Annotated in this window: 50 protein-coding genes and 2 pseudogenes (1 of these 52 running past the window's edge); 19 read left to right on the forward strand and 33 right to left on the reverse strand. The window is 71.2% G+C overall.

Annotated features, from left to right (window positions below):
- The 8 genes from ACF1BE_RS13570 to ACF1BE_RS13605 all read right to left on the reverse strand — a co-directional run.
- Positions 1 to 1,511: the 5' portion of an aspartate aminotransferase family protein gene (locus ACF1BE_RS13570; RefSeq protein WP_392199175.1), read on the reverse strand. The gene continues 79 nt to the left of window position 1, outside the view; 1,511 of the gene's 1,590 nt are visible here — the first part of the coding sequence; the start codon lies at positions 1,509 to 1,511; the stop codon falls past the left edge of the window.
- 335 nt (positions 1,512 to 1,846) lie between these two features.
- Entirely contained in the window at positions 1,847 to 4,018 is a 2,172-nt protein-coding gene (locus ACF1BE_RS13575; protein ID WP_392199176.1) for a BTAD domain-containing putative transcriptional regulator, read from the reverse strand.
- 258 nt (positions 4,019 to 4,276) lie between these two features.
- Positions 4,277 to 5,071, reverse strand: coding sequence for a BTAD domain-containing putative transcriptional regulator (locus ACF1BE_RS13580; protein ID WP_392199177.1), 795 nt, complete (start codon positions 5,069 to 5,071; stop codon positions 4,277 to 4,279).
- Between the two features lie 146 nt (positions 5,072 to 5,217).
- The gene (locus tag ACF1BE_RS13585; protein ID WP_392199178.1) at positions 5,218 to 6,375 is read right to left on the reverse strand and encodes a transposase; all 1,158 of its coding nucleotides are present in this window, start codon (positions 6,373 to 6,375) and stop codon (positions 5,218 to 5,220) included.
- A 643-nt stretch (positions 6,376 to 7,018) separates the two neighbouring features.
- Positions 7,019 to 8,002, reverse strand: a complete 984-nt coding sequence (locus ACF1BE_RS13590; RefSeq protein WP_392199179.1) for a hypothetical protein — start codon at positions 8,000 to 8,002, stop codon at positions 7,019 to 7,021.
- Positions 7,993 to 8,688, reverse strand: coding sequence for a thioesterase domain-containing protein (locus tag ACF1BE_RS13595; protein WP_392199180.1), 696 nt, complete (start codon positions 8,686 to 8,688; stop codon positions 7,993 to 7,995). Before ACF1BE_RS13595 ends, ACF1BE_RS13590 begins: the two co-directional genes overlap by 10 nt.
- A 663-nt stretch (positions 8,689 to 9,351) precedes the next feature.
- A complete protein-coding gene (locus ACF1BE_RS13600) occupies positions 9,352 to 10,515 on the reverse strand; it encodes a S1 family peptidase (protein WP_392199181.1) in 1,164 nt (387 codons plus the stop codon).
- 1,038 nt (positions 10,516 to 11,553) lie between these two features.
- Positions 11,554 to 11,973 carry a hypothetical protein gene (locus tag ACF1BE_RS13605; protein WP_392199182.1) on the reverse strand — a complete coding sequence of 140 codons (420 nt, stop codon included), beginning with the start codon at positions 11,971 to 11,973 and terminating at the stop codon, positions 11,554 to 11,556.
- A 361-nt stretch (positions 11,974 to 12,334) separates the two neighbouring features.
- On the opposite strand from ACF1BE_RS13605, the gene ACF1BE_RS13610 reads away from it, so the two are divergent.
- On the forward strand, positions 12,335 to 12,598 hold the full coding sequence (locus ACF1BE_RS13610; RefSeq protein ID WP_392199183.1) for a hypothetical protein: 264 nt from the start codon (positions 12,335 to 12,337) through the stop codon (positions 12,596 to 12,598).
- 1,525 nt (positions 12,599 to 14,123) lie between these two features.
- Here ACF1BE_RS13610 and ACF1BE_RS13615 read toward each other — a convergent pair.
- Together ACF1BE_RS13615 and ACF1BE_RS13620 are read right to left on the reverse strand one after the other, a co-directional pair.
- Positions 14,124 to 14,597: a hypothetical protein gene (locus tag ACF1BE_RS13615; protein ID WP_392199184.1), complete on the reverse strand. Its 474-nt coding sequence runs from the start codon at positions 14,595 to 14,597 to the stop codon at positions 14,124 to 14,126.
- Between the two features lie 384 nt (positions 14,598 to 14,981).
- The gene (locus tag ACF1BE_RS13620) at positions 14,982 to 15,518 is read right to left on the reverse strand and encodes a hypothetical protein (RefSeq protein ID WP_392199185.1); all 537 of its coding nucleotides are present in this window, start codon (positions 15,516 to 15,518) and stop codon (positions 14,982 to 14,984) included.
- 482 nt (positions 15,519 to 16,000) lie between these two features.
- Here ACF1BE_RS13620 and ACF1BE_RS13625 point away from each other — a divergent pair, with 482 nt between their 5' ends.
- On the forward strand, positions 16,001 to 17,374 hold the full coding sequence (locus tag ACF1BE_RS13625) for a helix-turn-helix domain-containing protein (protein WP_392199186.1): 1,374 nt from the start codon (positions 16,001 to 16,003) through the stop codon (positions 17,372 to 17,374).
- A 212-nt stretch (positions 17,375 to 17,586) separates the two neighbouring features.
- Here ACF1BE_RS13625 and ACF1BE_RS13630 read toward each other — a convergent pair whose 3' ends face one another.
- From ACF1BE_RS13630 to ACF1BE_RS13645, 4 genes and pseudogenes are all read right to left on the reverse strand, one after another.
- Positions 17,587 to 18,021 carry a VOC family protein gene (locus ACF1BE_RS13630; RefSeq protein WP_392199187.1) on the reverse strand — a complete coding sequence of 145 codons (435 nt, stop codon included), beginning with the start codon at positions 18,019 to 18,021 and terminating at the stop codon, positions 17,587 to 17,589.
- A gap of 563 nt (positions 18,022 to 18,584) precedes the next feature.
- Positions 18,585 to 18,688: pseudogene (locus ACF1BE_RS13635) on the reverse strand (transposase); the annotation flags it as partial.
- 87 nt (positions 18,689 to 18,775) lie between these two features.
- Positions 18,776 to 20,866, reverse strand: a complete 2,091-nt coding sequence (locus ACF1BE_RS13640) for a hypothetical protein (RefSeq protein ID WP_392199188.1) — start codon at positions 20,864 to 20,866, stop codon at positions 18,776 to 18,778.
- A 582-nt stretch (positions 20,867 to 21,448) separates the two neighbouring features.
- On the reverse strand, positions 21,449 to 23,059 hold the full coding sequence (locus ACF1BE_RS13645) for an MFS transporter (RefSeq protein WP_392199189.1): 1,611 nt from the start codon (positions 23,057 to 23,059) through the stop codon (positions 21,449 to 21,451).
- Between the two features lie 56 nt (positions 23,060 to 23,115).
- Here ACF1BE_RS13645 and ACF1BE_RS13650 point away from each other — a divergent pair, with 56 nt between their 5' ends.
- On the forward strand, positions 23,116 to 23,619 hold the full coding sequence (locus ACF1BE_RS13650; protein WP_392199190.1) for a winged helix-turn-helix transcriptional regulator: 504 nt from the start codon (positions 23,116 to 23,118) through the stop codon (positions 23,617 to 23,619).
- A 281-nt stretch (positions 23,620 to 23,900) separates the two neighbouring features.
- On the opposite strand, the gene ACF1BE_RS13655 is transcribed toward ACF1BE_RS13650, so the two are convergent.
- Positions 23,901 to 25,391: a dienelactone hydrolase family protein gene (locus ACF1BE_RS13655; protein ID WP_392199191.1), complete on the reverse strand. Its 1,491-nt coding sequence runs from the start codon at positions 25,389 to 25,391 to the stop codon at positions 23,901 to 23,903.
- Between the two features lie 463 nt (positions 25,392 to 25,854).
- On the opposite strand from ACF1BE_RS13655, the gene ACF1BE_RS13660 reads away from it, so the two are divergent.
- Together ACF1BE_RS13660 and ACF1BE_RS13665 are read left to right on the forward strand one after the other, a co-directional pair.
- Complete coding sequence (locus ACF1BE_RS13660; protein WP_392199389.1) at positions 25,855 to 26,976, forward strand: sensor histidine kinase; 1,122 nt, start codon at positions 25,855 to 25,857, stop codon at positions 26,974 to 26,976.
- A complete protein-coding gene (locus ACF1BE_RS13665) occupies positions 26,973 to 27,635 on the forward strand; it encodes a response regulator (RefSeq protein ID WP_392199192.1) in 663 nt (220 codons plus the stop codon). The genes ACF1BE_RS13660 and ACF1BE_RS13665 overlap by 4 nt, the downstream gene beginning before the upstream one ends.
- Positions 27,636 to 27,665: 30 nt before the next feature.
- Here the strand turns inward: ACF1BE_RS13665 and ACF1BE_RS13670 are convergent, their stop codons facing one another.
- Together ACF1BE_RS13670 and ACF1BE_RS13675 are read right to left on the reverse strand one after the other, a co-directional pair.
- A complete protein-coding gene (locus ACF1BE_RS13670; protein ID WP_392199193.1) occupies positions 27,666 to 28,085 on the reverse strand; it encodes a MerR family transcriptional regulator in 420 nt (139 codons plus the stop codon).
- Positions 28,086 to 28,111: 26 nt separating this feature from the next.
- Positions 28,112 to 28,879, reverse strand: a complete 768-nt coding sequence (locus ACF1BE_RS13675; RefSeq protein ID WP_392199194.1) for an SDR family NAD(P)-dependent oxidoreductase — start codon at positions 28,877 to 28,879, stop codon at positions 28,112 to 28,114.
- Positions 28,880 to 29,169: 290 nt separating this feature from the next.
- Between ACF1BE_RS13675 and ACF1BE_RS13680 the strand changes: the two genes are divergently transcribed.
- A complete protein-coding gene (locus ACF1BE_RS13680; protein WP_392199390.1) occupies positions 29,170 to 29,691 on the forward strand; it encodes a GNAT family N-acetyltransferase in 522 nt (173 codons plus the stop codon).
- A 422-nt stretch (positions 29,692 to 30,113) separates the two neighbouring features.
- On the opposite strand, the gene ACF1BE_RS13685 is transcribed toward ACF1BE_RS13680, so the two are convergent.
- From ACF1BE_RS13685 to ACF1BE_RS13745, 13 genes and pseudogenes are all read right to left on the reverse strand, one after another.
- Complete coding sequence (locus ACF1BE_RS13685; protein WP_392199195.1) at positions 30,114 to 31,886, reverse strand: immunity 49 family protein; 1,773 nt, start codon at positions 31,884 to 31,886, stop codon at positions 30,114 to 30,116.
- A 182-nt stretch (positions 31,887 to 32,068) separates the two neighbouring features.
- The gene (locus ACF1BE_RS13690; protein WP_392199196.1) at positions 32,069 to 32,194 is read right to left on the reverse strand and encodes a hypothetical protein; all 126 of its coding nucleotides are present in this window, start codon (positions 32,192 to 32,194) and stop codon (positions 32,069 to 32,071) included.
- 227 nt (positions 32,195 to 32,421) lie between these two features.
- Positions 32,422 to 32,643, reverse strand: a complete 222-nt coding sequence (locus tag ACF1BE_RS13695) for a helix-turn-helix domain-containing protein (RefSeq protein WP_392199197.1) — start codon at positions 32,641 to 32,643, stop codon at positions 32,422 to 32,424.
- Positions 32,643 to 33,134 (reverse strand): DUF2975 domain-containing protein, encoded by a 492-nt coding sequence (locus ACF1BE_RS13700; RefSeq protein ID WP_392199198.1) that lies wholly within the window; start codon positions 33,132 to 33,134, stop codon positions 32,643 to 32,645. The genes ACF1BE_RS13695 and ACF1BE_RS13700 overlap by 1 nt, the downstream gene beginning before the upstream one ends.
- A gap of 265 nt (positions 33,135 to 33,399) precedes the next feature.
- The gene (locus ACF1BE_RS13705) at positions 33,400 to 34,815 is read right to left on the reverse strand and encodes a DEAD/DEAH box helicase (RefSeq protein ID WP_392199199.1); all 1,416 of its coding nucleotides are present in this window, start codon (positions 34,813 to 34,815) and stop codon (positions 33,400 to 33,402) included.
- A 498-nt stretch (positions 34,816 to 35,313) separates the two neighbouring features.
- The gene (locus ACF1BE_RS13710) at positions 35,314 to 35,610 is read right to left on the reverse strand and encodes a hypothetical protein (protein ID WP_392199200.1); all 297 of its coding nucleotides are present in this window, start codon (positions 35,608 to 35,610) and stop codon (positions 35,314 to 35,316) included.
- A 305-nt stretch (positions 35,611 to 35,915) separates the two neighbouring features.
- Positions 35,916 to 36,029: pseudogene (locus ACF1BE_RS13715) on the reverse strand (SAM-dependent methyltransferase); the annotation flags it as partial.
- Positions 36,030 to 36,250: 221 nt separating this feature from the next.
- Positions 36,251 to 36,643, reverse strand: a complete 393-nt coding sequence (locus tag ACF1BE_RS13720) for a peptidase inhibitor family I36 protein (protein WP_392199201.1) — start codon at positions 36,641 to 36,643, stop codon at positions 36,251 to 36,253.
- 512 nt (positions 36,644 to 37,155) lie between these two features.
- Complete coding sequence (locus ACF1BE_RS13725; protein WP_392199202.1) at positions 37,156 to 38,601, reverse strand: NAD(P)/FAD-dependent oxidoreductase; 1,446 nt, start codon at positions 38,599 to 38,601, stop codon at positions 37,156 to 37,158.
- A 32-nt stretch (positions 38,602 to 38,633) separates the two neighbouring features.
- On the reverse strand, positions 38,634 to 39,791 hold the full coding sequence (locus ACF1BE_RS13730; protein WP_392199203.1) for an MAB_1171c family putative transporter: 1,158 nt from the start codon (positions 39,789 to 39,791) through the stop codon (positions 38,634 to 38,636).
- Positions 39,792 to 39,852: 61 nt separating this feature from the next.
- The gene (locus ACF1BE_RS13735) at positions 39,853 to 41,010 is read right to left on the reverse strand and encodes a hypothetical protein (RefSeq protein WP_392199204.1); all 1,158 of its coding nucleotides are present in this window, start codon (positions 41,008 to 41,010) and stop codon (positions 39,853 to 39,855) included.
- Positions 41,007 to 41,576 (reverse strand): toxin, encoded by a 570-nt coding sequence (locus ACF1BE_RS13740; RefSeq protein WP_392199205.1) that lies wholly within the window; start codon positions 41,574 to 41,576, stop codon positions 41,007 to 41,009. Before ACF1BE_RS13740 ends, ACF1BE_RS13735 begins: the two co-directional genes overlap by 4 nt.
- Before the next feature lie 172 nt (positions 41,577 to 41,748).
- A complete protein-coding gene (locus ACF1BE_RS13745; protein ID WP_392199206.1) occupies positions 41,749 to 42,366 on the reverse strand; it encodes an XRE family transcriptional regulator in 618 nt (205 codons plus the stop codon).
- A gap of 373 nt (positions 42,367 to 42,739) precedes the next feature.
- Between ACF1BE_RS13745 and ACF1BE_RS13750 the strand changes: the two genes are divergently transcribed.
- From ACF1BE_RS13750 to ACF1BE_RS13770, 5 genes are all read left to right on the forward strand, one after another.
- Positions 42,740 to 43,225 (forward strand): SDR family NAD(P)-dependent oxidoreductase, encoded by a 486-nt coding sequence (locus ACF1BE_RS13750; RefSeq protein ID WP_392199207.1) that lies wholly within the window; start codon positions 42,740 to 42,742, stop codon positions 43,223 to 43,225.
- A 47-nt stretch (positions 43,226 to 43,272) separates the two neighbouring features.
- Complete coding sequence (locus ACF1BE_RS13755; RefSeq protein WP_392199208.1) at positions 43,273 to 43,665, forward strand: SchA/CurD-like domain-containing protein; 393 nt, start codon at positions 43,273 to 43,275, stop codon at positions 43,663 to 43,665.
- 204 nt (positions 43,666 to 43,869) lie between these two features.
- Entirely contained in the window at positions 43,870 to 44,430 is a 561-nt protein-coding gene (locus tag ACF1BE_RS13760; protein WP_392199209.1) for a GNAT family N-acetyltransferase, read from the forward strand.
- A 531-nt stretch (positions 44,431 to 44,961) separates the two neighbouring features.
- Entirely contained in the window at positions 44,962 to 45,249 is a 288-nt protein-coding gene (locus tag ACF1BE_RS13765; RefSeq protein WP_392199210.1) for a hypothetical protein, read from the forward strand.
- A gap of 150 nt (positions 45,250 to 45,399) precedes the next feature.
- Positions 45,400 to 45,948, forward strand: coding sequence for a phosphatase PAP2 family protein (locus tag ACF1BE_RS13770; RefSeq protein ID WP_392199211.1), 549 nt, complete (start codon positions 45,400 to 45,402; stop codon positions 45,946 to 45,948).
- Positions 45,949 to 46,145: 197 nt separating this feature from the next.
- On the opposite strand, the gene ACF1BE_RS13775 is transcribed toward ACF1BE_RS13770, so the two are convergent.
- On the reverse strand, positions 46,146 to 46,442 hold the full coding sequence (locus ACF1BE_RS13775) for an ArsR/SmtB family transcription factor (protein ID WP_392199212.1): 297 nt from the start codon (positions 46,440 to 46,442) through the stop codon (positions 46,146 to 46,148).
- 83 nt (positions 46,443 to 46,525) lie between these two features.
- On the opposite strand from ACF1BE_RS13775, the gene ACF1BE_RS13780 reads away from it, so the two are divergent.
- From ACF1BE_RS13780 to ACF1BE_RS13810, 7 genes are all read left to right on the forward strand, one after another.
- The gene (locus ACF1BE_RS13780) at positions 46,526 to 46,843 is read left to right on the forward strand and encodes a hypothetical protein (RefSeq protein WP_392199213.1); all 318 of its coding nucleotides are present in this window, start codon (positions 46,526 to 46,528) and stop codon (positions 46,841 to 46,843) included.
- A gap of 207 nt (positions 46,844 to 47,050) precedes the next feature.
- A complete protein-coding gene (locus ACF1BE_RS13785) occupies positions 47,051 to 47,434 on the forward strand; it encodes a hypothetical protein (RefSeq protein ID WP_392199214.1) in 384 nt (127 codons plus the stop codon).
- Positions 47,431 to 49,830, forward strand: coding sequence for a glycoside hydrolase family 65 protein (locus tag ACF1BE_RS13790; protein ID WP_392199215.1), 2,400 nt, complete (start codon positions 47,431 to 47,433; stop codon positions 49,828 to 49,830). The genes ACF1BE_RS13785 and ACF1BE_RS13790 overlap by 4 nt, the downstream gene beginning before the upstream one ends.
- A gap of 445 nt (positions 49,831 to 50,275) precedes the next feature.
- The gene (locus ACF1BE_RS13795; protein WP_392199216.1) at positions 50,276 to 51,265 is read left to right on the forward strand and encodes a GNAT family N-acetyltransferase; all 990 of its coding nucleotides are present in this window, start codon (positions 50,276 to 50,278) and stop codon (positions 51,263 to 51,265) included.
- Positions 51,262 to 52,602, forward strand: coding sequence for an extracellular solute-binding protein (locus ACF1BE_RS13800; protein WP_392199217.1), 1,341 nt, complete (start codon positions 51,262 to 51,264; stop codon positions 52,600 to 52,602). Before ACF1BE_RS13795 ends, ACF1BE_RS13800 begins: the two co-directional genes overlap by 4 nt.
- Entirely contained in the window at positions 52,596 to 53,564 is a 969-nt protein-coding gene (locus ACF1BE_RS13805; RefSeq protein WP_392199218.1) for a carbohydrate ABC transporter permease, read from the forward strand. The genes ACF1BE_RS13800 and ACF1BE_RS13805 overlap by 7 nt, the downstream gene beginning before the upstream one ends.
- Positions 53,561 to 54,430: a carbohydrate ABC transporter permease gene (locus tag ACF1BE_RS13810; protein WP_392199219.1), complete on the forward strand. Its 870-nt coding sequence runs from the start codon at positions 53,561 to 53,563 to the stop codon at positions 54,428 to 54,430. The genes ACF1BE_RS13805 and ACF1BE_RS13810 overlap by 4 nt, the downstream gene beginning before the upstream one ends.
- Positions 54,431 to 54,527: 97 nt before the next feature.
- On the opposite strand, the gene ACF1BE_RS13815 is transcribed toward ACF1BE_RS13810, so the two are convergent.
- Entirely contained in the window at positions 54,528 to 55,223 is a 696-nt protein-coding gene (locus ACF1BE_RS13815; RefSeq protein WP_392199220.1) for an alpha/beta hydrolase, read from the reverse strand.
- A 202-nt stretch (positions 55,224 to 55,425) separates the two neighbouring features.
- Between ACF1BE_RS13815 and ACF1BE_RS13820 the strand changes: the two genes are divergently transcribed.
- The gene (locus tag ACF1BE_RS13820) at positions 55,426 to 55,629 is read left to right on the forward strand and encodes a cold-shock protein (protein ID WP_121790526.1); all 204 of its coding nucleotides are present in this window, start codon (positions 55,426 to 55,428) and stop codon (positions 55,627 to 55,629) included.
- Positions 55,630 to 55,738: 109 nt separating this feature from the next.
- Here the strand turns inward: ACF1BE_RS13820 and ACF1BE_RS13825 are convergent, their stop codons facing one another.
- On the reverse strand, positions 55,739 to 56,047 hold the full coding sequence (locus ACF1BE_RS13825) for a hypothetical protein (protein ID WP_392199221.1): 309 nt from the start codon (positions 56,045 to 56,047) through the stop codon (positions 55,739 to 55,741).
- Positions 56,048 to 56,317 lie beyond the last annotated feature (270 nt).

Raw genomic sequence — 56,317 nt, forward strand, 5'->3', positions numbered from 1 at the left:
CCGATCTCGTCGTCGGTGAGGAGGACGGAGGGCTCGAACCGCAGGGTGTGCACGGCACTCGCCGTCGGGAAGGTGCGGATGCCGTGGGCGTGCAGCAGGTGCCCGGCGACGACGTACCCGAACATGCCGGAGCGAGCGGCCTCGGCGAGCTGCGGGCTGCGCGCCTCGCTCTGGTCGTGGAACTCGAAGCCCTGCATCAGGCCCCGGCCGCGCACCTCCTTCACGACGTCCGGGAACTCGGCGGCGACCCGTCGGAGCATCGCGGCGAGGGCCTCTCCACGCTCGGACGCCTGCCGGTAGAGACGGCCGTCGTCCGCCTCCAGCAGTTCCAGCACCTTCAGCGCGACATGGCACGAGAAGCTGTCCTTGGCGAAGGTGGAGCTGTGCACCAGCTCGAACTCCGGCCGGTAGCGGGCCTCCCGTACGAGCATGACGGAGGTCTTGGCGATGCCGCCGCCCAGGGACTTGGCGAGGGCGTAGTAATCGCCGCGCACGCCCAGCGCGGCGCTGGCCAGCAGGGCGCCGGTGCGGCCCATACCGCTCTGCACCTCGTCGATGACGAGCGGACAGCCGGCCTCGCGGCCGAACTCCTGGATCTCCTGGGCGAACTTGCGGGACAGCGGCCGGATGCCGCCCTCGCCCTGGACGGGTTCGAGCAGGAACGCGCAGTAGCCGGGGTGGTCACGCTCGGCCAGTTCGAGGCGGCCGTCACGGTGGTGGATCTCGTACAGGGCGCCGCGTTCCTGCTCCAGGACCTCCTTCAGCGCGTCGGGACGGTCCATCGGCACGAAGCGCGTCCGCACGCCGAGTGCCGCGAAGGGGGCCCGGTAGCCCTCGTTGTGGGTCAGCTGGACGCTTCCCATCAGTTTGCCGTGGAAGCCGCCCTCCAGGGCGAGCAGCACCGGCGCCCGCCCGGCGACCTCGGCGTTGCGCCTGCTCGCCTCGGCGATCAGCAGATCGACGCCGTCCTCGTCCCGCTCCGGACGCGGCACCCCGAGCCGCTCGTAGACGGGGGCGGGCACGGTCGCCCGGCCGGCCAGGACTGCCGCGCGCGCGTCCTCGGCGCTCGCCCCGATCTCCCGCAGGACGGTGGACAGCCGTGCGCCGCGGTCCAGTTCGGCGTGTTTCACCGCGGCCTCGATCGCCTCCGCCCCGCTGTTGGCGAACGTGGCGTAGTAGGGCTCCTCGACGCCGGTCTCGCGGTGGATGACGCGATTGAGCTCGGCGGCCAGGCGGTTGGCGTACGGGTGGGAGGAGAACTGGGCGTGCACGGGTGAGTGCGCGTCGAGGAGTTCCCGGGCCCGGGCGACGATCTCGGGGTGGTTGTGCCCGAGGATCAGGGATCCGTAGCCGCCGGCGAAGTCGAGGACGGGCGTCGGTGAACCGTCCGCGGCGCGGCGGTAGAGGGTGTTGCCCCGCGCGGACACGTACTCGACGTCGAGTCCGGCGGTGCCCAGCAGTCGGCGCAGATTGGGCTCGGCGAGTTCGGGTCCTGCTGTTTCCGCATTCATGTCGCTCCTTGTCGTCGTGCCATCCTGTGCTTGCGGAATCCAGCGCGCAGTCATGGGCAGGTCATCGGGAGGACCGGGCGGCCGATTACCGGGCAATGGGCTCCGATCGCCGGTGCGGCGCATATCCGGGAGATGCCGTTCCGACGGCCGGGGGCGGTCGTCACGGGGTGCGCCGAAGCCGTCGGTACGGACGTCGGACGAGGCCGCCGGGGCGGCGGGGCGGCGGGGCAGTGGCGCCGGGGGTCCGGCGCGCGGGGCCGGCTGCGTCAGGGCACGCCTCGGCTCGGGCCGCCGAGGACGGTCGGCCCGAGCCGGGGAAGCGAGAGGTGCGGCTGTCAGCTGCCGGCCGAGGAGTCGAGGACCTTCCCCAGGTGTCCGGTGCCGACACTCTCGAGCAGGTCCAGGGTCACCGTGGTCACGTGGTGCTTCCCGCCGCCCCACGACGGCCGGCGCAGCAGCAGCTCGGGGCCCGCGGCAGCGACGACGAACAGCTGGCACGGGACGGGCGACCCGGCACAAGCCTCGACGGCCTCCAGTACGTGGCCGCAGGCGCGGTGGAGGTCGTCGACGGCGAGCACGACGGGCCTGCGGCGCGCCACCTCCTGGAAGAAGGTGCGCCAGGCGTGGAGGGTGCCGGCCAGGCGATCGTCCCCGCTGTCGGGGCCGGCCGGTCGCGACGTGCTGCTGACGAGCGGCGCGAGCCGGGACACCAGCCGGTCGGCCGTCCGCTCCGACGCGAACAGAGAGCGCACCCTGTGCTCCAGGACGCTCGTGCCGTCCTCCCCCGGACGGATCCCGCAGTAGGCGGCCAGCATCTCCGCCTGCGCCTGGAGCGGGTCGTCGTCGGGGGCCGAAGGAGTGCGTCCGGTCAGGAACAGCACCGCGTCGGACTGGTGCGCGGTCCACCGGCGGAAATCCTCCAGCAACTGGCTCCTGCCGCTCTCCGCCTCGCCCAGGACGGTGACCAGGTGCGGCACCGACCGGAGCCAGGTACGCCGTACCAGGCCGCTCAGCACGTCGAGTTCGCATGTCTGCCGTGCGCCCGCGCCGTCCGTCCGGCCCGCGGCGAACTCCCGCCGCCCCGTCACCCGCCACAGGTGCGGCGCGTCCTCGAGCTTCCTGTAGGAGATGGTGCTCGCGGTGGCCCGGCGCACCTCGTCGCGTACCCACACCTCTCCGCCGGGCACTTCGGAGAGCAGCGCGTGGGACTCGTCCAGGGCGGCGCCGACGACGGTGGGCGCGTCACCGGGGTCCCCCTGGCGCAGCAGTACGTCGCCCACGGTCACGGCGGCGCGCGTCGTCAACCGGCCGGCGTCGGTGGCGACGTCGAGGATGTCGCGGACGGAGAGCGCGGCGAGCACCGCCCGGCTCACGTCCTCCTCTGCGGGGTCCTCCAGGCCGAACAGGGCCAGACACACCGATCCGATGGAGGCCGTGACCTTCCCTCCGAACCGCTCGATCTGTTCCCGCACCATCAGGGTCGTTCCGTCCAGGAGGTCGTCGAGGTTCTCGCGGACGCCGCCGCCCGGTGCGGGAGTGAGCCGGGTGGAGACGGACAGGATGCCCACCCTGCGGCGGGCGGCGTCGGGGAAGCGTGCCGGCGCGTCGTCCGGGGGCGGGGGCGTCGCGGCGGCGGCCGTGGCCTCGGTGCGTACGATCCCGTAGGCAGCGTCGCGCGGCGAGCCGTCGCCGGTGCGGTCCGGCAGCGGTCCGCCCACGCCCGGGGAGAGCGAGATGTCCTGGATGAGGATCGCCTGCTGGAGGGCCTGTAGTTCCCGGGCGGGCTCCAGCCCCAGGTTCTCGACGAGCTGGGCCCGTAACCGGGTGTAGGCGTTGAGCGCGTCGGCCTGCCTGCCACATCGGTACAGGGCCAGCATCAGCTGTCCGCAGGAACGTTCGCGCAGCGGCTCGGCCTGAACCATGGTCTCCAGTTCCGGCAGGACTTCGTAGTGGCGTGCGCAGGCCAGCTGGGCGTCGAAGTAGTCCTCCATGACGTCCAGTCGCGTCTTCTCCAGCGCCGCGAGCTCGGGCCAGTCGATCCCGGCCTCCACCAGGTCGGCGAGGGCGGGGCCGCGCCACAGGCCGAGCGCCTCGCGCAGCAGCACCGCCGCCTGTTCCGGCGCTCCCTGCGCGCGTTGTTCCCGCCCCTGGGCGACCCGGCGGTGGAACTGGTGCACGTCCACGTGCTCGGGCGTCACCCGCATCATGTAGCCCGCGGGTTGGGTGAGCAGCGCCGGGCCCGTCTGCGCGAAGGTGTCGGGCTGCAAGGAGGCGGCCCGGGGGGAAAGCAGTCCGCGAATGCCGTACACCGCGTTCTGCAGTATCTTGCGCGCCGTCGTGGGCGCTTCGTCGACACCCCACAGGGCGTTGAGCAACTGGCTCACGGGCACGACCCGGTTCGCCCGGAGCAACAGGAACCCGAGCGTGGCACGTTGCTTGGTGCCGCGCAGCACCACCGGTCTGTTCTGATCGACTACCTCGAGCGGACCCAGTACGCAGAACTGCATTGCTTCCCCCTTCAATGCGGCATGTGTTCCACACGACGGCTCGGTCCCGGGAAGGGTGGTCGAGGAACAGCCGGGCCCATGGACGGAATCCGGATGTCATGGCGGACCGCCCGGTCCGAGCCGGCGCAGAAGGACGCACAGGGCAAACGCGGATGCGGTCGGGCATCGCGACGCCGCCGTCTGCCGTCCTTGGTGTGCACCGTCCCGTGGCGCCGTTGCCATGAACGGTTTCCGTCGGTAACGGATGGCGCACGTTCTTCAGGCGGCCCGACGCTCCGGCTGAGCGAAGGCCGTGGCCGCGGGCGGCTCCAGGATCTCAGCGTGCAGGCGTTTCAGTTCGGCCGAGGGTTCCAGGCCCAGTTCGGCTCTGAGCAGGACGTAGAGGTCCTGGTAGGCCTGCAGGGCCTCGCCCCGTCGGCCCACCCGGTGCAGCGCCTGGATGAGCCGGCCGTGGAACCATTCGTGCAAGGGGTACTCGTCGACCAGCGCGCGCAGGTCGGGCAGCATGTGCCGGAGCCGGCCGCTTGCGCCCGCGATCTCGACGCGCAGTTCCAGGGCGCGCAGCCTCAGTTCCTCCAGACAGGCGGTACGGCCCGCGAGGACCGGGCCGACCGGCATGTTGCTCAGGAGGGGCCCTCGCCACAGGCCGAGAGCGCGGGTGACGTGGTGGGAGGCGGCGTCCAGGAGGCGGGCGTCCAGCTCCGCCTGGGCGCGGCGGACCAGGAGTTCGAAGGCGCGGACGTCGACGTCCTCGTCGTCCACCTCGAGCCGGTAGCCCGGCCCCTTGGCCGCCAGCAGTTCGTGGCCGGGTGGGCAGGCCCGTATGCCGGCCAGCATTCGGCGGGCGTGGTACACGTGGGTCCGAAGGGTGCGCAGGGCACCGGCCGGGGGGTTCTCCCCCCACAGTTCCCGGATCAGGGTGTCGGTGGCGACCGTCGTGCGCGGCTGGAGCGCCAGGACGGCCAGGAGCCGGGAGACCTTGGGAGCTCTGTGCGCATGAACCTTTCCGTCTTCGGTGACGATTTCGAAGGAACCGCTCAGCCTTAGTTCCACAACGTACTCTCCTGTTCCGGTGCGACCAGTGCTCGTTTCGGGGACTCGACGGGGTTCCACCAGGCGGGACAGCGGGACGGACGCCGTAGCGGCGCCGCGTTCCGGGGACGGGTCCGGGGGCCCGTCCGGACGGCCGCCGGGCCGTGTCATGCGGCGTGTGGGTGGGGCGGACTGTCGGCCGCTCTGTGCAGAACGACGAGCAGCTGAGCGACGGAGACGAGGGTGAGGTGGTGGTGACAGCCGCGGTAGGACCGCCCCGCGTAGTCGCACAGGCCGAGGCGTTCGGAGACTCCGGCTACTTCGTGTCTCACGCGGCTGGGCAGCCGGGCGAGCCGCATCAGCGCCGGCAGGGGCAGGGAACGGATGTTCGTCATCCACAGGGATCTTGGCTCCCGTCCGCCCTCCCACTGCCCGAGCAGGAGCAACGCGGGCGGGTCTTCGTGCGTGGACCCGCCTTCGACGGCGACCGGGATGGAGGCCGCCGTGCCGTACAGGTCGAGGGGGCGTCGCAGCTCCGTCAGCGCGCCGGCGAACCCGGCCGCCGTGCCCTGCCGCGCGTCGTACCCCGGGAGCCGGGCCCGGTCGATCCGCAGGGGTGTTCCGGGTGCGACGCGGACGACGAACTCGTCGCCCCGCCGCAGGAGTCCGTGGACCACTTCGACCGCGTCGGTTCCGTCGGCGTCGGCCACGACGGGACGCCGCCAAGGACGCAGCAGGCGGGCGGCGTCCACCGCGGTCTCGAGGACGTGCGTGCCTGGCGCGTCGACCGTCGTACGGTCCCGGCTCCCGCTACCGGGACGGCTGCCGGCCGCACCGCCGAGCTGCGGCAGCGGCATCAGGTGCCAGTCCACGGGAACGGATCCCGCCGCCGACACCAGCCAGGCCCCCAGGGCCTGCGGGGCCGCCTCGGCCGACGTCCGCCGGCGGGCGGCAAAACGGTCGGCCCCGGTCGGGCGGAGCGCCGCCCCCATGACGACGGCGGGCGTGACCACCAGGGCCTCGGGCGACAGCGCCTGCTGCGCGTACCGGGCGAGGGCCCGGCGCACCGGCCGCCAGTCCCACGGAGACGCGGCGATGAAGTGATGCACGCTCTGGCCGGCCGCTGCTCCTCCCCACTGCGCGCCGATGGTCTTGAGGGTCTTGCGTCCCGGTATGTCGAGCAGGGCCCGCACGTACTGCTCGGCCTTGAGCCGGTACCCACTGCGCACCAGGGAGGCGAAGACGCGGCTGCTCGCTTCGGCGACCAGCGATGCCGGTACGGATGGCCCGTGTGCCGCACCAGCACACGGTCCTGCAGACCACATCGCGAAGCCCCCCACTGCGTCACACAACGTCTGACTAGAACGAACGCCTTTTACAGGAGGCGCTGTTCACGCCCTCAAAGAAATCATCCGTTCGGTCCTTTGTACAGCCTGAAGTGATCTTTAAATCGGTATATAAGCGGTTCAATGCGGCCAATATGCTTTGACATATGCCCGGGAGAATGCCTATGAGGGTCAAGATCCAGTCAAAGGTCGAGAAAGGATCGACTGACCGACTAGAGCGACCGTCCGAGTGGCAGATGTCGAGCGCGGCCCAGCAGAACCAGGGGGTTCGAGCGTGTGGTGCCAGTCGGGAGACGCCGTCCGGCGTTGGGGGCTGAGAGGCTGGTGGCGCGGGTGGCGGGAGCGGTCTCGCATCCCGGCCTCACCGTCCAGCCGGTACCGGCTCGCCCAGCCGGTGGTGATGTGGCTGACCCGGAACCGCTCGGCCGCCCGGCGCAGCGGTCATCCCTCCCCGACGACGCGGCAAGCGGGACGCAGGTGTCCCGTCGCAGTCAGCGGGCCGTCGCCTTGGGACACGAGTCCCTCCTGCGGTCGGCGTGCGAATGTCGCGATCCAGCCCGGAAGGCCCTCCCCTTCCCCGAGAGCCCAGCACGCGTGTCACCGGCGTCCCGGGACGACACCCCTAGGGGATTTCCAGGACGGCGCAGCCGACGCCGCGTTCGTCGCCGCCGACCAGCACGACGGTGTCCCCGCGCCGGGACCGGCCGTCCTCCAACAGCCGGGCCAGCTCGGCGATGTGCCCACCGGGCGCCTGGCCGCCACCGCCCGTCCGGGTGAGGACGAAGCACGCGACGTCGTCCACGGCCCGACCGCACTCCGCCAGCGCCGGCACCACCGCCTCGCGCTCCCGCTCACTGAGCTGGACGCCGTGTCCGGACGGGACGCCGTGTCCCGCGGTCTCCTCGGCAGGGCGCCGGCCACGCCGCCTCCCCCACGACCACGACCACGGCACACGTTGTGACAGCCGCCCCCGGGTCCGTGGTGGCGTACCGGGCGCGGGCACGCGCCAGGGGAGATCGGTGCGGAGCAGGGCGCCATGCGGCGGTTCGCCGAGCGCGGCGGTCGAGAGCAGGCGGGCCATACCGGCCGTCGTCGTGAGGACCAGTCCGGCCGCTTCGTCCGTACACATCCGGCCGGGTGGCTCCCGTCGGCGGTCCGCGTACTCCGACGCGCTGTCCATGGTGGTGACGAGGGCGGTCAACGGCGTCTCGGGCCGGCCCGACACATACTGCGCCGCCAGATGCAGGGCGAGCACCCCGCCGTCCGCGGGACGCCACACCTCCCAGGCGGTGGCCGCGGGACAGCCGAGTCCGCGCAGCACCCGAGCGGCCGTGCCGTCCCCGGCGCCGGGTCCTCCGGACGCGGCGTGGACGACGAGGTCCACTCCGCCGTCCGGCACCCCCGACCGCCGCCGCGCGGTCCTCGCCGCGCGCAGCACCACGTCCGCCGGGTCGTTCCTGTCGGCCGGCACGGCCCGGCGATGCTCCCGAGCGCCCCGACGGAGCGCGCGGCGCTCCTCCCCCACGGCGCGAGGGGCGTCGTACGACCGTTCGGAAGTGGTGGCGGCGGCGCCGACCCAGACGTCGGTCCAGCGGTTCACCTCCATGCGGCACCCGGCCCGACCCACTGCTCGCCCGACGACGCCGTCGTCACGCCCTCCATGCCCGCTCCCGTGCCGGCTCCCGTGTGCATCGGGCCGCGGGCCGGTTCGGCCGGAACGGCGGTGATGATCCGGACGACGGCGTCGAGGCGGTCGTTGCCGTGCAGACAGAGGTGACCGCCGCCGTCGGCACGCAGCGCGAGCATGACCGTCTCCCGCACTTCCGAGTCGCCCAGGAGACCAGCCGCCCTACCGCCCGAACCGGCAGCGGCGGCGAGCAGCTCCGCGTCCGTGCTGAGCCGGTCGTGCACGCAGGGCTCGTCGGCGGACGCTCCCCGGCCGGAGGGGAACAGCCGGCAGGGGGCGCGGCGCCCGTGCAGCCGGCGGGCCGTTCCGCAGGTGACGACCGCTCCCATGCTGTGCCCGACGACGACGTGGCGCCCCGGAACGTGCCGGGTCATCTCACGGGCGAGGGCGTCGGCGAGTCGGCCGACCTCCGGGACCGGCGCCTGACGCCGCCGGTCCTGACGGCCCGGGTACTGCACGCCCAGCACCTCGCAGCCCGGCGCCAGGAGCCGGGCACGGGTGCCGGCCGCGCCGCCGGCACGCGGGACGCGGGCCGGTCGGACACCGGGGTCGGGAGCACCGGGCCGCGGCCCGGCCGGAGCGTCTCGGAACCACTCGCTGCCCACTTCCACTCCCCTGCCTCGCGCTTCGTCGTGGTGGTCCGCAGACCACGCACCATGATGCGGGCGGTCGCTCAAAGTCCGGACAAGAAGCGCACAAAAGCGACCGAGGACCGGCGGAAAAAGTGACATCGGCAGGCATCACTGTTTGCCGGGCGCGTCGACGGCGGACAACAATCCTGCCGCCAGGGAGAGCTTGCGCCGGGCTCCGGCGCAAGGCCCTCGTCCCTTTCCGGGCCGTCGTCGCAAGGCGTGTCCGCCGACGGAAACCTTCCCCGGGAACCGGCCGGGCCGATGTTCATTCCCCCGTATCATCGGCCCGGCCGGGGCCTACGACGCCCACACGCCAGCCAGCGTGCGTCCGACGGCAGGCACCTTGCCTCGGACGCCGGCGGGAAAGGCCGTAGGCACCGCCCGACACCTGGCAATGAGCGTCAGTGTGGTGGTCCGATCCCACATCCCTGGCCTGCACCGCCTGCGCGGCCCGCGCCGCCTGTGTACGGCGGAGGAGGAGCTGGGGCCGGTGGAAGTCCCCGTGCCCCGGGTCGAGTTCATCGGCCGGGGCGCGAGCGCCCCCCGGCCCCCGGCGGACTTCCGGCCCCCCTGCGAGCCGCACCGGCCACCGTGTGGTGGCACAGGCCGGTGCGGCCGGGGTTCCGTGCGGTCATCTCACGCGGTGTGGAGTCTGAGCCCGAAGCGGTTGAGGATCTCGTTGACCGGCTGGTACCAGGTCTCGCCTCCGCTGCTGCAGTTGCCCCAGCCGCCGGAGGTGACGCCCTGCGCCTGGTCGCCGCTGATGAATGATCCACCGGAGTCGCCCGGCTCGGCGCAGACGCTTGTCTTGGTCATCTCGTGTACGGCTCCTTGGCTGTAGTTGACGGTTTCGTTCTTGGCCAGGACGGTGCCGCAGTGCCAGTGCGAGGTCGAGCCCGAGCGGCAGATGGAGGCGCCGACGGGTGCCTCTGCCGAACCGCGCACGAGCTGGTCGGAGACCGTGCCCCAGCCGAGCACGACCGGCACGGTCCACCAGCCGCTGCCGACGCTGACCCAGGCGTAGTCGTTGTCGGGGAAGGAGGAGCCCTGGAAGTTGCCGATGTAGGTGTGGTCCCAGCCGTTGACCGCGGCGCCGGGCTGGGCGCAGTGTCCGGCGGTGACGAAGCCGCCGGACACGGAGAAGCCTATGGAGCAGCGCACGTTGCCCGTGTAGTAGGGGTCGCCTCCCACGGTGCCTGCCGCGAAGGTGCGAGGAGTGTGGTCGGTCTGGCCCACGGTGACCGGACCCGCCTTGCGGGCGCGGGCGACGAAGGACCGGACATCGTTGTCATCCTTGTGGGAGGCGACCACGTCGACGGTGACGGAATTGGTCTTGGAGTCGACGTGCCAGCCGGCCACCCCGGCGGGGGCGTGCAGGGCGTCGACGCGCTTCATCGTCGCGTTCAGCTGCCGCTCGCTGTGCTTGACGAGTGTCACCCGGGCGCCGGTCGCCTCGACGGCCTTCCGGGCACCGTTGCGGGTGAGAGCCACGACGAGCTTTCCGCTCGCCGAGTCGAACCATGAACCGCCGTACGAGTCGCCTGCCGCGCGTTCGGCGCTGCGCTCGACCTGCCGGGCCGCCCTCTCGGCGGCGAGCCGGGCTGCTGCCTCGGTTCGAGTGATCCCGAGGTCGCGCTCCATAGCCGTCAACAGGCCACCCGACGCGGGGTCCTGGCGGGCAGCGGTGGCAGGGGAAGGCGTGGACGTGCCGTCAGCGACCGCTTCGGTGAGCCCGGCGGTGGTGAGAGTCAGAAGAAGTGCGGCGGACAGTGCTGCGCGAAGAACTGTTGTCTCCTTCAAGGCAGTTGCCTTTCGTCGATCCGAGGGTCGGTGGGGTGCGAAGGCATGTGCTGAGAGCGCTCTCACAGTGGAGCGGCTTCACCGTAGCGCTTCGATTTTGACAGGTCCATACCAGGCGCCACGAAAGACGCCGGAGGCGACGGATCCGTACAGCAGCGGTAGGTGAGTGACGGTCAGGTCCGTCTCCGGCAGCGGACCGGCCCGGGTGCCGACATACTCGGCGGCGACGGCGTCACCATCAGGCTGCTCGCCGAGGGACACGAAACTCTGGAGTGCCTGCGTACGACGGGGCCGGCTGCCGCACCTTGACGACGAGGTCGGGTGCGTGCCGCTGTCGGCGCTGCGGACCGGGCACCGCACTCCCTCACCCACCCAGGCCGCAGCGGCCCACGCGACGCACTCGGTGCCGGGTGCGGGCCGGTAGCCGCACCACCGTGCGGTCGGTGCGCACCTGGTGCGGCCGGTGCGCGTCCACCGGGTTACCGACACGCACCGCCGGTGCAGGCGGCGGGGCTGGAGCGGAGAGCGACGGCCGAGGGTGATCGACGGTGGGGCCGGCGGGGTGGTTCACCCCCGCATGGGCTTCTCGTGTTCTCCGGTTCGTCCGTGAGCAAGGCGTCCAGAGATCTCGCCCAGCCCAGTGTGCGTTCGGTGACCATGTGCTTGTTCCGCGTGTCGTTCATCTGGGCCCTGGACTCCGAGTACCACACCTCGACGACCACGTTGTTGCGCCGGAGTAGACGGAGGTGTCGTTGAACCGGTGTGCGTCCGTGAGGTGTTCGTCCGAGACCGTCTTCTTCGCTTCTTCCGCCCGCTGCCCAACCGCACCACGTATCCCGCCTCCCGCGGTGTGATACCCGCAGCCTCCGCACGGCCCGTTCGCACTCCCGGGCCAGATACGGGTGCGCCGGGCGGGCAGGGCCAGCATCCGGTCCATCCCGGGAATCAGCCCGGAACTGGGACTCCCGCACGGCTTGGCGTCGGTTTTCCGGCGAGAACTACTGGGACCCTCGAACCTCTGGAGCCGGCACTCAGGGCTCAGTGAGAGCGGGCTGCGCCCGGCTGTTCCTCGCCCTTGTCGTCGTTGCCCTTGAAGCAGACGACGAACCATTTGCCGGAGCCTGACTGGGTGAGCGAGCCGGTCGTGCCCGGGACGTCGGAGCACGCGAGGGTGTCGACGACCGCGTTCTCGTCCATCTTCAGGACCTTGTAATCGGCGCGCGGGTCAGTGCAGTCGAGCTTCTTGGCCTTCGCTTCCTTGTCCGTCCCGGTGTTCTGGAAGCAGTCACCGGCCTTGAGCGTCGCGGACTGGTCCTTCGTCTCGTACGGACCCGCGGCCCAGAACGCCACCATGCCCGCGAGGACAAGGATCAGACAGAGGAAGACCAGGCGGTTGCGTCGAATCTGCGCTGGGGTATGGGAGGCGTTCAGCCCGCCCAGGGGCGGCATTTGCGACACGGGAGTTCCTCAAGCAGTGGGGACTTGCGAAGACGACCACGAATCTAGCCGCCTGCCCGTACTCGTCGTTCGCCGCCCCCTGTTGGTCCTCCTGTCGGGGTTGTCGAGGGTGGCGGCGAGCCGTGCGAGCCCGACGCGAAAGGCTTCGACCCCGCCGCCATCCGCCGCTGACCGGTCACGCGTGTGAGCGCGAGCAGACCGTGGAGGAGGCAGCGCGGCACGGGGCGTGGTCGTACGCCGCACATCGTGGCACCGCGTGACCGAGCCGGGTGCCGCCGGGGAGGATGCGGGCGGCTGGGTCTGCCTCGATGGTGGGAAGAGCTGAAGCGTTGCCACTCCGATGTGACCAGGGAATGTGATCATGGACAGGTCGCGATTGATCGAGATGACCGCTCGCCGTGCCGCCGAGCGTCCAGGCGGCCGTCAGTTCGCCGCCCAGGACATCGACCAGGTCCTTGAGGCACTGTTCGGCACCCTGGAGCACCCGGGGGCGATCGCTGAGGCGCTCAAGGCCGAGCAGACGGTCACGCTCGGCAGTTTCGGCAGTTTTCACGCCGGCGACGGTGCGGCGGCCTTCCGGCCGGGCAAGGCACTCACCGAGTACCTCCGCGACGAGACCGGCTGAGCCCGTCGGACACCGCGCGTTCCCCACGGTGGCGGCTCGGTGCGCCGTGCGGCAAGGGGCCTTCACGGCGTACCCGCCCCGCGCTGCCTCCTCACGGTCGCGGCGGCCGTGCCGCACCGGCCGGCCACCCGTTCGGAGCAGCAGGCCGCAACGGCCGGGCCGTGCCAGACGCAGCCGCTCGGTACGGCTGATTCAGCGCGCGCGTCTCCGCGACGACGGGCCGGGGTCGGCGCGAGCCCGTACGTCTCCCGTCCGGGGCGGCCTTCGGACCGGGCCCGCCGGCGCCGCCGCGCCGCGGGCCCGGGAGCGCGCCGCCTCCCGTATCCCTCGCGGCGGCAAGCGCTCGAACGGGACATCGTCCCGAACCCTTACCTGGTGTTCCACGACATCGACGCTGCCGGATGCAGCACAGTCGCCCGGGGCCGCGGTCAGGACAGGTGGCAGCTCCTGTCGTGCGGCCGTCGGCACTGGCGGGCGCTGAACGTCCAGGACGCCCGCCGCTCCGCAACGGTCCGGTCCTCGTGCATGGTGATCATCTGTCGTCCCCGCCCGGGCGCGCCGCAGTGGTTCTGTTCACATCGTGGAAGCAGAGTTCCGACAGCGATTCGGTAGGCAGTGCCCGGCGAGGGGTCCGACCGCAGTGCGGTCGGACCCCTCGTGCTCGTCCGGTTCGCTTTCCGCTCACCGCCGGCCGGCGTCCCTGCTGGCCGGGCCCCACCCGTCCGCGCCACCCTTCACCGTGTCCTACCGATGCCGGACGCTGTTCACACCACGACGAGTCCGAGCAGGCGGTGGGTCCTCCGCGGGCAACGGTGTGCTGCCCGGGGCTCCGGCAGAGGGCGCCGCCGGGTACAGGTGCCCCCTGCGGTCGAGGGCAGGGACGAAACCCATGCCCCTCGGAGGGCGTCCGTCGACTTCCCACCCCGGTGCCCTGTCCCGGCCGGGACCGGCTGGGCGGAGCGGTTCCGCCGTCAGCGGGCGCTCGTGGTCTCGATGTCGACGATGTGGTCGTACCGCTCCAGCAGTGCCCTCCTGGGATGCGGGGACGACTCGTGGCGGTCGGCCGACCACCGGGTGCGGCCGACACGGCCCGGAGTCGCGGCCTGTCGGCCGCGGGCGGCAGCGGTTCGGGCCGCCGTTCGGGCTGTCGGCCGACCGGGCGGCGGCCCGTCCCCCTGTTCAGGGTCACCTCGGGCGCGCTGGCGATGTTCGTTCGGACTGGCTGCGGACGAAGCCCAGTTGGTGGGAGGGGACGTTCACCGCGCCGTCGACCATCGACCGCCGGATCTCCGGAACCGTGGTCCCCTCCCGCGCCGGCCACGGCCTGGAGCTGGAGGACGGCATGGCCCGACTCGCCCGCAGCCGGCTCGAGCAGCATTTCGCCGAGGGTGAGAAACGGGGCCGGGGCCAGGCCCCGCCACTGGCTGGTCGACCATCACTGCCCGCGGCCCCGATGCCTCCCGCATGCCGGCACGATCACCGTCTTCTCGCGTGGACGAAGCCACACGGAGCATGAGTCGGCGCGTCACTGCTCATCGAGAGACGCCTGGCGGGCCAGGAACTCCTCGAACGCCGCCTTCTGCTTCGGATCCATGAAGCCTTGGCGGACATTGCGAGCCTTCTCCTGGAGCCAGTGCGCCTCGTCGGGGTCCAGTAGCTCGGCGACCACCACGCCTTCGCGAGCGACCGCCGTGCGCCCTCCTGCACGACGACGAAAGAGGGTGAACTCACCGAACTCCGCGGGGTGGGCCAGTTCCGGCTCCTCCCCCGCAGCCCGGTTCTCGGCCCCAGCGTCACTCGTCGGGTAGGCGGTGGGGGCCCAATGCTCCCAGAGCGCCAGCGTGGCCGCGGGCACCAGCACCGCGCGTTCCGCCTCTTCACGCCCCTCCCACAGGAACGTGACAGTGACGGGCTCGCCTACCGCCTCGGCCAGCCCGAGCACCCTCTCCACCTCATCGTTGATCGGGTAATCCACCACTACGTCGATCTGAATGCCCATGGTGCCTGAGGCTACTGGCCGCGTCCGAACCGGCCGTGGACTCCCTCCGCACGGTCGCGGAGATCAACTAGCAGCGACACAGCGCGGAGCGGAAGACGATGCCACGGTCCCCCGGCCCCTTCCGCGAACTCGGCAGCCTCAAGGGCTACACCCGCTGGGAAGCGCAGCGGTGAGCCGCGGGTACCTCGTACGCTGCGGCCGGCATCTCGACGCGGGTGCGAGGCCGAGCAGGTGACCACCGCAGCGGACAACTGAGAAGCCGTTCTCTTTCCGGACCCTGGGGCCCGTGCAGCGGCCGGGCCGGGCCGGGACCGACCCTTCCTGACCGCCCAGTCCCGGTTGGGAGACCGCAACCCGCAACGGCGTCCGCGAGGAGGGCCGGCGTCAGCCGTCGTCCGACTGGAGCAGGGCCTCGGAAATCATGCGGGACGCGAAGGTGCGGTCGTCGGTGATCCGGTTGATGTGGTCCGCGAGCAGAAAGGCGGTGGCCTCCAGGGGCGTCAGCTCGTGCCGGGTCCAGTACCCGTACTGCCGACGCCAGAGGTTGGGGCTCAGGTCGGTGGCCGCGGCCACGACCAGGCCGACCATGGTGGGAATGACTTCGACGGGGATACTCCTGGGCATTCTGCGCATCGTGGCCACGAGGGTGGGCACCACGTACTCGATGACATCTTCGCCCTGGGCCTCATGGGCCTGCCGCAGCCACTGCATGAACCCGTAGATCAGCGTGCACGCGCCATCGAGCAGGTCGTCAATTCCCTCGGGGGCCAGGGACGCGACGTACTGGTCGGTCAGCCGCTGCTGCTCCGGATCGGGAGTCGGCCCGCCGTCGTAGACGGCCTTGAGTCGGGAATCGATCACCATGAGCGCGGCGCTGACGTCGCCGACGGGAGCGAACTTGGGATCGCAGGGCGATGACACAGGAGTCCTCCTCGAGCGCCCACAGTGAGCGGCAGCGATGCATCGACGATAGGCGAGCGTCGCGACGGGTGTCCGCGGAACACCGTGGAACGACCGGATGACGGCCGTGGCAAGGGTGGACGAGCCGCCAGCTCCTGCCGTCCCGCGGCGCGGAGAGCGCGGTGCCGGCGGCGGAGGCAATGGTGACGAGCGCGGTGAGCGCCGGCTCGGTGCGCTTGGGCCTGGGTGCCGTGTGAGTGAGTACGCGAGTGTGTGAGCGAACAAGTACGCGGAAGGGTGCGTGGATGGCCTGACGCCGCCGACGTCTGATGGTCCGTCCGGCCTTGGCAGGGATGACACCGGGCGCATCGGCGGTCACCCGGTGGCGGGCGCGGCAAGCGGCGGCGGATCCGCGACCATGGGAACCATCCCAGCCCCTCTGACGTGCAGATCCATGGAGTGCCTGGGATGCCGTCCCGGGACGGGGAGGACACGGGAGAACAGTGTCGGCACCACCGGACGACGTCCAGCAATTCGCGGCGCTGCTCACACGCCTGAAGGAACGCACGGATCGCAGCTACGGCCAACTGGCCCGGCGCCTCAACATGAACACCTCCACGCTGCACCGTTACTGCGCCGGTGACACGGTCCCCGTCGACTTCGCCCCGGTCGAACGCCTGGCCGCGCTGTGCCGGGCGACACCGGAGGAGCGGCTGGAACTGCACCGGCTGTGGATCCTGGCGGTGGCGGCACGACAGCGGGCTCGTACGGCGGGTGCGGGTTCCCCTCCGGGTGGGGGCGCTGGTCCGGGCGCCGTCGAGGGTGTCGGTTCCTCCGCGGACGAGAAGCCGGCTCCGCCCGAACCCGATCCGGCACCCCACGATCAGCCGGGACAGCAGGGCCAGGCGCTCCCGGGTGAGGCCCCGAGCCCGGACCCGGTCGCAGCCCCTCCCCGGCGCCCCTGGTACCGCCGCCGGCGGGTCATCGTCGCCGCAGCCGCGGCCTTGGTGCTGGCCGCCGCCCTCGGCGGCCTCCCCGACCTGCCGTCCGACCACCCCGACCGCCCCACGGCACGCGGCACCGCGCACAGTCCGACACCGTCCCGTACGACGACGATGGCGGCGGGCCACGGCCCGGCCACCGCCTCCGTGAGCCCCACGCCCTCGGCGGACCCCACGAAGAAGCCCTCGGCCACGCCCACCGAAACCCCCGACAGCTCATCGCAGGGCAGCCCGTCGAAGCCGCCCGTCTCCGGCATCCCCCTCACCTGGACCGCCAACTCCCAGATCTGGGAGATCGGCTGCAGCCACGACTACGTCATCGCCAAGCCGCCCGGGCAGGTGCCGCCGCCCCCGGCACCGCAGGACGCCGGGGCCTGGGCGGTGACGCAGAACGCGGTGCACGGACGCAACACGCTGGTGGAGATATCGGTGCAGGGGAAAACATCCACGGCCGTCGTTCTGGAAGCGCTCCGCGTACGCGTCGTCGGACGCACGGCGGCCCCGGCCACGGGCAACGTCTACGCCATGGACCGGGGCTGTGGCAGCGAGATGAGCCCGCGCTACTTCGGCGTCGACCTGGACAAGGACCGGCCCGTCGCCCGCCCGGTCCCCGGCAGCGACATGGGCACACCCATCCCTGCCATGCGCCTGCCGTACCGCGTCTCCGCCGCGGACCCGGAGGTGCTGCTGGTCACCGCGGAGACCGCTACCTGCGACTGCCGCTGGTACCTCGAACTGGAGTGGTCATCACAGGGCCGTACCGGCACGGTCCGCATCGACGACCACGGCCGCCCGTTCCGCACGACCGGCATCAAGGGCCTGCCGCACTACATGTACGCGACCTGGAAGCACGAGTGGGCGCCCCTCACCGGCTGACGCGTCCGGTGCCACCGCAGCGGGCCCGGTCCGTGATGACCGGGCCCACCTGAAGGCGTGGAAGATCCTTCGTGCTGCCGTCTGTAGGGCGACGGCGTTCACACCGCAATGCTGCGCATCGCCCGGCTGCCCGACCTCACCCTCACGGGGTAACTCCCGCCCCATACGAGACCAGAGAGTCCCAGGGGAGGCGGCTCCTCGGCTCGGAAGGCTCAGTCAATGCAGAATTCATTGCCCTCGATGTCCAGCATCGGGATGCACGACTCGTTCTCCTCATCGGCATACAGCGTTTGCACGTGGGTGGCGCCGAGCGCGACCAGTCGTGCGCACTCGGCTTCGAGCGTGGCAAGGCGCTCGTCCCCCACAAGTCCGGTGCCGACCCGGACGTCGAGATGCACTCGATTCTTGACGATCTTGCCTTCGGGGACGCGCTGGAAGTACAGGCGTGGGCCCACGCCTGAGGGATCACTGCAGGCGAACCATGAACCCCGTTCCTCAGGAGACAGGGTGCGGTTGAAATCGTCCCAGGTGGCGTACCCCTCCGGTGGCGGCGGTATGACGTACCCCAGCACTTCGCACCAGAAGCGAGCGAGCCGCTCAGGTTCCGCGCAGTCAAAGGTGACCTGGAACTTCTTGATCGCTGACATCGGCGCACCGTACCGCGTACCGGGGAGGCCCCGCCGCTCATTTCCCCAGACGGATCCGCCCGCCACCCGTCGCCCCCTGGGGGCGCCCTGGACACCAGGCGACCAAACCGGACAGTCCGCGAGAACGACGCGACCGTGGCGACAGAGCGGCCCAATGGTCCCCCAGGATCCAGCCCTGACAACCAACCCTCACGCCACGATCAGTTGCCGGACAACCCTTAGTGTCTCGTGATCCTTCCGCCCTCATTCCCCATCGCCACTCCCGTCCGTCCCCCGGCCTGTCTGCGACCGTGGTTGGCGGAAAAGTACGCCACCTGATCGATGAGTTGGGGCGGGTGGCCGATCGCCGCGAGATCGGCGCGAAAGCCGACGAAATCCCTGAGTTCCGGCCCCTGCTTGAGCAGATCGCCGACACCGACTCGACCGGAGCCGTGATCACCGTGGACGCTCCGCACGCACAGTGCGCCCCCGCTCACTACCTGGTCGAACAGCGCGACCTCCACTACCTGTTCACGGTCGAGGCAAACCGGAGGAAGCTCGCCGCGCAGCGGGCCGGCCTACCCTGGCAGTTGCCGCCAGGCAGAGCCCGAGTGGCCACGAATACGATCGCGGCCAGGACCGCGCGGTCGGCGCACCGGCTGCGTCCCCCACCCTGCGGACACGTCGGCAACCTCAGTTGCGGACGCGCTGGAACCCAGCCGCTCAACCGTCCCCATGCTCGGGTGAACGAAGTACTGCCAAGCGATGCAAGGTCTCAATCGTCGGATCCGGGTGCGTTGCGGGCCGTGAATGCCTCCTCCAGCCGATCCTGGAGCCGGGCGTGGCGGAACTGGAATACGGGTCCTACGGTCCGTAGAACGTGGCGCTCGCGGGCATCGGAGAGAAACCTGACCAGGCGGATCGGAGCCTCGTTCCTCATGCGCAGCTGGAGGCTCGCGAGGAATGTGCGCCAGGTCGCCGATCCCACCAGGCTCAGCGCCAGACTGAGCAGGAGGCCGCCTACCGTCACCAGCGCGATCCCGGACAGGAATCCGTCGATGACCCCGAAGATGCGCTCATCCGTCAGTTCGCCGAGCAGTCCCAGGCATGATCCTCCGATGAGACTGCCGGCGAGGCCGCCGGCGATTCCGGCGGTGAGGGTGTACTGGCGGTCCTGTCTCCAGCAGGAGACGGGACCGATGGGGGTGCGGCTGTCGGCACTGCGGTTACTGAGACCCGTGACGAATCCTCCCACCACGCCGGCGATGAGGCCGATCACAAGTCCACCGAAAAGCATGACGATCCGGTGATAGGCGAGGAGGAGGGCGACGCCTATGACGACTCCGAAGCCTCCACCACCTGCAATCCCGAACACGAAGTTCTCGCGGACGACGAAGTCCCTCCACTGCAGACGGCCCAGCAGTTGGGGCGAATCCCCGGCACGCCCGTACGTGAGTGACATGGCCACGGAGAGGCCCACCACCACGCCAGTTCCGAGGCCGGCGGCCGGCCCCACCCAGAGGAAGCCGGCCGCCCCGGCGAGGCATCCCAGGAGGAGGCAACTGGCTGCCGTTCTCGGCCAGGCCGGCCGCCACCGGGGGACCTGCCACCAAGCCAGGTCGCGGCTTCTCTCGTTGTTCATCCGGTGGGCGATGAAACCGAGCCAGCGCTCAGCCTGGTCGAGGCTGTAGCGACTGCGCGGCTGTCCGGGCCGGTCGTCGTCATAGGCGGCGGGCAGGACTCGGTCAAGCAGGTGGTCCTCCACTGCCGACCGGTCCGCGAATCGCTCGGGATCGAAGCGCTGATCCGCGCGATAGGTGTCGCGCATGAGCGTGAGCATCAGTGGCGTGTCGAGTGCTTGAGCCACTGCGCCTGAGGGGTTCGTACGGATGTCCTGCACCAGATTGCGCCAGGCCTCCGGGGGCGGCTGCGCCTGGCAACGCGTCAGATACTCCGCCGCGTCGTGGGCGCTGACCGGAAGCAGTTCGAGCCCGGCGGAGCCCGCGATCGGTTGCTCCGCGGCGACGGCCGTGACAAGCTCCCCCACGCGGCTCAACAGGATCAGGCGGAAGTTCGCCTGCTCGTTCAGCGCACGCAGAGCGGCGGGTCGTACGGCTTCGGGTATCTCGTCCAGCCCGTCGAGGATGGTGGCGACCCGACCGGTGCCGATGAGCCGGGAAACCACACCGCCCGCGTGTTCTTCGGACTTCCTGAACATGTAGTCCGTGGCCAGTCGAGTGGCGAGCCAGTCGTGAAGCCGCTGGTTCAGCGGGTCCCATCCGCTGAGCGTCAGCAGCACTGGTACGGGAACTCTCGCGCGCGCGTCTGGTTCGAGCGCCTCGCGATGGCTGAGGGCGTCGAGCAGCAGCCGAATGGCGGCTCCGCTCTTTCCCGCACCGCCTGCTCCGACGATCACCATCCGCCCGGAGTCCAGCGCACCGTAGAGGCGGAAGAGGTCCTGAACGGCACCCGACTCCAGGTCCGCCGCGGTGAGCGGGGCCAGTCCGGGCAGGGGACGGAACCGCGATGAGCCGGTCCCGATGCCCACCGCGTCGGCCGGCGGACCCGACACGGGAAGACGCGACCACCTCCAGCGCACCGGCACGGGACTGGGATGTATCAGCCGTCGTTCACTCGCCGCGGCACTCCACTGCGCCTTTACCCGTTCAGCCAGGTCGTCCGCGAAGTCGCGCAGTGCCGGTTCGGTGAGTTCGGTCCGCGGCCTTCGTTCCGTCAGCCATAACGCCGCGCTGGCGGCGGGAACCACGATCGCGCCGATCGCCTGGACGAGCGTGGCCGCGGAGTCCCGGTCGTGGGACCGGAAGACGAACCCCAGGACGACGAATACGACGATCGTGATGATCAACAAGCCTACGATGACCATACGTGTCCCCCTCCCGTCATCGCACTTGGAGTGTGCCAGACGGCTATGGGCCATGTCCGTCCATCAGCCCGTGCGGCACGTCGCGCGAGGCAGTCCGTGAGACGGCAGGACGAGGGCGCCGTGCAGCTGCGCCCCGGCCAGGCGACGTTGCGCTTCACCGAGTGGGCCGACGGCGCGCGTATCCGCCCGCCGGCGACCCCGGGCCGGGCCCTGTCCGGGCTCCTCCCGGCCCATCTCCCCCACCACGCAGTGGACTTGGTGGAAGCAGCCGCCCTGCCCCTGAACCGGGTCTCTTCCCGGGACTGCCCTGTATCCCAAGGGTCGGAGATGGTGCCGGTCACGGCCGCGTAGTGCCGACCCCGGACTTCAGGACGCACTCGATGACTCCGCCGGTGCCCTGCTTCCCTCTCCGGACCGCCTCCGCGCACAGCTTCAACTGGTGGCGGGGCGACGTGAATCGCTTGGCCATTGCGGGTGCACGTGAGAGTTGGCGAGGGCGGCGTCGGCGGACACGATCTCATCGCGCCCGCCGATCAGCTTTTCTGGGAGTGTCAGTGTGGTTGCTCAGTGTGCCGACTGGGCGGTGACCGGTGCGTTCCGGTGCCGTACGAAGATCGCTGTGGGGATCGCGACGGCGAGCAGGGCGATGCCCCCGATGAGCAGTCCGAGGTGTACGGCATCGGTGAAGGCGCGTGCGGCGGAGTCGGTGACGCTGTGGGCGAGTGCGGTCGGCGGTTCGGCTGCGGCGTCGCCCTGGACGGCGCCCTCGGTGATGCGCGAGGCGTCCGGGCTCGGTACACCCGCGGAGACCAGTCGCTCCTCCAGGTAACGCGGAAATCGGGTGGTGACGACGGTTCCCAGCACGCTGGGGCCGAGTACGGAGCCGATCTGGCGGAACATGTTGACGGTGGCGCTGGCCATGCCCGCCTGCAGCCGGGGGACGCTGTTGACCGCGGCGGCGGTCGAGGGGGCCGTCAGCAGTGCCGATCCGACGCCTGCGATCAGCAGTCCGGGCCACAGGGCGCTGTAGCCGGTGAAGGGCTCCACGGCCAGCAGGGCGAGTGCTCCGGCGCCCAGGACGACGAGCCCTGCCGTCAGCATGAGGGTGAAGCCGACTTTCTGCACGAGGCGTCCGGCGAGCGCGCTGACCACGATGTAGGTGGCGAACATGGCCAGCAGCCGGACGCCGGTGGCCAGTGCCGACAGCTGCTGCACCCGTTCCATGTACAGGACGGCGAGCAGGGAGGTGCCGACGAAGCCGAACATGGATGCTGCCGCGACGCCCATCACCGCGGCGTAGGACGGGTTGCGGAACAGGCGCAGGTCCAGCATGGGGTCGGGGTGGCGCGCTTCGGTGAGCAGGAACAGCGTGAGTGACACGGCGAAGAGCGCGTACATCGCGATGATCCGGCCGGAGGTGTATCCGGTGCTGCCGCCCTCGATGATCGCGTAGGTCGCCGACGCGATCATGACGGTCCCCAGCAGGACCCCGGCCAGGTCCAGGCGTCGGGTCGGGTGCTTGGACTCGGTCACCAGGAACGGCGTGAGGACCACGGTGAGTGCGCCGATCACGACGTCGATCAGGTACACCGCGTGCCATGTGAAGCTGTTCAGGAGCAGGCCGGCGCCGAGCGGTCCGACGGCCAGGCCGAGACCGGAGCAGCTGGCCCAGGCGCCGATCGCCTTCGTCCGCTGGTGCGGGTCGCTGAAGGAGTGGCTGACGATCGACAGGCTGGCGGGGAGTACGGCCGCGCCTCCGATGCCCATGACTGCCTGCGCGGTGATCAGAAGCCCTGTGCTGTCGGCGGCGAAGGCGAGCAGGCTGCCCGCGGTGAGGACCACTGCGCCGCCGAGGAAGACCGTGCGGCGTCCGACCAGGTCGGCGAGTGTGCCGGCGGACATCACCAGGGAGGCGACGACCAGGGAGTAGGCGCTGGTCACCCAGACCAGCGTGCTCGCGGAGGGGTGCAGGTCCTGCTGGATGGCACCGAGCGCGCCGATCGTGGAGGAGACGTTGACGAACGCCATCATCACGCCGAGGCACACGGTGAGCACGCCCCGCCAGGGGTGGGCGGGTATGCCCGTGGGCCCGGCGGAGGGCACGCCGGCCGCCGGAGCGGCTGGGGCGGGCGGGCGGACGGTGCTCTTCACGGAGAGCTGACTTCTGTTTGGCATAGCCAGGAACGTAACACCCTGACTGTCAAAAATGCTAGCCAGGCTAGAATGGGGTCATGGAACGCGTTGACCTGAACGGCGAAGACACGGTGTTCACACGCACGGGCGAGTTCGCCGACCGGGACGCCTTCACGGCGGCCGGCTGGTGCGCCATGGAACGGTCACTGGAAGTGGTCGGCACCCGCTCGGCGATGATGCTGGTGAGGGAGGCGTTCTACGGCGGTCGCCGTTTCGACGACCTGGTCCGGCGCACCGGCCTCGCGGAGACGGTGGCCTCCAAGCGGCTGCGGCAGCTGGTGGCCGACGGGCTGATGGAGCGGCGGCCCTACCGGGTGCCGGGCGCGCGCACCCGGCACGAGTACGTGCTGACCGACCGGGGCCGGGCCCTGTTCCCGCTGTTCGTCGCGCTGATGCGGTGGGGACAGCCGGCCGACGGCGGGCGCCGCGGGGTCGAACTCGTGCACGCCGGCTGCGGTGAGCCACTCGTCCCGGCCGTGCGGTGCGAGGCCGGACACGACGTGTCCGTCGGGGAGACCGAGGCGCGGCTGGCGCCCCGCTAGCGCCGCGCGGGCGGGGTCGTGCGCCCGCGCGGCGCCAGCGGGTGGGGTCTGGGCCCGTCGGCGGCGGGCGCGCCGGCGGCCCGGTTGTCCAGGTGGTCACGCTCGGCGCCCAGGATGTCACCGCACTACCGGGCGGTGAAGACCGCGAAGGCTGCCTGGCCACAGGCGGCGTCTGGAAGGTGAGCCGGCCCTGGATCACCGCCTGTGGTGGGGCGGCACCGCGGACCGCACTCCGGCTGGGAGGGGAAGGGCCGTGCCGTCGGCTGCCGCGGCACAGCTGATCAGCGGCCGCTGTCCGGGTGGTGGACGCTGAGGTCGCCGTAGGCCGACAGAACGCCGGCCAGGTCACCGTGTTCGTGCCGCAGGGTGGAGTCGAGGAAGGCGAGAGTGTTCGCGGCGACGACGTGCGGGCTCTCGGTGCGGCCCAGGGAGCCGACTGTCGAGGGCACAGGCGGCAGGTACAGGGGGCCGTCCATGAAAGTGAGGTGTGCGGCGCCGGGGACGGTGAGCCGGTAGCTCGTCGCGGTGCTGCGCTTGAGGGCCATGGTGAGGCGGGGTATGTAACGCGGGTCGGTTTCGGGGGTGATGGCCTGGGTGAGCGCGAGCGTCGGCTGGTGGAGGGCGGGAGACGTGGGGCCGTGGGGGTAGCCGTCCAGATCGATGACGGCGTCGAACCGGCGGTCCTGCCGGGCTGCCTGCAGAGCGGCGGCACCACCTATGGAGTGGCCGGTGACCGCGACCCGACTGGTGTCCAGGCGTCCGGTCAGCGGGTCGGTGATCTCATCTCGATCCGGATGGTCCAGCTGGGTGAGGACGAAGCTGAGGTCGGCGGCCCGGACAGCCGTCCAGTCAACCGCCAGCTCGGCGTCCTTGTCCCGGTCTCCGGTGGAGGCGATCTTGGCGCGAATTGTGCGGCCGTCGGCGAGGACGACGGCGGCGGAGTCGTACGGGTGGTCGAGGGCTGCGACCACATAGCCGTGGCTGGCCAGTTCCTCCGCCCAGGCGGTGTTCTGGGTACGCACTCCGCCCGACCCGGGAGAGAACAGCACGACCGGGAACCGTTCGCCCCCACCGGCCACCGGGGCGTCGAAGACCGAATGGGTGTGAGCACGCGGGACGCCGTCGACAAGGAAGCCAGGCAAGCCGACCTCGCGGGCGAGGGCATCGGATACGGTGCGTGCCTCGTGCTCCGTGCGTCCGAGGTACTGGGCCCGCTGCGCGCCTGCGGGGCTCTTCCGCGCGGGGTACCAGAGCTGGACCACGACCATGCGCCGGTCGTGCGGATCGGCGGTGAAGCTCTCGGGGCGGCGTGGGTCGGTCCACTGCACCACGCGGGTGCCGACCGCGAAACGGCCCGACGGCTCGGGGAACACGGGTACGGGAAAGGCCCAGGCGGCCACCGGACCCGTGGCGATCAGGCCGAGGCAGGCCACCGAAGCCGGCAACGCCAGCCACCATCGGGCCCGCCACGCCGGCTGGCCGCTACGGCGTCGCAGCAGGGGCGAGAGGGCGAAAGGCGACGCCACGGCAGCGCCTGCCAGTACCGGCAGCATCTGCCAGCGGATCCCCACCACACTCAGCACGATCGTGGACAGCACGAGAACCGCCCCCGCCGCGATCGTGACGCGTGGGCGGGCAGCAGGGGGAAGCCAGCGCGCCACCACCAGCGCGACGGCACCCAGCGAGGCAAGGAATTCAGGAGGGGACATGTACAGCCCCGCGATGATCTCGGTCACCCGGCCATCCTCAGGGCGGGGCACGCGATGCCACATCGATCCCGGGTCGCCATCGCGTGCAACCGGAGTCGCAATCGAGCACGTCACGTGAACGGCCGCGCTGCGACCGCAGGAGGTAGCGGGACTCCTCCTGCGGTCGTACCTCGGCGCGGTGCCATCAGACGGTGGACTCATGTGCTTCGCGGGCCCGGCGGCCTACCGTGACAGGGCCGCGGTACACGCCGGGGAGCGCGGGGCGTGGACTCCTCGTACCCGACCCGGCTCCGGCTGTACGCGGTGGTGGCCCCGGCCGGGGCCCCCATGACTGACGCTGAGTCGACAGGGACGTGTGATGACCGAGGCGGCCGCAGAGCCCGGCACTGGCCACCCGGCGCGCTACCGGGACCGTGTGCGGCGGACGAACACAGCCGTACGACTGGCGATGTACACCGACCTGGCCTCCATGGGAGCGGCGCGACTGGTGGGAGCCGCCCGGCGCTGGGGCCTCCGGCTGCCGCCCATGGTGTGGGACTCGCTGTTGCCGGCGCTGCTCCTGCTCAACATCATGACCACGCGTGAGCCGCAAGAGCTCCCGGTGGCCGTGGCCCTCACCGCCGCCCTCGCTCTGCCCCTGGTGTGGCGGCGCCGGGCCCCGCTCACGGTGTTCGGCGCCGTGGTGGCCGCGGCCTTCGTCCAGTGGCTGATGGACGTCCAACTGCCGGCGGACATCGCCTTGCTGGTGGCCCTCCACACGGCGGCCGCGAACTCGGGCCGGCGTGGCACGCTTGTCGCCGGTGCCGTCGTGGAGGGCGGGGCCCTGCTGGCCTGCCTGCGCTGGGCGACGGAAGGCGCGTTCCTGACCCCCTTCGTCGCGGTGACCGCGATGGTCGTCGCCGCCACCGTCCTGGGTGTGAACGTGCGGACCACGCGCGCCTATCTCGCGGCCCTGGAGGAACGGGCCGCGCGCCTGGAGCAACAACAGGACCAGCAGGCGCGACTGGCCGTCGCCGAGGAGAGGACACGTATCACCCGGGAGATGCACGACATCGTCACCCACAACCTGTCCGTCATGGTCGCGCTCACCGACGCCGCCGTCTACGCGCAGCACCGGTCGCCCGACAAGGCCACCACCGCGATGCTCCAGATCTCCGAGACGGGCCGGCAGGCCCTGACCGACATGCGGCGCTCGTTGGGCATCCTGCGGACCGACGAACCGGACGCGGAGCGCCACCCGTTGCCCGGCATCGCGCAACTGGAGACCCTCGCCGACCAGATGTGCGCCGCCGGGCTGCCGACCCGCGTCGAGATCCGGGGCGGCCACACCCACATACCGGCCACCGCACAACTGACCGTCTACCGCCTGGTACAGGAAGCCTTGACCAACACTCTCAAGCACACACCCACCGGCACGCACGCGAAGGTCCGGATACGGTGCTCAACCGAGACCGTCACAGTGGACGTCGCCGACAGCGGCCCCTGCCCGCCACTTCCGGGCGCCACACCATCCGGCCACGGCATCCCCGGCATGCGCGAGCGCTCGGCCGCCTACGGGGGGAAGTTGCAGGCCGGACCGCTTCCGGGCGGCGGCTGGGGAGTCCATACCCGCCTCCTCCTCGACAGCGGCGGATCGGCGTCCGCATGACGATCCGCATCCTGATCGCCGACGACGAAGCGCTGCTCCGTATGGCCTTCAGCACGGTTCTGGAGGCCCAGCCCGACATGGCACCGGTCGGCGAAGCCGGGGACGGTATCCAGGCCATACGCCTCGCCCGGGAGCTGCGCCCCGATGTCGTCCTCATGGACGTCCGGATGCCCGGGACCGACGGGATCGAGGCGACCCGGCAGATCACCCGGATCTCCCCGCGGAGCAGAGTGCTGATCCTCACCACCTTCGACCTGGATGAATACGCCTTCGCCGGACTCCACGCCGGAGCCTCGGGCTTCCTGCCGAAAAACACCAGGCCCGAGGAACTGCTCACGGCGATACGCAGCGTGGCCGCGGGCGACGCGGTGGTCTCCCCGCGGATCACCCGCCGCCTCCTGGAGACCCTCCGCCCGCACATCCCTGACCCCAGCAGCGCCGACCGCGACGAGCGGCTGAGCCGGCTCAGCCCCCGTGAGCGCGAGGTGCTCATCCAGGTGGGCCGCGGTCTGTCCAACACCGAGATCGCGGCCACCCTGTACCTCGCGGAGGCGACCGTGAAGTCCCATCTGGGGCGAGTCCTGCAGAAGCTCGAACTCCGCGACCGGATACAGGCCGTGATCTACGCCTACGAAAGCCGCCTCGTCCACCCGGCATGACGCCGCCGCCCGGAGCCGGCGGCGCTGCCCTCAGCCCCGGGCGTCCACAGGGCTATGCGATGGTCCGACGCAGCTGTCACGGGAAGTGGGGCGGAACCGATCGGCGGCCTTCTCCTGAAGTGCCCTTTCCAGCCGGTCGCGGGCCTCGGTCTGGGCGGCGATCCGTTCGTTGAGGACCGCCAGCCGTTCCAGCGCGACCCGCAGGCCCCTGTCCGAAGGCGGTGCGGCAGCCACATCGCCGTCCAGGCATGGCAGGAACACGCGCACGTCGTCCAGGGTGAGCCCGGCGTCCAGCAGGCAGCGGATGTTGCGGACCCGCACCACGGCCGGCCCGTCGTAGATGCGGTAGCCGTTGGAGGCCCGCTTCGAGGAGATCAGCCCGGCCTGCTCGTAGTGCCGCAACGCACGAGCGGTCGTCCCAGTCGCCCTGGCCAGTTCGCCGATCCGCACGGCATCCACCTCCCGGACCGATCCTGTCACGCCACGACCGCTCCGCCGTCGACCGGGAGTACCACTCCGGTGACGAACGACGCAGCCGGCGCGGCAAGTTGGGTGATCGCCCAGGCCACCTCCTCGGGGCGGCCGATCCGCGCCAGTGGGGTGTGCGCCAGTTGCCACTCCCGCACTGCCGCCATCCGCTCCGGTGTCAGGCCCTGGTGCTCGCCGATGGGGGTGTCGATCGCGCCGGGGGCCACTGCCACCACCCGGATCCGGCGGGGTGCCAGCTCGACCGCCCAGCTGCGGGTCAGCAGTTCCAGGGCGGTCTTGGTCGCGGCGTAGACCGAGTTGCCGGTCCAGGCCCGCTGTCCCACCGACGTGCTGACGTTGACGATCACCCCGCCCGAGGCCTCCAGGAGCGGCAGCATCGCCTGGGTCAAGAGGATCGGGGCGACGAGGTTGGTGGCGATCTGAGGCGCGATCAGCTGCGGGGTGAGAGTGCCGAGGGCGCCGCTGCGCACGATGCCGGCGTTGTTGACCAGCACGTCCAAGCGGCCGTATGTCTCCGACACGGCTCGGACGATCTGTTCGGGCCCGTCCTCGGCGGTGATGTCGACGGACAGTGGCGTGATCCGGTCGTGCCCGGCAGCGGTGTCCCCGAGTGGTTCGCTCCGCCGTCCGATCGCGACCACGTGGGCGCCCTCGGCGGCGAAGGCGCGGGCGGTGGCCCGGCCGATGCCGGTGCCGGCTCCGGTGACGGCGACGATCCTGCTGCTCTGCGGTGCTGTGCTGTTCATGCCGGTCATCGTGCAACCCTGCCGCCAGCGGCAAGGTCAACGCCTCCACCCAGTGGCAGAAGACGTCGTCTTCGGTGCCGGCGAGGGTTCCACCGTCGCCACGAGGGAGCCGTCCGCGCGGCCCGATGCCCGGCCCCGGCCGCCCGGTCACCCCGATCGCGAGCCGCTGGGCGCCTTCCCGGGCACGCATCCCGGCACCAGTGTCAGCGGCGCCGGGCCATGGGCGGCTGGATAGGCTGGCGGCCGTGAATACGGCCTCGAACAGCAGCGGGACAGCTGAGCCGGTCATCCTGGACGCGATGGAGCTGATGTCTGATCCAGCCCGTGGAGCCGGGTTCGCGGAGTCGGCCCACGAGATCCTGGCGGACCTGGTACGCGGAGGTGCCGCGCTCGGCTGGGTCGAACCACCCCCACGCCATGAGGTGGCGGAACTCTTCGGCCGCATCGTCAGTGCGGTGCACGCGGGGGATGGGGCCCTGCGTACCGCTTACCTCGACCGTCGGCTGGTCGGGCTGGGGTACTGGCTGCGTTACGCCCGACCGACTCACCGGCCGCATGCCGACCTGGAGAAGATCGCGGTGGATGCTGCCGCCCATGGGCGTGGTGTCGGCCGGGCGCTGACCGCTGCCTTGATCGCTGACGCCCGGCGGGCGGGGATCGAGGTCCTCACCCTTGACGCTCGTGGTGACAACAGCAGTGCCCTGCACCTCTACCGGTCGCTGGGCTTCACCGAATACGGCCGTCTGCCCGACTTCGTCGCTGTCGGCGAACGCCGCTATGACAAGGTCTTCTGCATGTTGGACCTCCGCCGGCAGAACTGAGACCGCGCATGGCGGCATGGAGAGCACCCCCTTCCGGTTGATGATCATCCGCGCGGGATGATTTCGGTGTGCGCGCTGGAGGCGGGCTGCTCGCGGTCGAGCCGGCGGGGAAGAAGCGGACACAGGCAGGCGGTCGACGCGGCGCGGCAGCGGGTGCCTGCCTGCACCCACTGCCGGCCCGACGCGGGCCCCCGGCGTCCTCGACCAGCACCGGACAGTGACCGGCTGCCGGGTGGCTCCACGCTGTCCGCCCGGCCACCTGTGGCGGCGCGGAAGGCATCACCGCATGACGTGTTCCTTGCCCGTCCCGGTGCTGACCGTGGCCGTGGAGAGCCCAACGCAGTCCCCGGGGTGGGCAGCGGAGCCGAAGTGCTGGACAGTGTTCGGGGCTGTCCGTTCGCCCGGCTCGGTGTAATGCGGGCCTAGAAGGGTTCGGCGGCCCGGAGGAGCCGCTGGGGCAGGTAGGGGGACTCGACCCGGATGTCCCAGCCCCGGCGGCGGGCGTGGCAGGCCAGTGCGAGGACGTTGAGGTTGATCGTGGCGTCGGGGTCCTCGGCGCGGTCGCCGACCTGGTAGTAGTCACGGTGGGCTTCGAGTGCGTCGGCCAACGCCAGGTTGAAGCTCTCCTCGTCGCCCTCCACGAGCTGCGACAGCAGGACCGCCGGTGGCGGGAGGAAGCCCCAGTCCTTGGCCTTCTCCGCCTCGAGCACGGCCCGCTCCGCCGCTGACTCCGGGTCCCCGGCCTTCAGGTAGGCGTGCAGGGCCTCCCGGTAGGCGGCGAAGGCAGAGCCGTCCTTGCCGGCCACCGTGGGGCCGGTGAGGACCAGGGGTGCGAGGTCGTCGCGTACGCCGGTGATCAGGGCGAAGGCGGTGGCGTGCTCCCAGGCGGCGGGGCCCGCTTCCTCGGCCCGGACGGCCGGGTAGCGGAGGTTCTGTCCGTCGATGGTCACCTCGGCCTCGGTGCCCGGCTCCGCCAGGGCGACGCGGAACAGGGCCGCCCCCATCTGGGAGGCAAGGCGCAGGTTCTCCAGCTGGGCGTCGGTGACGTCGGCGGAGTTTCCGGCACGCCACTTGAAGAGCAGCTCCTGGTAGCGGAAGGCGCTCCCGAGCCGCCATAGGGCGAGGGATTCTCCGTCCTCCTGGGTGAGGGCCTCCCGGGTGTATTCGTCGAACTGGGCCTCGGTGTCCGGGTGCACGGTGCGTTCGGACGCCGGCCGCTCCACCACCAGCGGGCCGGCCTCCAGCGCTGTGACGGCGTCCGGACGCCGGTTGCGGCCGAAGCCCCCGACCCTCGGGCCCCCGGTTGCGAAACCCGTGACCAGGGCGTGCGGGAGGTAGTCGGTGTGGAGGGCCGGCAGCCAGCCCAGCGTCCGGTACGCGAACGCGGCCAGGCCGAGCGGCAGCAGGGGAAGGAGACCCCGCGCGCAGGCGCCGGGGTCGTGCTTGGCGGTGTGCGGGAGCAGGAGGGCGGCCAGGCCCGCGTCGTAGGCCTCCCGGTCCTCGGCGGCCACGGCGCGCAGCGTTGTCAGTGCCACGCTGTCCGGCCGGTCGAGGAGGCTCTCGCCGCTCTCCTCCGCGCGACTGCGGAGGCGGGCCAGCGCGGCGTCGAGGGCGGCCAACTTCGCCTGCGCAGTCGGCGGGTACGCGTCCTCGTCGTTTCCGGTGTCGCCGAGGACCTGCGCCATGAATCCCGTGGCGAGCTCTCCGGTGGGGGTGCCCTGGGCCTTCTCGGCGAACTTCTCGCGAGCGAAGTGGAAGGCCTCGCCGTGCGACGTGGTCTTGTCGGTGAGGATGGCGAGGCAGAACGCGTCGATCCATTCGCCGGGCGTGACGCTCTCCTCCGTACCCTCTGCGCCGTCCTCGTCGCGGGGGTCGTAGCCCATGCCGAAGTTCACGTAGTCGAGAAAGACCTGGAACGTGCAGTGCGGGTGGTACGCCGCGTAGGCGACCGCGCCGGCGGCGGCCTCGGCGGCGTTCCTGAGGGCGGCCTCGGCCTCCGGGGTGTCGAGGCTGGGTTTCTCGGCGGAGAGGGCGCCCAGGTAGTCGAGGAACTCGTCGGTGATGGCCTGCCACTCGTACGTGCCCATCCGGCCGGCCTTCGACATGGACCGGACCTGTCGGCCGATCCGGTTCGCGAAGTCCTCGCGCGCCGCCGAGATGACTGCCTCGGCTACCTGGTGTCGCTCTGTCCGCACTGCACTGCTCCTTGATGCCGGTCCCCGTGCGGACAGCCTAGGCGCGGAGTCTGACAGACCGTGCGGATGGGCGTCGGCGGGAACCGGAGGCTTGGAAGGCGCGTACGGCAGGGCTGGAAGGCGAGCCTGGACGTACGGGCAGGGACTGCGCGTTGTCGCGCGACTCCGGTTCGTGATCATGATCACGTGAGTCCGAGGAGGGCGAGCGGTCGGCCGGCGTCGCGGGCGTTGTGCCGGAGACCGGCGGCGATGCCGCTCTCCCCGGCGAGGCGAAGGGCGCCGATGGCGAGGTTGCGCCAGGTCGCCATGGCGCGGGATGCGGAGCCGGTTCGCAGCTGGGAGGCATCCTCAGCGAAACGTCAAGTCCCGGACGTCGCGCAGGGCCTCGACCTCTCGACGCGGCCCGGCAGGCGCCGCACGGTCGCCTCCGACGGCATCTCCTCGGGCACCGCCCCGGGATGCTCGCGGAGTTGGTCGACGGCAGGCGGGAATCGGCGATGATGCGTCGGCACGCACGGTCTTCCACATAGGCGCGTCATTCGCCTGCGGCGTCCTCGGGCTCCCAGCGCAGCAGGTCGCCCGGCTGGCACTTGAGCACCTCGCAGAGCGCGCCGAGCGTCGCGAAGCGCACCGCCTTGGCGCGGCCGTTCTTGAGTACCGCCAGGTTGGCGGGAGTGATCCCTACGCGGTCCGCGAGCTCGCCCACGGACATCTTCCGCCTGGCCAGCATCACGTCGATGTCGACGGCGATCGGCATCAGATCACCTCGTCCAACTCCGCCTGCATCTGCGCCGCTTCGACGTCGCGCGCGACGGCCTGGGCAAGCAGCATACGCAGCACGAGCACGATGAGCGCGACCCCCAGGACGGCCACGCCGACCCCGCCCATGATGACGGTGACGCCCGGGTCGTCCCGCTGACCCGGAGCATTGACGACCGTGACCGCGAACCACACGAGGGCAGCCGCCACGATGGCGCCGATCACGCCGTCCACGTATCGGAAGGCGGCGTGGGAGAACACGGTTCCGCGTCGCACCATCGTCACCAGCCGCCACACGCAGACCAGGGCGACCTGGACCGACACCATGCCCAGGACCGTGATCAGGCGCAGCGCGGTCAGCGGGAGCGACCCGTCCTCCGGGTCGCTCCCGCTGACCAATGTCCACACCATCAACGCCTGCACGAACACGGTGCCGGCGAGAACCACCACGAGCACGGCGCGCAGCGCACGCACGGTCAGCTTTCCCATGACCCGTCCCTCCATCGACTCACGATGGAAATCTATCGAGATTCGATAGGTGAAGCAAGGACGGGACGGAGGGTGGGCGGCAGTTTCGCCGTACGGGACCCGCGGGGCCGGCCCGCGGTGTCATCAGGAAGTCGGACGCGCCGTTCGCAGTCGAACGGCGCTGCCGCAGCCGCTTGAGACGGTGGAAGATCGTGGGCTGCGACGAGCTCGGAGAAGGCGATCCTGGCGCGGGGCGGGGGCCGTGCGGCTGTCGGGGCAGCGGCTCTCAGCCGCCACGGCGCACCAGGGCCGCCTTTCGGGCCTCGGCGAGCTTGCGGGCCTGGTCGCCCTTTCGGGACTTCCCGCCGGTACCGCGGGAGGCGTCCTTGCTGGTGCCCAGGCCACGGAAGGGGGCATTGGTGTTCTTGGGCCGAGGCGCGGGGGGCCCGCCGTCGAGGGGGGTGCCGGACGGTGCCTTGGCCCCGGTGATCCGGCTCAGCACCGCCTCGCCCGAGCGCACCTTGGAGACGGTCGGCTCGATGCCGGCCTCGGCCATCAGCCGGCTCATCTCGCGGCGCTGGCCCGACAGCACCAACGTGACGACGCTGCCGGACTCACCCGCCCGGGCGGTACGGCCCGCGCGGTGCACATAGTCCTTGGGGTCGGTGGGCGGGTCGACGTTGACCACGAGATCGAGGTCGTCGACGTGCAGGCCACGAGCCGCGACATTGGTAGCCACCAGGACGCTGATCTGGCCGCTCCTGAACTGTCCGAGGGTCCGGGTGCGTTGCGGCTGGGACTTGCCGCTGTGCAGGGCAGCGGCGTGCACTCCGCTGGCCCGCAGATGCCGGGTGAGCAGGTCGACCGCGTGCTTGGTGTCCAGGAACAGCAGTACGCGGCCGTCGCGGGCGGCGATCTCCGTGGTGACGGCGTACCGGTCGGGGCCGTGGACGACCAGGACATGGTGGTCCATCGTCGCCACGGCGCCCGCGGACGGGTCGACCGAGTGGACGACGGGGTCGTGGAGGTAGCGGCGGACCAGGTCGTCGACATCGCGGTCGAGCGTGGCCGAGAACAGCATGCGCTGGCCGTCGGGGTGCACCTGGTCGAGCACCTCGGTGACCTGCGGCAGAAAGCCCATGTCGCACATCTGGTCGGCCTCGTCGAGGACGGTGATCCGCACCCCTCCCAGGCGGCAGGCCTTGCGCTCGATGAGGTCGTGCAGACGGCCGGGGGTGGCGACGACGACCTCGGCTCCTTGGCGCAGCTCGGCGACTTGTCGGCCGATCGACATGCCGCCGACGACGGCGGCCATCCGCAGCCTGAGTGCGTCGGCGTACGGCACAAGCGCCTCGGTGACCTGTTGGGCAAGCTCCCGGGTAGGCACCAGGATGAGAGCGAGCGGCTGCTTCGGTTCCGCGCGCCGCCCGGCCGTCCGGGCGAGGAGAGGCAGGCCGAAGGCGAGGGTCTTGCCTGATCCGGTGCGCCCACGCCCGAGGACGTCGCGTCCCCTGAGAGCGTCCGGCACTGTGGCTGCTTGGATCGGGAACGGCTCGCGCACGCCGAGTTCGGTGAGCGTTCGCAGCACCTCGGCCGGCAGGTCCAGGTCGGCGAAGGAAGCGGCCGGGGGTACCGTCGGGGCGGTGGTCACCGGCTGGGCAGGGTCGCCGTGCGAGGTGCCGGGTCGGTCGGGGTCGTTCATGAAGAGCCTTCCGCGTGGGAACGTACCGAGGAAGGCCCGGCAGGAACGAGCAGCCGACGAACGATGGGAACCGAACGGGCAGAAGCGCAGGCCGCCACGAGGACGCAAACACGTGAGACTAACACAAAGTGACGGCCGGCGTCGTGATGCATTGCTCCGCATGGTCACGGCCAAGCACAGGGAGCCGGCGCCACCGAGGACCAGCTCCGCACGCGCGGCCCGGGCCGAACGGCGGGAACCGGATGTACTCCCTGATGAACCGCGGTACCGCCGACCAGCCGTAGGTGAGCGTGACCTCGGTCTCCGACTCCACCCGGTGGCGCAAGGTCGTGACGTCAGATCCGGCCGCCGAACTCCAGATGACCCCGGGCCTCCCGCAGGCATGCCTACCCTGCTGAGACCCGGCGGGCGGTCCTCACCGTCGAGGTCGGGCGTGGGTGGCGCCGGCAGGCGGGCAGCGGTGATCTGCCGTGGTCGGGCCGGTGGCCGGGGCTGTGGTCAGGGCGTGTCGCCGCAGTGGTAGAAGCGGCAGGCCAGGCCCGGGCCCGGTGCGCGGGGTTCGCCGGGCCGTGGGTCGTACAGCGACCGCCCGCCGGGAAACCGTCCCAGCTCGGTGGGCAGGGCCGCGCCGGCGTCGACTTCCTCCGGCCGCCAGCCCGTGATGTCCAGCAGCAGCCCGTCCAGCGGGCCGCCTGTGAGCACGGCGTACGTCCGGTGCGCACGCGGGCCCGGGTCCTGGTCCTCGTGGTCGCGGCCGTACACCCGGCCGCGCAGCAGTTGCTCGTCTCCGTTCACCCGTCCAGAGTTCCAGCCGCCACTGACAACGAGGGGCCGGAGACGGTGACAGGTCCGGCTCCCGCCCGGACGTCATCGTGCCCACGGCACGTGCACAGGACGTCCCGCTCGCCGGGCCGGGAGTGCCGGCGGAGCAGCCGCCGACGGCCCTGCGCGCACTTGCCCCCCGCAGCGCGTGCGCACCTGCCGCCGAGCGTCTCGTTTCCGCGGCCTCGTGCTCCGCCTGGCGTCGCCAGGCCTGCTCGCGCTGCACGGCGTACGGCCGGTGGCCGACCGGGGCGTCGCAGGGGCCGTGTCCGCCGCTCCTCGGACACGTCGGACGGCACCGCGACCTGGCCGGGCGGCAGGAACCGCGGCGGCGGCACGCTCGGCTCGACGCCGGATCGGCCGCCGGGGAGACGAGAATCTGCGGCAGGCCGCCGGGTCGCCAACGTAAACCGCGCCTGTCTCGAGACTCCAGATCGCCGACGGCCCGCACCGCCCCGACGTCGACATCGCCCGCGACAGCACGGTGCGGAGGCGGCACCCGGCTGGACGCACCGCCTCCGCACAGATGTCGACGTCGGCAGGAACCCCTGTTCGACGAGGACGCCATCTCCGTCACGCAGGTGTTCCGGCGCCTGGATCCGCGCTTACGGGCCTACTGCTTCTTGAAGGAGCGGATCTGGTAGCTGCCCTGGAGGTTGCCCCCGTGGCCGGCAGGCGTCGATCCGACGCGCGCGTGGTAGTTGGTCTGCGTGTAGTACTGCACGCGGTGACCGGTTCCGTTCCACACGGACAGCACCTTCTTGCCGTTGCGGATGAAGGAGCACAGGTCGGCGGTGTTCGCAACCTTCTCCGACGTCCACTGGCAGCGGTTGCCGCCGCCGTCCCAGCCGCTGTAGATGCAGAAGTGCCCCGGGTCGCAGCGGAAGGCCGCGGCGGCGGCGGTCCCCGGGCCGGCCGGGGCGGAGGCGGCGGACGCGGCGGGGGCGGTGCCGAGGGCCGCCGCGAAGGCGACCGAGGCGATGGCGAGCGAAGTGACATGGCGCATGCTGATCGTCCCTTTACCACTGGTTTCGTCGTCGGTGTCCCCGGAGGACGGTTGCCAGTGTCATACACCGCGAACGGCGGTCACCAGAGCGTGCGCAGGGGCGCGTGAGGCGTCCCCGGCAGCTACTGGCACTGCCTCTCCACCTCGTGAGCCGGGGCCTCCGGCGGAGTCGGGGCGCGCACCGACAGACGGCGTGCGACCCCGAGCCGAGAGGACCGGTTCGGTGCGGGGTGCCGGCGCCGCACCCGGAGACCCGGTCCCACTGGACCGGTCGGACGACGGCGGCGGGGCGGGCGGCAGACACGAAGGTGACCACCGGGGCGGTGGACGACCGGGGAGGGCGTGAGGGCGTCTTTTCCGGGTGACCGCACCGCGCCGGATACATGGTGGCCGCGGTGAGCGCGTCCCCTGGGTCCGTGTGCACATGGGTGGTACGACGATCCGGTGAACGCCCGGCTGCGAGTCGGTCGCGTTGTCCGGGAGGCGGACGGACATGCCGGAACAGCCGAACCTCATGGGTGGGCGACTGATGCGGTTGCCTTCTCCCCGGCCTTCCTCAGCCGGTTGAGTACCTCACTCTCCGCAGGCCGCAAGGGAGGCTCGGACGTCCGGGGAAGGAACGGTCCGGTCAGGCCGGCCAGCAGCGCCTTCGGTCGTAGCACTCGGGTCGGAGTGGCCTTCAGGCTGGTGACGTCCCAGAGCGCGGCCGCCGCGTCGTAGGAACCGGTCGCGGCCTTGGTGAGTCGGCGTGCGTAGCGGGCGGTGACCCGGTCGGCGAGTGTGGGCCCTCCCCCGAGCACACCCGGGTAGAGGATGTCCATGCCGACGGCGGTGGCCCAGGCCGTGTCGACGTGGCGGGCGGCACCACGCAGGACGCGCCGGGACAGACCGGGGGCGGTCAGGCCGTGCTGCCGGAGTTCCCGCGTCAGGACCTGGGCGCCGAGTGCTGCCACCGACATGCCCTGTCCGTAGGCGGGGTTGAAGGTGGTCAGCGCGTCGCCGAGCACGACGAACCGTTCGGGCCACCGCGCGGACTTCTCGAAGTACCGGCGAGCATTGCTCGTGCTGCGGCCACGAGTGACCACGACGTCGGTGAGGGCCTGCGCGCCGGAGATCAGGTGGCCCACGATGGGGTGCGGCAGGTTGAGGGTGTACTCGAGGAAACCCTGCGCGTCCTGCGGAGGTTCACCGCCGCGGGTGCCACCCGCGCTGACCATCCACCGGCCTCCCTCGATCGGGAGCACCATGGCGCTCCGGCCGGGCCGGCCGTTGTAGGGGTTGGCCTGCACCACCGTCAGCGGGAAGTGTTCGGCGCCCTCCGGCGTGCGGTAGATCCGGGTGGCGTTGGTGAGTCCGGAGTCGACCTTCCGTTCTTCGACGCCCGTGATGCCTATGCCGCTGAGCCACTTAAGGCTGCTCGATCCCCGACCGCTCGCGTCGACGACGAAGTCCGCTTCCAGTTCCGGGCCCAGGCCGTGGTCCGCTCCGCTGATCCGGACACCGTGAACACGCTGGGCGTTGCCGATGAACCCCTCCACGGTGGCCCGGTGGATCGCGATGTTGGCGTAGGAGTCGAGCAGGGCCCGGCGGAGGACCCAGTCCAGCAGGGCCCGTGTGCAGGTGATCATGTGCGGGCCGTTCCGCCTCCACCGGCGGAACCACCCACTGTCCGCCGTGAGGGCGAGCATGCCGTGGCCGAGGGCGATCTCGTGCGCCCCTGCGTCCAGGAGACGGTCGCGCACGCTGTCCGGGAAGAGCGTCTCCATGGCGGACAGGCCGCCGGCCATGAGCAGGTGGGCGTGGTGGCCCTGGGGAACGCCACGCCGGTTCTCAGGACCTTCGGGAAGCTCGTCCCTGTCCAGGAGGAGGATCTCCAGCGCGGGCTCGGCGCGGGACAGGGCCGCGGCGGCTACCAGCCCGGCTGTGCCGGCTCCGATCACGACAGCTTTTTGCGACAACTGGTACTCCCTGTAACGATGGTGAGACGGTCTCACTGGATTCTCGCCTGTTCCGGCGCCGCCTCACGGAGGCGGCTCACGGCGTGCGCCAGCTCGACCAGACCGATGGTGACCCGGAACTTCTCCGGCGGATCGGCAGGGCCGTCGTCCTTGCCCGCAGCACGGCGGATACCGTCGATGATCATCGCCCGTTCCGAGGCGTACCGGGCCTGTTCCGGTCGCTCGCCACGCTCCACGGCGGCCGCGTACGCCGCGTGACCGACCCGTTGGTCGAAGTGCGCCGTCAGCTGTAGCAGAGCGTCATGGATATTGGCCTCGAGCAGGTAGAGGCGGCTGCTCGGCATCTGCCACCACAGCTGCCACCACGTCGGTTCCGCGACCGGTGGTGCCGTGACCACGTCCTTCACCGCGGACCACAGCGGTGTCAGCGCACGGTAGGTGGCCAGGCTCTGCTTCTCCGCGGCGGCGGCGGACGCGAGACGTGGAAGGACGAACCCGGCCGAGTAGATCAGAGCGCCGAGCGCGGCGGCCGGCGGGGCGACGGTGGTGGACAGGACGTCCAGGTCGTACCCCAGCCAGCGCGCGACGACAGCGGTGACCTTGGCGAGTGTGAATCCGAGGGCGTCGAGCAGGAGGCCGGCGAGGATCAGCCGGAGGCCGACGCGAAGGAGCCCGGTGACCTCGTCGCGCGCCCATTTCAGGCAGACGGCGCTCAGCACGACGGTGCTCGCCAGATGACCCACGAGGTAGAGACTGATCATCTCCCGCATGTACGGGGTGTTGGCGTAGTACGTGTCCAGGTCGGTGAGCCGCTCCGTGTGAGCGTCCGCGAGGCTGAACAGCAGGACGATGGCGATGATGAGTGTCCCGTAGACGGCGACCGTCATCCGCGTCATGCGCCGTATCCGCTCCCTGGGACCGCCTCTCCAGTGGATCAGCAGGATGATCAGGGAGCAGCTCAGGGCGGAGATCGAGCCGTAGGTCAGCGGGGCGCCCACGTTGGGAATGCCCGTGGCGTGGTTGACCGCGGCGAGCGTCACTGGAGCGGACCAGAAGAAGCAGGTGGCGGCGATGAACGCAGTGGCCCGCGTGGCGTTGGACAGTGGTGAGCGGGGAGTCCTGCGTGGTCGGCGGAGCAGTATGGCGGCCAGAGCCAGCAGGACAGACGCCATATACACGACAAGACTCATCTTTTCGGGGACTCCGTTCAGGTCCGCGGATGTGGGGGGAATCGTGTACTCGGATCCAGGATCAGACCGACCGGGCCCCGACGGTGTCCGGCTCTCGTACCGTCTGCTCGGACCTCTTCACGGCATCGGCGATCCGGACCAGGGACTCGGCGTCCCGCGGGTGGGAGAGCCTGGCCGGCTCGCCCACGGGCCTGAGCACCGGCCGGGTGCTGCGCCGTACGGCCGCGGCGATGGTCGTGGCCCACGCGGCGGAAGTAGCGCTCTCCCAGTCACCCGTCCTGTCGAACTCGGTGTGGAAGGCGTCGTCGTAGAGCCTCTCGTCGAAGTGCGTTTCGAGTGCGAGGAGGCCGTTGTGGATGGTGCTCCAGCGCCAAGTGCCCCACAGGAGCGGCGAACGCGGGCGCTCGACGCGCAGGGCGCGCTCTTTGAGAACCGGGTCCAGTACGGCGTCGAGGGGCGCGAGACGGAAGAAGTCCCGCCACGCCGAAAGGTGGTGGCCCGCCACGGGAAGAAGGACTCCCACCACGGTGAGCAGTGCGCCGAGACCGGCGCAGAGGGGCGGGATGGAGGTGCCGAGGACCGCCCAGTCCCGGCCGGTCCACCGCGCGATGACAGCGACCAGCTTGGAGACGCTGTACCCGGCGCTGATGACCGTACCGGCGCCGATCGTCAGCAGGCTGGCCCGCAGCCAGGGCAGCCTGCGCACCTCCGCCTCGAAGGCCCAGCGCAGTGACCAGACGGCACTGACCGTCACGGCCGTCAGGTGAGCGACCAGGTACAGGACGACCATCTCGGAGATCCAGGGCGCCGTCGCGTAGTACGTGTCGAAGTCGCTGCGACGCTCTTCCGTGGCGTCCCCGAGGATGTAGAGGGCCGCGACAGCGAGAAGAACAGCCGTGTAGCCGTAGAGCCAGCTCCGTGTCGTCCGGCGCGCCGAGGGGCCGCCCCGCCAGCAGGCGATCAGGATGAGAAGCGTCGCGCTGTACGCGGTGATCGAAGCGTAGGTCAAGGGGGCGGCCAGGTTGGGTACGCCGCTGACCCGGTTGATCACCTCCACCGAACTGGGCGCCCCGAGGAGGAAGCACAGCGACGCGAACGCCAACACCCCGTTGATGGCACGGAGCGAGGGCTCGCTCCCGTTCCGGATCAGGCCCGGCAGTTTCACCAGGAGCCCGATCCACAGCAGGCCGCAGCTTATGTAGTTGATCGACCCACTCATCTCCGGTTCCCTCGATAACTGAGAGCGTCTGCGATACGGCGGGCAGTCGCGCCCGTGATCACGTCCCGTTCCATCAGCGCCCGCATTTCCTGCCCGACCCGGATGCCGAACAGTTCGGCCTCCTTCTCGGGGTCCTCGTCGAAGCGCGAACGCGCGGCGGCCGGGTGCGCGCCGTGCGCATGCCCGGACTTCAGCTCGTCCCAGGCCCCGCCCGCCAGCTGCTCGGGTGTGAAGCCGTCCTTCTGCCGCATGTGCCACAGCTCGTGACCGAAGATCTGCGCCTGATGCCAGATGGCCGCGTCCTGCTCGATGATGATGTCGTCACGGTCGACTCGCTCCAGCCACATCCCGGTGGCCTTGAACTCGCGCGGGATGTGAACCTTGTGCACCTCGAGCCGGCGATCGCCGCGCCACTGCCTGGCGGACTCGACCAGAGCGTCGAACAGGGCCTCGGGATCTGCCGGCGCCTCCGTGCCACCGTCCGCGCCGGCGTCGCTCCCCTCCACGCCGGCATCGCTCAGCCTTCCTCGGACCGGAGCGATGAGCGTCTCGGCGAACTGACGCATCTCCCTGTCGCGCGCCCGTAACCGTTGCCACTGGCGGAGCCGGGTCAGAGGAGTCATCGCCTCCCCCGGCAGTTGTGGACAGCGGCCGCGCCACGGACCGTGCCCGGCTCCTGTCGCCCGGCGGGATCACGTCGGGGCCGCGGAAGGCCGGGGGTCCCGCTGCCACCGGCGATCACGACGCGAGTCCTTCTTCGTCTCGGGCACCACCACGGGCACCCGGTGCGACAGGCCGGGTGACGGCCTCCGCCCACTGGGCCATCGCCCGCACCCCGGTGGGCGACAGGAGCCCGCGTGCCGCGAGCCGCAGGATCTCGGGCGTACGAAGCTCAGCGAAAGGATCCGACCTCGACTCCAGTTCCTGAAGGCGCTGTTGCAGCGCTTCGTCGAGTGCCTCCGGCTCGTCCGCGAAGAAGAACCCGGGCGGCAGGGAGAAGAACCGACGGAGCCGGTCGGCGGACTCCAGGCTGGGTATCCCCTTCTTGCGCCACTCGCTCATCGTCTGACGGGTTACGCCGGCGGCTGCGGCGATCTCTTCGAGGGCATACCTCTTCCCGTCGTCACGCCGGCGCGTCTCACGGAGGAAGTCCAGCCGCTGCCGTACGCGCTCCGCCACCGAGATGTCCTCGGCCCGTCCGCCCGCGAGCAGGATCAGCACGACGGCCTCCGGGATCCCCGTCTCGTACGACAGGCCCGCGCTGTCGAGCACCTCGGACAACTCGGCGCGCCCCGAAGCACGTTGGATGCGCTCCAGGGTTCCGGCCAGTCTTGCGTAGGCATCGTCTGCTGCCACCGGGCATTCTCCTGCGCGCGTCGCTGATCAGGGGCGGGACGTACGCGAGCGTATCCGCATCCCCCCAACTGGTCGACACGGTCGGGGAAGCGTGCCTGTGTGTGCGAGGTGGTTGTCATCTTATGGCGTGCGGCAGCACGATCACCGCGGGAGTGATCCGGCGCCGGTGCGCCCGGCCATCGGACGGTCAGGCCTGACGCCGTCCGGAGCGCATCCGGCTCAGTTGCCCGAGTGGGTGGACGCCGTCGAACCGAGCACGGTCCGGGGGCCGGTCGGCCGGTGAGGGCGATGTGAGACGAGCGGTCCAGCCGTCGTCCAGGCACAGGTCCAGAGTCCCCGTGCAGGGGAAGTGCGCGGCGAATCTGGAGGCACCGTGGATCTACGGTTGGACGGCAAGCCGGCACTGGTCACCGGGGCGACCCGCGGCGTCGGCATCGCGACGGCGCGGGCGCTGGCACGAGCCGGTGCCGATGTCGTCGGCTGCCACCACGGCGACGAGCGGACCGCCGACGACGCCTCACGCGCCCTGGCGGAGACGGGCGGCAAGCACCGGATCGTCCGGGCCGACGTGACCCGCCCCGATGACGGAGCCGCCAGATCCGGGATCACCGGCATGACGCGCGCCCTGAGCAAGGAACTGGGGCCGAAGGGCGTACGGGTCAACGCCGTGGCTCCCGGCGTCGTCGACACGGGCCCGGACAGTGGCCTGCCCGCCGAGGTGCGGGCCCGGATGGCCCGGATGTCCGCGCTGGGCCGCCTGGTGACCGCCGAGGAGGTGGCGCAGGGCGTCCTGTTCCTGGCCTGCGACACCGCCCGGTACGTCACCGGCGTCACGCTGAACGTCGACGGTGGACTGTAGCTCAGCATCGTTCTCACCCAACCGCCCCACACCATCAGGAGATTCGCATGGCCACCGCAGCCATCACCTACAAGATCAAGCCCGGGCACGAGGAGGAGATCGCCGAGATCTTCGCCCAGTTCAAACGGGCGGCCTCCCCGATCCTGCGGGACGAGGCCGGCAACGAGACCGGCCGGATCAAGGCGACCGCGCTGTTCATCAAGGACGACCACATGGTGCGCTTCATCCAGTTCGACGGGACGCTGGAGGACGTCGGCCGCCACATGGCGCATCCGGACGGCGTCCGCGAAGCGGAGCGCAGGCTCGCCCCGTACCTCGCCGAGCCGCGCGACACCTCCACCGTCGAGGGGTTCCTCACCTACTTCCGCAACAGTTCGATGCGCTGCCTGTCGGAACTGTCCGTGGACAGCCTGCCGCCCGAGGTCCTCGCCAAGCTGTGACGCCCGGGCGCCACACCCCGCCGTCCACCCGGTCCGCAGCGGCAGGACGCTGCGGACCGTCCTCTCGGGAAGGCCGCGAGAACGGGCAGCGATGCGGATTCACCGCCCGTCCGGCGCGTCCGGCGTCACCGCGGACGTACGCTCCCCCGGCCGTCCGGACAAACGGATGGCCGGGGGCGTGCGTGACGCGGCAGGATGCTCCGCATGACCTTGCCCACCCCTGAGCTGCACACCGCCCGCCTGCGACTGCGGCCCTTCACCGACGCCGACGCGGCGCCTCTCTACGCGCTGCACAGCAGCGCCGACGTGCTGCGCTACTGGAACTCCCCGCCGTGGACCGAACCGGCCCGCGCCCAGCGCTTCATCGCGACCTGCCGGACCATCGAGGAGGAAGGCACGGGAGCGCGGGTGGCCGTCGACCGCCTCTCCGACGGCGCGTTCATCGGCTGGTGCGGCCTGACCAGCTGGAACCCGGACTTCCGGAGCGCGTCCCTGGGCTACGTCTTCGACGCCGCCTCGTGGGGCCACGGCTACGCCACGGAGACCGCGCACGCCGTCCTGCGGTGGGCGTTCGACACCCTTGACCTGAACCGCGTCCAGGCCGAGACCGACACCCGCAACGTGGCGTCCGCCCGGGTCCTGGAGAAGCTCGGCTTCGTCCGCGAAGGCACCCTGCGCGAGGACTGCGTCGTCAACGGCGACGTCTCCGACTCCTGGGTCTTCGGCCTCCTCCGCCGCGAGTGGCACCCGACGGCCGGCCGCTAGCACCGAGACCTGCCCGCCTCTCAGTCCGCTACCCCCCTGGAGGAGCTGCTGTTCCCGTCGATCGCGGATATCGCGGTGCTGTCGATACGGGAGCGGCGGTCAGTGGGGCCCGGGCTCCGGTCGGCGAGCCCAGGGTCGTCGCTGAGGCCTGTCACATACGAGGGTGAGGGCAGCCGTCGCTGAACCTCCGGCTTCTTGTCGGACGCCCGGCTACTGCTCCTGCGCCACCGTCGGACTCCGTCTCGGCGCTCACAGGCATCCGGCGAGGCCGCCCGGGCTCGCCTTCGCGTGGTCGCGGAAGCGGCAGCCGCCCTCGGCGTCGCGGCACCCGACGCGGCCCGGGCCGGCACGGAGCCGTCGGCCGGAGGACCCGGCCGGCTGCCGGCCGCACCCGATTCCCTGGTGCCGGTGTGCGAGGAGGACGAGTGGGTAGGTGGGCCGACCGGATGCTTCCGCCCGCCACCGCAAGGGCTCACATCACGCGATGTTTCCGATCGCGACCCGGAGTGGCGGGCCGGCAAGGAGGAGATCATGAAGTTGACGCGACGGATCGCGGTCGCAGGCGCTTGTGCCGCGATCGCCGGAGGCGCTCTGCTGGCCGGCGGGAGCCCGGCGCTGGCGGCTGCTCCCCGGGCGGCCGGGCACCTCCCGGTCCACGGCACCGCGGGAGGCAGCCGTCACCACACTGCCCAGCAGCCCACGGACCCGTGGATCGCGGACCAGCTGGCCACTTTCTATCCCCCGTCCACCCAGCGGGCAGCCGTGTTCGACCCCTGGGTGAAGGACCAGCTTGCTCTGTTCCCTCCCGCCTCTCAGTGAGTCCAGTCGGACGAGCACGGTGGTCCTCTCATGGCGGTTTGACCTCCAAGCCAGTACGGTGCGTGATGGTCCGGCAGCGCGCCGTACGATGGCGTCCATTCGTGCACGGCTTCGGTGAGTGTCTGAGGCCGCACGGGATACCAGCAGGTCATGACGTTGATTGCCGCAGTACGTGAGATGGATCGTCGTCTGACCAAGCGGGTGGCCGCCTGGCAGGACCCCCGTATTCACCGGACACTCTCGGCGGTGGAGGAAGCCGCGAGCAGCTCCAAGTTGTGGTGCGGTGCCGCCGTGGTGATGGCCTGGACCGGCGGACGTCGTGGCCGGGAGGCCGCGGTGGCCGGTCTGGCGGCTCTCGCCCTGGCGCAGCTGGTGTCGAACGGCGTGTGCAAGCAGGTGGCCGACCGACCCCGGCCGCCGAAGGAGTGGATCCCTCACGACGAGGTCGAGGACCGGCCCGATTCATCGTCGTTCCCGTCCGGGCACACCGCGGCCGCGGTGGCCTTCACCACGGCGCTCGCCCCTTCGTGGCCGCCGGCCGGGGCCGCGTGTGCGGTGCCCGCCGCTCTGGTCGCCGTCGAGCGGGTGCAGTCAGGCGCCCACTACCCCAGCGATGTCGCCGCCGGTGCCGCCATCGGGCTCGCCAGCGCCTGGCTGGTCCGGCACCTTCCCCAGCTGGTGCTGCGCGTCTGGCCGTGACAGGGGGTGGGGGGCTGTGCCGGCGGGCAGCGGTCGGCGGGACCGGCCCGCCGCCGGCCGGGCTTCGGGCATCGGTCAGGAGGTGCCGGTCGGCCGTCGGCCGGTGCCCGGGCCCCGTGACCAGCCCTTCTGCTGAATGCAGCCGAGGCAGCCGAGTCGGCGGCGTCCTGCCGCACCGGCGTCGGCAGCCGTGGTGCTCAGCGCCCGTTCTCGGCCAGCACGGCGGCGAGGAGACCTGGGAAGCGGGCGTCGAGGTCGGCTCGGCGCAGGGTCATCAGACGCGCCTTTCCCACCCGGCGGGTCTGGGTGATCCCGGCCTCGCGCAGGATGCGCCAGTGATTGGACAACGTCGATCGGGGCACTTCCACGCCGTCCGGGCTGCACACGCTCTCGCCGCCTTCGGCCATCCGGCGGACCAGCGCCAGCCGGACAGGATCACCCAAGGCATGGAGCACCGCTGCCAGCTCCTGATCGGCATGTTGGGACTGTCCCACCGGCTCTCCTCGTCCTCATCCGTGTGATATCCGTAGTATGCAGATCAGTTCGACGTTTCGGATAACGCGGAACGATCTAGGAAATGACTGTGCCGGTGCTCGCCGCCTTCGCCCGCGTCTACGTCGACGACCTGGACGCGGCGTTGCCGACCTTCGGCCAGCCCACCGGGGAGCAGCGACCCCTGCGGTTCACCTACCGCGGCCTGGACCTCGCGAGCGTCGGCGGCTACCTGCTTCTCGTCGCCCCCTACCCCGGCACCCACGCCACCACGATCGTCGAGTCGCGCCTCCGCGATGCCGCACGGTCAGGTTGGGGCCGGTGGGGACCTCGTTGGGCGTCGCCCCCCGCCGACCATCGAGTACGTGCAGTTCCACGCCACGCACGTTCCCCGCTCGCGTGAGTCGGCCGGTCGGTCCGGAACGCGGCCACCCGGTGGTGCCGCCGTCCTGGACTGTGCCGAGCGATCGGCTGCCACGGTCGAGTGATCCGGTCCGAGTCCGCTGACGGTCGCGGGCGGCGGGAGGGCCAGGACCGAGTGGGTGCCTTCCGGCGTGCCGGGTGATGTCATGCCGCCGCCGTGCGCGCGCCGCCTCCTAGCCTCGGGGACATGCTGGGGCTTCCTGCTCGTGTCCGTGAATGCCTGTCCGACATCGACGGGGTGCTCGCCCGGACCGCGAACGTACACGCGGCCGCCTGGACGGAGATGTCCGACGGCTGTCTCCGCGAGCGCGCGCGCCGTGAGGGGACCGGGTTCGTGCCCTTCGGCGCGGTTGACGACTACGACGCGTACCTGGACCGGCGCCCACGTGTGGACGGGCGGCGAACCTACGAGGGGCCGGTAGGGGTCGTGGCCGCGGTACGGGAGGCCGGCCTGCGCCGCGCGGTGGTGCCGGCCGGCGCCGGCTGCCGGGACGTCCTGGTTGCGGCAGGGATCGAGGACCTGTCCGGGAATTCGGTCCGCGACCCGGCCGGACTCCTGGAGTCGCGGTGATCACTCATCCCAGCTTCACGGTCGAGCCGTGGTGCCTGCGCGAGACCGAGCTGAGTCTGGACCTGCTCGCCCAGAGCGAGTCGGTGTTCGCGCTGTCCAACGGGCACCTGGGGTGGCGCGGGAACCTCGACGAGGGGGAGCCGCACGGACTGCCCGGCGCGTATCTCAACGGCGTCTACGAGCGGCATCCGCTGCCGTACGCGGAAGCGGGCTACGGCTATCCCGAGTCCGGCCAGACGATGATCAACATTACTGACGGCAAGATCATCCGGCTGCTCGTGGACGACCACCCGTGCGATCTGCGGTACGGCCGGCTGGTGGCGCACGAACGGGTCCTTGACTTCCGCTCCGGTGTGCTCAGCCGCACCGCGCACTGGACCTCGCCCGGTGGCCGCACGGTCCGGATCTCCTCACGCCGGCTCGTCTCCTTCACCCAGCGCGCGGTCGCCGCGATCGTGTACGAGGTGGAGCCCACCGACGGGGCGGCCTCGGTGGCCGTGCAGTCCGAGCTGGTCGCCAACGAACAGCTGCCCCGCTTCTCGGGTGACCCGCGTGTCGCCGCGGTGACCGAGTCACCGCTGGTCCCCGAGGAGGATTTCGCACAGGAGACCCGGCTGCGGCTCGTGCACCGCACCACCCACAGCGGGCTGCGGGTGGCGGCGGCGGCCGACCATCTGGTGGAGGGGCCCGAGAGCACGCGGTGGACGGCGCAGAGCGAGCCCGACGTCAGCCGTCTGACGGTGACCGCCGACCTGCTGCCCGGGCGGCCGCTGCGGCTGGTCAAGTTCGTGGCCTACGGCTGGTCCGGGGAGCGTTCGCTGCCCGCCGTGCACGATCAGGTGGACGCGGCGGTGGCGGCCGCGGTCAGCACCGGGTGGGACGGGCTGGTCGCCGCGCAACGGGCGTACCTGGACCGCTTCTGGGCCGGCGCGGACGTCGAGGTGGAGGGCGACGCCGAGATCCAGCAGGCGGTGCGGTTCGCTCTCTTCCATGTGCTCCAGGCGGCGGCCCGTGGCGAGAACCGGGCGATCCCCGCGAAGGGACTGACCGGCACCGGGTACGACGGGCACTCCTTCTGGGACACCGAGTCCTTCGTGCTGCCGGTCCTGACGTTCACCGCGCCGGATGCCGTCGCGCCGGCGCTGAGATGGCGGCACCGGACACTGCCGGCGGCGCGGGAACGCGCGCGTCAACTGGGGCTGGCCGGGGCGACGTTCCCCTGGCGGACCATCGACGGCGCCGAGTGCTCCGCCTACTGGCCGGCCGGGACCGCCGCCTTCCACGTCAACGCGGACATCGCCATGGCCGTCGTACGGTACGTGACGGTGACCGGGGACGCCGACTTCGAACGTACCGAGGGGCTCGATCTCCTCGTGCACACCGCCCGGTTGTGGCACTCCCTCGGTCACCACGACGCGGAGGGCGTCTTCCACGTCGACGGGGTCACCGGCCCGGACGAGTACAGCGCCTTCTCCCGGGACAACCTGTACACCAACCTGATGGCCCGGCGGAACCTGCTCGACGCGGCGGACGCGGCCGTGCGCCATCCGGACCGGGCCGCGGAACTCGGTGTCGACGAGGAGGAGGCCGCGGCGTGGCGGGACGCCGCCGCCCGCATGGCGGTGCCGTACAACGAGTCTCTCGGTGTGCACGAACAGTCGGCCGGTTTCACCACGTTCCAGCGCTGGAACTTCGAGGCGACACCGCCCGACGCCTATCCCCTGTTGCTGCACTACCCCTACTTCGACCTGTACCGCAAGCAGGTGGTGAAGCAGGCCGACCTGGTGCTGGCGATGATGGAGTGCCCGGACGCCTTCACCGACGAGCAGAAGGCACGCAACTTCGCCTACTACGAGCCGCTAACCGTCCGCGACTCCTCCCTGTCGGCGAGCTGCCAGGCGGTGCTCGCCGCCGAGACCGGGCACCTGCGGCTGGCCTACGCCTACCTGGGCGAGGCCGCGCTGATGGACCTGGACGATCTGGAGCACAACACCCGTGACGGGCTGCACATCGCCTCGCTCGCCGGGACGTGGATCTCCCTGGTCGGTGGTTTCGGGGGCATGCGCCGGTACGCCGGCCAGGACGGGAAGCCGGACCGGCTGGCCTTCACGCCGCGCTTGCCGGAAGCACTGTCCAGGGTGGCGTTCACCGTGCTGGTACGCGGACGCAGGCTGAAGGTCGACATCGGCCGGTCGCACGCGCGGTACCGGCTGGTGGAAGGGGAACCTCTGGTCGTACTGCACCACGGGGAGCCGGTGACCGTGTCCGCCGACGCGCCGGTGGACCGCCGGGTGCCTCCGGTGCCCGCGCGGCCCGAGCCCCAACAGCCGCCGGGACGCCGTCCGATGGGTCTGTCCGCCGGGGACGAGTCCCGGGCGGCGGGGACGCCCGAGTAGGACGGCGGAAAGTGTCACGCCTGCCGCCCAGCGCCCACCGCATCCCGCTTCGCGCCCCACTGCTTCGGGAGGTGACCGGCAGACGGGGCCGGCAGACGAGCACGGACGCCCGCGTGGCGGTGACGACCGGGACCGCACGACTGTGTGCGCCACCCGTGCTTTCCGGTCCCGGCCGGCTCGGGCCGGTCACCCACCACACCGGCGTCCTTCCCGGCCTGCGCCCGGCCGTGCCCGCGTTGCCGGAGGCCGGCGCGCGGCCGGTCGCCCTGTTCGGCTCTCCCCCTGAGAACCCCTGCCGCGTCACCGCGACGTCGCCGGCCCGGCCCCGGAAGGAGCGGACGCACGAGGTGAGGACGGCGCGGACGGCGTCGGCGACCGGGCCGGCGTCGCCGCCGGCGGTGTCCGGGACCGTCGGTGACCTGCGGAGGAAAGGACAGTTTCGTCGATGACTGATCGCACTGACCGCACGCCGGGATCCCCCGCCGGGATCCGTGGCTTTCGCCCGGGCGACGGCCCGCACGTGGTCGAGGCGTGGCGCCGTAGCGTGCCGGCCGATCCCGTCAGCCCCGACCGCTTCCGCTCCCTGGTGCTGCTCGACGCCAACTTCGATCCGGAGGGGCTCCGAGTCGCCGTCGACGGTGACCGTGTCGTCGGCGCCGCCTACGCGGTGCGCCGTATGACGCCGATGACCGGCACCGATCTGGAGCCGGAGCAGGGCTGGATCCCGTTCTTCTTCGTGGCCCCGGCCGCCCGCGGGCGCGGTCTCGGCCGCCGGCTGCTGACCGATGCCCTGGACTGGCTGCACGGCCACGGCCGCACCCGGGTGGACTTCTCCTCTTACACCCCGAACTACCTCCTCCCCGGCCTGGACGCCGAAACGTACCCGGAAGCGGCCGGGCTCCTCGGCTCCCTGGGCTTTCGTACGCTGTACGAGGCGGCGGCGATGGACCGGAGCCTGGTCGGCTATCGCTTCCCCGGGGATGTCGCGGACCGCTTGCACGGGCTGACGGCGCGGGGGTACCGGTTCGCCACCCCGTGCGACGACGACCTGGTGGAACTGCTCGCGCTCGCCGGGAACCACTTCAGCCCGGACTGGGCGCGCGCGATCCGGGAGTGCGTGGCCGCGGGCGCGCCGCTCGACCGGATCGTGGCCGCCCGGGACCCTTCGGGCCGCATGGTCGGCTGGGCGATGCACGGCGCGTACGAGTCGGTGGACGAGCGGTTCGGCCCGTTCGGTGTGCTGGAGGAGATGCGCGGCACCGGGATCGGCAGGGTCCTGCTCCACCTGGTCCTGGAGCGGATGCGGGCTCGCGGTGTGCACGGCGCGTGGTTCCTGTGGACCGGTGAGCAGTCCCCTGCCGGCCACCTGTACCGCGGGACCGGTTTCAGCACGACCCGGGTGTTCCGGGTGATGCGTAGGGAGGCCCCCCGATGAGGCCGGTACGCCGCACGGGCGGCCTGAGCCGGCGCCGCTTCGCGCTCGCGCTGCCCTCGGCGCTGCTGGGCTGCGGGTGCGCCGCCCCCCACCGGGGCACCGGCCGGCCCGGGGACCCGATCGTGCTCACTCTGCTCTCGCACTACGCGAGCGGGGCGCTCAAGGACGCCCTGCAAGGCCCGGTCGACGAGTGGAACGCCACCCACGAACGGGTCAAGGTGCGGACGGAGGCCGTGGAGTTCACCGATCTGCTGACCACGTTGACGGTCCGGCAGGCCGCGGGCCAGGGTGCCGACATCATCCACCCGTACTGCCTGTGGACCGGCCAGCTCGTCCGGGCCGGCGTCCTGCGGCCCGCGCCGCCTGAGCACGCCGGTGAGATCACGCGCGGCTACAGCGCTGCCGCGGTCGGTGCCGCGTCGGTGGGGGGCAAGGTCTACGGCTACCCGACCGAGGTGCAGACGTACGCCCTCTACTACAACAAGCGGCTGCTGCGCGCGGCGGGCGTCGACGGTCCGCCGCGCACCTGGCGGGAGCTGGAGGAGGCGGCCCGCCGCACGACCAGGCGCGACCGGTACGGCAACACGCTGGTGCAGGGCTTCGGGCTGTCGACCATCGACGACTCGACCACGGTCGGGCAGACACTCGCCCTGCTCAACGCCGCCGGCGGGAGGTTCGTCTCCGTGGACGGCAGGAGCACCGCCATCGACTCGCCGGCCGGCCGGGCCGTGTTCGATCTGGAGCGCCGGCTGGTCGCCGCCGGGGCGAGCGCCCCCGGCGTCAACGTCTACAAGGCGTTCCCGTCCGGGCAGGTGGCCATGGTGGTCAGCGCGGGCTGGTGGACCGCGGACCTGAAGACCCTGATGGGCGAGGACTACCGCGATGTCGGTGTCGCACCGCTGCCCCGCCGCGAGGCGCACGACGCGCGCGCCACGCTCTCCACCGGCTTCCTGCTGGGCGTCAACACTGCCAGTGAACACCCGCGCGAGGCATGGGAGTTCCTGCACTGGCTCAACACCGGGAAGGTGCCGGTGACGAGCGCCGGGAAGGGCGCGGCAGCGACCCGGATGAGCGTGCTCCAGGTGTCCGTCGGCTCACTGACCGGCCGCGCCGAGGACATGCGGGCACTCCTGGGCGAGGGCAGCGATTCGAATCTGCGCCCGTTCCGGGACGCGCTCGCGTACGCGGTGCCGGAGCCGAACGTACCGGGGGCGCAGCAGGCCAAGTCGTTGCTCCGCAAGAACATCGAGGCGTTGTGGACGGGTCAGCGGTCGACCGACGAGGCACTGCGCGCGATCCGCCGACAGGTCGATCAGGAGGTGGCGCGCTCGTGGTGAACGCCCTGGCCCCGCAGACGACCGAGCGGACGGCCCGCCCGCGGGCCGCCGGGCCCGCCGGCGACGGAGGTGGACGGACCCGGCGGCTGCGCCGGCGCCAGGCCGCCGTCGCCTACCTCTTCCTGGCGCCGGCACTGCTGTTCTTCGCCGTCTTCCTGGTCCTGCCGCTCGGCTTCGCGCTGCTGCTGTCGACGTCCCGCTGGGCCGGGTTCGACCTCGGTGACATCGATCCGGAGGGCGTGGACAACTTCGCCGCCCTCTTCGCGGACGGTTCGACGTTCCTGGTGCCGATCCTCACCAACACGCTGCTGTTCGCCCTGGGCACGGTGGCCCTCGCGCTCGCCGGGGCCGTGCTCGTCGCGACCTGTATCGACAAGCTGCGGTTCCAGGGGCTGTGGCGCACCCTGTACTTCCTGCCGATCGTCACGACCGTCGTCGCCGTGGGCAACGTGTGGAAGTACATGTACGAACCGGGCGGGCTGGTCAACGGGGTCCTCAACGCCTGCGGGCTGGGTTCGGTGGCGTTCCTCCAGAACCCGGACACCGCGCTGCCCTCGGTCGTGGTCGTACAGGCCTGGGCGTCGGCCGGCTCGGCGATCCTCGTGCTGACCGCCGGGCTGAAGTCCGTTCCCGAGTCGTACTACGAGGCCGCCGCGCTCGACGGCGCCGGGCCGGGCACCGTCTTCCGGCGGATCACCCTGCCGTTGCTGCGGCCGTCCCTGCTGTTCGTGTGCATCACCCAGTTCCTCACCGGCCTGCAGTCGTTCGCGCTGATCATCGTGATGACCAAGGGCGGCCCGGGTGACGCGACGAACGTGGCCGCGCTGGAGATGTACCGGCAGGCCTTCTCGTACGGCGACTGGGGCACGGCGAGCGCCGCGGCCTTCGTCCTGTTCGTGGTGGTCCTCGCCGTCACCCTGGCACAGTTGTGGATCTTCCGGCGCAAGGGGGAGGACGCATGATCCGACGCCGTTTCCCGTGGCTGTCGTATCTGGTGGTCGTCACCGGCGCCGTGCTGACGGTGGTGCCGTTCCTCGACATGGTGATGACGTCCTTCAAGGGGCCCGGTGAGTCCGGCACGCTGCCGTACCGGTTCCTGCCCGAGGCGTTCGACCTGTCCAACTACCGGGCGGCGGTCGACCAGCTGGACCTGCCGGTGCTGTTCCGCAACAGCGTCGTCGCCACCGCCGTGATCACCGGGTCGGTGCTGCTCACGTCGTCACTCGCCGGCTACGCACTGGCCAAACTCCGCTTTCCGGGCCGTGACTTCGTCTTCCGCCTGGTGCTGTCGACGATGATGTTCCCGCCGTTCCTCTTCTTCATCCCGCACTTCCTCATCCTGGTGCACTGGCCGCTGGCAGGCGGCAACGACCTGTTCGGACGCGGTGGCGCGGGGCTGACCGTCAGCATCGTCGCGCTCGCCATGCCGTTCCTCGTCAACGGCTTCGGCATCTTCCTGACGCGTCAGTTCGTGATCTCGATCCCGGACGAGGTGCTGGAGGCCGCGCGCATCGACGGCGCCGGCGAGTTCGCCGTGTGGTGGCGGATCGTGGTGCCGCAGACCACACCGGTTCTGGTGACGCTCGGACTGCTGACCTTCGTCGACGCGTGGAACGAGTACATCTGGGCGCTGCTCGTCTCGACCGCCGACCCGGACGTGATGACCCTGCCCGTCGGCATCCAGCTCCTCCAGGACCACGTCGACCCGGCCCGCACGATGCCCGTCGTCATGGCCGGCCTCGTCCTGAGCATCCTGCCGGTGCTTGTCCTCTTCCTGCTGCTCCAGAAGTACTACATCCGCGGCGTCATGCTCAGCGGCCTGAAGTGACGAGCGGGCGGACGGTCCGGCCGCCTCGCGCACCGCCGTGAGCGCTCGGCACCGCCGTCGCCGGTGGTGTCGCCGGATCCCGTGCGACGGAGGTGGATCAGGCCGCGGTGGCGAGCGCGACGAGGTGCCGGGCCGTGCCGGCGGGATCGACGGTCTGGTGCAGATGTGCGCCGGGCAGGTGAGCCGCACGCCAGCCGCGTGCGCGCGCCTCGGCGGAAGCGTCGTCGTACGGAGGGCCGAACAGCAGGTAGGAGCAGGGATGGTCGTCCCAGCCGGCCGGGACCGGGATGTGCTGCTCGTAGTAGGACAGCGGCAGGGTGGGCTGTTCCTCGATGACTTTCCGCCGCACCGCGGGATCGGCGAACATGGGTGCTACGTCCGCCTCGTCCCACCAGTCGGTCCACCGCGGCAGCCTGCCCTTCACCACCATCGGGCGGAGGAACTCCAGGAACTCGTGCGAGGCGACAGGGGTCTGTCCGGCCCGGGCAGGCAGCGCGGCATCGACGAACACCGAGTGGGTCACCGGATGGTCGAGGCCCGAGCGGATCACCGGGACGAACAAGCCCGCGTTGCTGTGCGCCACCAACATGACCGGGCTGCCGGCCGTGACCTGCCGGAGATCGTCACGGACGGCGTCGACCACGCGCGGCCAGAACGGCGGGGAACCGTCGGCGATGTGCAGCAGGGACGGGACACGTACCCGGTATCCGGCCGCCGTCAGGTGTTCGGCCACCGGGTGCCAGGTCGAGGGGCCCACGGACGGACTGTGCACGAGGACGAAGACCGGATCCATGTGACGATGCTGGCCCCTGCTCCTGCGGCGGCGCGACCGTCTTGGCCGACAGCGGAACGCCGCGCGGCGGGAACATCGCCCGATGTGTCGTCGCACGGATAACGCGGCGACTTCGGGGTAGATCCACTGTGGCTCTTGTTGTCGGGAGCCGGAGCGGGCCCGTCCGGAGGGCTGCTCCCGGGTTTGAACGAAGGATCAACTGATGGCCAGCGGTACCGTGAAGTGGTTCAACGCAGAGAAGGGCTTCGGCTTCATCTCCCAGGACGGAGGAGGCCCGGACGTCTTCGCGCACTACTCCGAGATCCAGGGCAGCGGCTACCGCGAGCTCACCGAAGGGGAACACGTCACCTTCGACATCGGGCAGGGGCAGAAGGGTCCGCAGGCTCAGAACATCGTCCGCGGCTGACCGGGCGTAGCGAGCGGGAACGAGGCGGCTGCCGGTACGGGCGGCCGCCTCGTCATGGCAGTGGCTCATGGCAGTGGGTGGGTCATCCGCGCGGAGCGTGGCACGGGCTTCAGACGCGGTGGCCCTGAGCGGCCAGCCATCTGTGCACGCTCTCCTTGTCCGCCGGTGTGATGCGGGCCGGGCCGTCGACCTCCGGTCCCTCGTCGTCGTTGAAACCGGTGTCGGTGATCCGTGCGGTCACCCACGTGGCCAGGTCCTGCGCGGTGTCCTCGGTCAGCGAACCGCTCTCCCAGGTTTGCCGGACCCGGTGGGCGGCGCCGGGATCATGGCGTTCCATCTCCTCCAGCCAGACCGGCAACAGCCGGTCGACGGTCTGCCGGTCGGACCCGGCGGGGTCCTGTCCCTCATGTGCTGTCATGCGACGCCGGGTTTCCCCGCAGCACCGGGTGACACCTGGCTGCCGTGATCACCGGCGGCGCGCGCCGGTGGCGGACCAGAAGGTGGTCGGCGGCCCGCCCATTCCAGGCCCTGCCTGCTGCCACCGCGGCTCTCAGGGCCGGACCTCGCGCGGCATCTGCCGCGCGCTTGACAGTGACCCCGATCGCCGGCGAGGGCTGCCACCCCTGACAGTGGGGCCACGGCGCCGCCGCGCCCCCCGTCAGCCCGTACCGGCGCACCTAGGGCAGGC

Origin of the sequence: Streptomyces sp. NPDC014991 (assembly GCF_043080665.1) — a bacterium.
Lineage (GTDB): Bacteria > Actinomycetota > Actinomycetes > Streptomycetales > Streptomycetaceae > Streptomyces.

Excerpts from the sequence above, each read along its gene's own strand:
- ACF1BE_RS13575 (WP_392199176.1), bottom strand. The coding sequence starts at position 4,018 with ATGCAGTTCTGCGTACTGGGTCCGCTCGAGGTAGTCGATCAGAACAGA.
- ACF1BE_RS13585 (WP_392199178.1), bottom strand. The coding sequence starts at position 6,375 with ATGTGGTCTGCAGGACCGTGTGCTGGTGCGGCACACGGGCCATCCGTA.
- ACF1BE_RS13590 (WP_392199179.1), bottom strand. The coding sequence starts at position 8,002 with ATGGAGGTGAACCGCTGGACCGACGTCTGGGTCGGCGCCGCCGCCACC.
- ACF1BE_RS13610 (WP_392199183.1), top strand. The coding sequence starts at position 12,335 with ATGGACAGGTCGCGATTGATCGAGATGACCGCTCGCCGTGCCGCCGAG.
- ACF1BE_RS13615 (WP_392199184.1), bottom strand. The coding sequence starts at position 14,597 with ATGGGCATTCAGATCGACGTAGTGGTGGATTACCCGATCAACGATGAG.
- ACF1BE_RS13630 (WP_392199187.1), bottom strand. The coding sequence starts at position 18,021 with ATGTCAGCGATCAAGAAGTTCCAGGTCACCTTTGACTGCGCGGAACCT.
- ACF1BE_RS13645 (WP_392199189.1), bottom strand. The coding sequence starts at position 23,059 with ATGCCAAACAGAAGTCAGCTCTCCGTGAAGAGCACCGTCCGCCCGCCC.
- ACF1BE_RS13650 (WP_392199190.1), top strand. The coding sequence starts at position 23,116 with ATGGAACGCGTTGACCTGAACGGCGAAGACACGGTGTTCACACGCACG.
- ACF1BE_RS13655 (WP_392199191.1), bottom strand. The coding sequence starts at position 25,391 with ATGTGGCATCGCGTGCCCCGCCCTGAGGATGGCCGGGTGACCGAGATC.
- ACF1BE_RS13660 (WP_392199389.1), top strand. The coding sequence starts at position 25,855 with ATGGTGTGGGACTCGCTGTTGCCGGCGCTGCTCCTGCTCAACATCATG.
- ACF1BE_RS13665 (WP_392199192.1), top strand. The coding sequence starts at position 26,973 with ATGACGATCCGCATCCTGATCGCCGACGACGAAGCGCTGCTCCGTATG.
- ACF1BE_RS13675 (WP_392199194.1), bottom strand. The coding sequence starts at position 28,879 with ATGACCGGCATGAACAGCACAGCACCGCAGAGCAGCAGGATCGTCGCC.
- ACF1BE_RS13680 (WP_392199390.1), top strand. The coding sequence starts at position 29,170 with ATGGAGCTGATGTCTGATCCAGCCCGTGGAGCCGGGTTCGCGGAGTCG.
- ACF1BE_RS13690 (WP_392199196.1), bottom strand. The coding sequence starts at position 32,194 with ATGGCGACCTGGCGCAACCTCGCCATCGGCGCCCTTCGCCTCGCCGGG.
- ACF1BE_RS13695 (WP_392199197.1), bottom strand. The coding sequence starts at position 32,643 with ATGCCGATCGCCGTCGACATCGACGTGATGCTGGCCAGGCGGAAGATG.
- ACF1BE_RS13700 (WP_392199198.1), bottom strand. The coding sequence starts at position 33,134 with ATGGGAAAGCTGACCGTGCGTGCGCTGCGCGCCGTGCTCGTGGTGGTT.
- ACF1BE_RS13705 (WP_392199199.1), bottom strand. The coding sequence starts at position 34,815 with ATGAACGACCCCGACCGACCCGGCACCTCGCACGGCGACCCTGCCCAG.
- ACF1BE_RS13720 (WP_392199201.1), bottom strand. The coding sequence starts at position 36,643 with ATGCGCCATGTCACTTCGCTCGCCATCGCCTCGGTCGCCTTCGCGGCG.
- ACF1BE_RS13730 (WP_392199203.1), bottom strand. The coding sequence starts at position 39,791 with ATGAGTCTTGTCGTGTATATGGCGTCTGTCCTGCTGGCTCTGGCCGCC.
- ACF1BE_RS13735 (WP_392199204.1), bottom strand. The coding sequence starts at position 41,010 with ATGAGTGGGTCGATCAACTACATAAGCTGCGGCCTGCTGTGGATCGGG.
- ACF1BE_RS13740 (WP_392199205.1), bottom strand. The coding sequence starts at position 41,576 with ATGCGTCAGTTCGCCGAGACGCTCATCGCTCCGGTCCGAGGAAGGCTG.
- ACF1BE_RS13755 (WP_392199208.1), top strand. The coding sequence starts at position 43,273 with ATGGCCACCGCAGCCATCACCTACAAGATCAAGCCCGGGCACGAGGAG.
- ACF1BE_RS13760 (WP_392199209.1), top strand. The coding sequence starts at position 43,870 with ATGACCTTGCCCACCCCTGAGCTGCACACCGCCCGCCTGCGACTGCGG.
- ACF1BE_RS13765 (WP_392199210.1), top strand. The coding sequence starts at position 44,962 with ATGAAGTTGACGCGACGGATCGCGGTCGCAGGCGCTTGTGCCGCGATC.
- ACF1BE_RS13770 (WP_392199211.1), top strand. The coding sequence starts at position 45,400 with ATGACGTTGATTGCCGCAGTACGTGAGATGGATCGTCGTCTGACCAAG.
- ACF1BE_RS13780 (WP_392199213.1), top strand. The coding sequence starts at position 46,526 with ATGACTGTGCCGGTGCTCGCCGCCTTCGCCCGCGTCTACGTCGACGAC.
- ACF1BE_RS13785 (WP_392199214.1), top strand. The coding sequence starts at position 47,051 with ATGCTGGGGCTTCCTGCTCGTGTCCGTGAATGCCTGTCCGACATCGAC.
- ACF1BE_RS13795 (WP_392199216.1), top strand. The coding sequence starts at position 50,276 with ATGACTGATCGCACTGACCGCACGCCGGGATCCCCCGCCGGGATCCGT.
- ACF1BE_RS13800 (WP_392199217.1), top strand. The coding sequence starts at position 51,262 with ATGAGGCCGGTACGCCGCACGGGCGGCCTGAGCCGGCGCCGCTTCGCG.
- ACF1BE_RS13810 (WP_392199219.1), top strand. The coding sequence starts at position 53,561 with ATGATCCGACGCCGTTTCCCGTGGCTGTCGTATCTGGTGGTCGTCACC.
- ACF1BE_RS13815 (WP_392199220.1), bottom strand. The coding sequence starts at position 55,223 with ATGGATCCGGTCTTCGTCCTCGTGCACAGTCCGTCCGTGGGCCCCTCG.
- ACF1BE_RS13820 (WP_121790526.1), top strand. The coding sequence starts at position 55,426 with ATGGCCAGCGGTACCGTGAAGTGGTTCAACGCAGAGAAGGGCTTCGGC.
- ACF1BE_RS13825 (WP_392199221.1), bottom strand. The coding sequence starts at position 56,047 with ATGACAGCACATGAGGGACAGGACCCCGCCGGGTCCGACCGGCAGACC.